Raw genomic sequence first — 45,700 nt, 5'->3', positions numbered from 1 at the left:
ACCAGGAGGCGCAGCGCGCGGTGGCCGCCCTCGCCGCCCGGCGCGAGGCGCTGGAGCTGGGGCTGGCCAAGGGCGATGGCGGCGCGGCGCTGCTCGACGCGGATCTCGGCGGGGTGCTGGGGCCGCTGGCCGCCTCGATGCAGGTGACGCCGGGGGCCGAGGAGGCGGTGGCCGCCGTGCTCGGGCCGGTCGCCGAGGCGATCGCCGTCAAGACCCTCGACACCGCCGTGGAGGCTCTCGACCTGCTGCGCTCTCAGGGCGCCGGGCGGGCGGCCCTCCTGGTCGCGCTCCCGGACGGTCGCGGCGCGGAGGGCGGTGACGCCGGGGTCGATCCTGGGGGCGAGGCCGGCGCGAGATCCGATCGCGGCGATGCGGAGGCTTACGGCCGGGCCCGGCCCTCGCGAGCGGAGGCGCCCGGTGGGGGCCGGTGGGCGGCCGATCTCGTCACGGTGCCCGACCATCTGCGTCCCGCCCTCGATCACGTGCTCGCCGACGTCGTGGTCGTCGACGACCTGGAAACCGCGCGCACGCTCGTCGAACATCACCCCGGGCTGCGGGCCGTCACGACGCGGGGCGACCTCGTGGGCGCACACCTGGCCGTCGGCGGCGCCGCGGGCGGCACCTCCGTGCTCCAGGTGCGCGCGGCGCTCGACGAGGCCGTCAGGGACCTGGAGGAGGCCGAGTCCAGGGTCGAGGAGAGCGCCGCCGCGCTCGGCGAGGCCGTCGAGGGCGAGCAGGCCGCGCAGGCCGCGCTGGAGACCGCCCAGGCGCACGTCACCGAGGCCCAGACCGCCGTCACCACCGCCCAGGCCGGCGTGAGCGCCGCGCAGGGCGCTCTCGACCAGGTCAGGGGCCGCCAGCGGGAGGCCGACCAGCGCAACGCCGCGGCGGCCAGGAAGCTGGCCCAGCTCGAGGCCGCCGCCGGGGCGGCCCGCGACGAGGCCGAGCGGCTGGCCCAGAGCGTGGCCAAGGCCGAGGAGGCCCGCGCCGAGCGGCTGGAGGAGCTGGCCGAGCTGGAGATCCGGCTGGCCGAGGCCGAATACGCCCAGGAGCTGGAGTCCGAGCCCACCACCGACCTGCGCGACGACCTGGCGGGCGCCTGCGACGCGGCCAGGCAGCGCGAGATGGACACCCGTCTACAGGTGCGCACGGCCGAGGAACGCGTCAAGGGTATCGAGGGCCGCGCCGACGGCCTGCTCAGGGCCGCGCGGCGGGAGCGCGAGGAACGCGCCCAGGCGGCCGCCCAGCGTGCCAGGCGCAGGCGGCAGGCCGCCGTGGCCGAGGCCGTCAGCAAGGGCGCCAGGCAGGTGCTCGCGGCCCTGGTGGCCTCCGTCCAGCTCGCCGCCAGGGAACGCGACGAGGCCGACCTGGCCAGGGTGGCCGTCGACGCCGAGCTCAAGCAGGTACGTCTGCGCGTCCGCGAGCTGGGCCAGGAGCTGGACAAACTGGTCAACCGGGTGCACGGCAGCGAGGTGGCCCGCACCGAGCAGCGGCTGCGCCTGGAGCAGATGGAGCAGCGGGCGCTGGAGGAATACGGCGTCGAGGCCGAGGCCCTGATCGCCGAGTACGGCCCCGACGTGCCGGTGCCTGGCGAGCCGCCCGTGCCATATTCGCGTGCGGAGCAGGAGAAGCGCGCCAGGGCGGCCGAGCGGCAGATGAACCAGCTCGGCAAGGTCAACCCGCTGGCGCTGGAGGAGTTCGCGGCCCTGGAGGAGCGGCACGCGTTCCTCAACTCCCAGCTCGAAGACCTCAAGAAGACCAGGCGCGACCTGCTGACCGTGGTCAAGGAGGTCGACGACCGGGTGGAGCAGATGTTCGCCTCGGCCTACGAGGACGTCGCCCGCGAGTTCGAGCAGATCTTCACCAGGGTCTTCCCCGGCGGCGAGGGCCGGCTGGTGCTCACCGAGCCGTCCGACATGCTGACCACCGGCATCGAGGTCGAGGCCAGGCCGCCGGGCAAGAAGGTCAAGCGGCTGTCGCTGCTGTCGGGCGGCGAGCGTTCGCTGACGGCGGTGGCGTTCCTGATCTCGATCTTCAAGGCGCGGCCGTCGCCGTTCTACGTGATGGACGAGGTCGAGGCCGCGCTCGACGACACCAACACGCAGCGGCTGCTGACGTTGTTCGAGGAGCTGCGGCAGAGTTCGCAGCTCATCGTCATCACCCACAACAAGCGCACGATGGAGATCGCCGACGCGCTCTACGGTGTGTCGATGCGGGGCGACGGCGTGACGCAGGTGGTCAGCCAGCGGCTCAGGGAGCGCGAGTCGGCCTGACGGCGGCGGTCAGGGCGCGCGGGTCGGCCTGCCGGTGCTGCGGCTGCGCCTGATCGGTGTGGCCTTGTGTGTGACCATGGTGGTCGATCTGGAAAACTGACATCTTGTGGATGGTTACCTCGGCGTCATCGTGATCGTGGCCGTCGTCGCCCTGCTGGCGGCCGGCGGTCTCTTCCTGCTGTTCAGGCCGGGTCGCAAGGCGGCCCCGCCGGTCAAGCCGCCAGAGGCCCCCGTGCTTCCCGAGCGGGAGGCGCGGCCCGCGGGAGCGGGTGAGGAGGCCGAGGGCGCTACCACCACGCTCCCGCCGCCGGTCAAGCCCGCCGAGCCGGTCGTGGTCGTGCCCGAGGTGGAGGTCCCGCCGCCGTCCGCGGGGCGCATGGTGCGGCTGCGCTCGCGCCTGGCCCGCTCGCAGAGCGCGCTCGGGCGCGGGCTGCTCGAGCTGCTGTCGCGCGACCGGCTCGACGACGAGGTCTGGGACGAGATCGAGGAGAGCCTGATCACCGCCGACGTGGGCGTCGCGCCGACCCAGGCGATCGTCGAGGAGCTGCGCACCAGGGTCAAGGTGCTCGGCAGCCGCTCGCACGACGAGGTGCGGGGCCTGCTCAAGGAGCAGCTCCTCGCCCAGGTCAACCCCGACCTCGACCGTACGCTGCACGTCGCCAAGCACGGCGAGCGGCCGGCGGTCGTCCTGGTCGTGGGCGTCAACGGCACCGGCAAGACCACCACCACGGGCAAGCTGGCCCGTTCGCTGATCGGCGACGGCAAGAAGGTGGTGCTGGGCGCGGCCGACACCTTCCGCGCCGCCGCCGCCGACCAGCTCCAGACCTGGGGCGAGCGGGTCGGCGCCGACACCGTGCGCGGGCCCGAGGGCGGCGACCCGGCCTCCGTGGCGTTCGACGCGGTGGGCAGGGGCATCGAGGAGAAGGTCGACACCGTCATCGTCGACACCGCCGGCCGCCTGCACACCAAGACCGGTCTGATGGACGAGCTGGGCAAGGTCAAGCGGGTCATCGAGAAGAAGGCCACGGTCGACGAGGTGCTGCTGGTGCTTGACGCCACCACGGGCCAGAACGGCCTGCGTCAGGCCCAGGTGTTCGCCGAGGTGGTCAACATCACCGGCATCGCCCTGACCAAGCTCGACGGCACGGCCAAGGGCGGCATCGTCATCTCGGTGCAGCGGGAGCTGGGCGTGCCGGTCAAGCTGGTGGGGCTGGGCGAGGGGCCCGACGACCTGGCGCCGTTCGACCCCGAGGTGTTCGTGGACGCCATCCTGGGCGACTGAGTTCCGGTCGTCCGGTAATTACCGGCGTATCAGCCCTTACCGGGACAAATCTTGATCGACGATTTTTAGTGTGTTGATATGTAGCGGTTCATAAAAGATCGTTCGGGTTTCGTGTGTGTACGTGAAATTCCGGATGAACGTGAGAGGCCGCCCATGAAAAAGATCGTCGTCCACCGGCCAGGCACCGTGAAGCCGACCGCCGCAGCCGCGCCGAGGCACCACGCCTGAGCCACTCAGGCCGGCGTCCCGGCGGGGGCGCCGGCCGCACCGGAGCACGGAAGAGACACCACGTGGACACGATCTTCCTGGACGCCGACCGCCGGATCGGCGGCCCCTACACCTTGGGCGCGGCCCTGCTCGGCCATTTGGTGCCCGCCGCGCTGAAACGACGGCCCTCCCTGGTCGCCGCGCACGACATCGAGATCCGGGCCGCCGCGCCCGGCCTGCGTGCGGCGGTGCCCGCCCGCAGGCGTTCGCTGGCCGACGACCTGCCACGGGGGCAGCGTGTGCTGGTGCCCGGCGTGCGCCGCAGCCTGCGGATCGCCAACGGGCTGGCCGAGTTCGTCCGCGACCACCTGGCCGGCTCGGGCCCGCTCACGCTGGTCGTGGCGAACCTGGGCGGGGCCGACCACACCGACGCCGAGCTGGTGCGGGTGCTGCGGCGCAGGCTCGACCCCGGGCTGCTGAGCGTCGAGGAGGGGCCGTCGGCCCCCGGCTCGGGCCCGTTGCCGGCCGACTTCGACCGCTTCCGCGACGAGGGCTTCCACCACGCCATGGCCGAGTCGGGGCTGGAGGCGCTGCGCGGGGCGGCGTACGCGGACGACCCGGAGCGCTGGCAGCACCTCCTGCTGCGGGTGGCCGCGGCGCTGGAGGCCGTCGAGCGCGAGGACGAGGCCCGCGAGCTGTACGACCGGCTCAGGCGCGAGAGCACCGACCCGAAGCACCGCGCCACGGCCGCGTACGCCACGGCCATGACCCTCGTACGCCACCACGACCGCGCCCGCCGCGACCCCGAGCAGGCCCTGGCCTGGATCAACGAGGCCGTCACGATCACCTCCCTGCTGCCCGACGCCCGGGAGCGGGCCTTCCACCTCGGGTTCGACCTCAACGGCAAGGCCCTGGTCGAGGTGCGCAGGGGCCACCGCGACGTCGCCATGGAGCTGGTGGGGCAGGCCATCGAGCTGGCCGAGACGCACCTGGCGGGCGAGCACCCGATCCACCGGCTCGTCCTGTACGCCAACAGGGCCCAGCTCCTGGCCATCGCCGGGCGGCGGGAGGCGGCGCTGGCCGACTACACGCGGGCCGTCGAGGCCGACCCCGGCTATCCCGACTACCGCCTCGACCGGGGCAACCTGCTGCACGAGCTGGGCCGTCCTGAGGAGGCGCTGGCCGACTACGAGGCGGTGATGCGGCTCAGCCCGCCCTTCCCCGAGGCGTACTACAACCGGTCGGAGGTCCGCTACGCGGCGGGCGACCTGACGGGGGCTCGCGCCGACCTGGACTACACGCTGGAGCTGGACCCGGCCTTCGCCCCCGCGTACGTGAACCGCTGCGGCCTGCACGCGGCCGCTGGAGACCACGTACGCGCCCGGCAGGACGTGGAGCGCGGCCTGGCCCTGACCTCCGGCGACCCCCACCTGCTGTGCGTGCTGGGGCAGGTGGAGCTGGCCGAGGGCCGCCACCCGGAGTCGGGCCTGGCCTTCGACCGGGCGCTGGAGGCGGACCCGGAGCTGGTGGCGGGCTGGGCGGGGCGGGCGGAGCTGGCGTTCGAACGCGGCGACAACGAGATGGCGGTGGCCGACCTGACCCGGGCGCTGAAGCTGGAGGAGACGGCCGAGCTGCTGTTCAACCGGTCGGTGGCCTACCGGGCGGCGGGCCTGGCCGGACCCGCGCGCCACGACCTGCTCAGGGCCGCCGAGCTGGCCCCCGACGACGAGGACGTGCGTCAGGCGCTGTCGGAGACGTGAGCGGAACGGGTGCCGATCGGGACGACCAGCGGCGTGCCGGCCACGGGGTCGGCGATGACCTTGGCGTCCAGCTCGAACACCTCCCGCAGCAGTTCCTCGGTCAGCACCTCGTGCGGGGTGCCCGAGGCGACCACCCGGCCGGAGCGCATGGCCACCAGGCGGTCGGCGTAGCGGGCCGCCAGGTTGAGGTCGTGCAGGACCATGACGACCGTACGGCCCGCCTCTCTGTGCAGGTGCCGGACCAGCTCCAGCACCTCCACCTGGTGGGCCAGGTCGAGGAACGTCGTGGGTTCGTCGAGCAGCAGCAGGTCGGTGCCCTGGGCCAGGGCCATGGAGATCCACGCCCGCTGCCGCTGCCCGCCCGACAGCTCCTCCAGCGGGCGCTCGGCCAGGTCGGCCAGGCCCGTCATGTCCAGCGCCGCGGCGACCGCGCCCTCGTCGTCGGACGACCACTGCCGGTACCACGTCTGGTGCGGATGGCGTCCCCTGGCCACCAGGTCGGCCACGGTCAGCCCTTCTGGGGCGGTGGGCGCCTGGGGGAGCACGCCGAGGATCTTGGCCACCTCGCGGGTGGGGATCCTGTCGATGCGCTTGCCGTCCAGCAGCACCTCGCCGCCCTGCGGCTTGAGCAGCCGGCCGAGGGCGCGCAGCAGCGTGGACTTGCCGCAGCCGTTCGGGCCGATGATGGTGGTGACGGTGCCCGCCTCGATGCCGAGGTCGAGCCCGTTCACGACGAGGCGGTCGCCGTACCCGAGTTTGACGTCGGCGGCCTGCAGTCTCACTTTCGCGACCTCCAGATCAGATGGATCAGGTACGGTGCGCCCAGCACGGCAGTGACGATGCCGACGGGCAGCTCGATGGGCGAGAAGACGGTTCTGGCGATCAGGTCGGCGGCCGTGGTCAGCACGCCGCCGACGACCGCCGAGCACAGCAGCGGCGGCTGACCCGAGCGGGCCAGCCGCAGCGCGATCTGCGGCGAGGCCAGGGCCACGAACGCGATCGGCCCCGCCGACGCCGTCGCCACGGCGGCCAGCAGCACGGCGGCCAGGATCATCAGGGCGCGGGCCGGGTTCATCCGGACGCCGAGCGCGGCCACCGTGTCGTCGCCGAAGCGCAGGGCGTCGAGGGAACGCGTGCCGAGCAGGGTCAGCGGCACCAGTACGGCCAGCGCCAGCGCCGTCGGCGCCACGTGCTCCCAGCCCCGGCCGTTGAGCGAGCCGCTGATCCAGACCATGGCGCGGCCGGTATCGGTGACGTCGCCGACGGTCAGCAGCCAGAACTTGACGTTGGTGAACACGGCGGCCACGCCGATGCCGACCAGTACCAGCCGGTAGCCGTCGAGGCCGCGCCGCCAGGCCAGGCCGTACACGACGGCCGCGCCGATCAGGCCGCCGAGCAGCGCGAGCGCGGGGATGCCGACGCCGGCCAGCAGGCCGCTGACGCCGCCGTAGACGCTGCCGCTGCCCACCACGCCGGCCACCACCGTGACCGAGGCGCCGGTGGTGACGCCCAGGATCTCGGGGCTGGCCAGCGGGTTGCGCGCGATCGACTGGATGATGGCGCCGGACAGCGCGAGCGCGGCCCCGACCAGGGCGCCGGTGAGCGCGCGGGGCAGGCGCAGCTCCATGATGACGAAGTGGGCGGGGCTGTTGACGTCGAACGTGCCGCCGATCACCTCGGGCAGCGTCAGGTCGATGTCGCCGATGCGCATGTTCAGCGCCATGAGCAGGGCCAGCAGGACGAGCCCGGTGAGGGTGACGGCGATGCCGCGCGGGCGTACCTGCCAGGACAGGCCGCCGACGCGAAGGGGGAGGGTGGTCATCACAGTCGTACGGGCTTCCTGCGGCGTACCAGGGCGACGAAGAACGGGGCGCCGAGCAGCGCGAGCACCACGCCCACCTCCAGCTCGCCCGGCGGTGCGACCAGGCGGCCGATCACGTCGGAGACCAGCAGCAGCGCCGAGCCGATCAGCCCGGAGAACGGCAGCAGCCAGCGGTGGTCGGTGCCCGACAGCGGCCGGGCCAGGTGGGGCACGATGAGCCCGACGAAGGCGAGCGAGCCGCAGGCGGCCACCGAGGCGCCGGTCAGCAGGGTGACGGCGGCCACCCCGACGGCCCGGGTCATGGGGATGTTCTGGCCGAGGCCGCGGGCGACGTCCTCGCCGAGTGAGAGGGCGTTCAGCGCGGGGGCGTTCACCATCGCCAGCACCAGACCGGCCACGATGAACGGCAGCACCTGCCAGAGCACGTCGGCGCCCCTGGACGCGATCGAGCCCGCCTGCCAGAAACGGAACACGTCCATGGCCTGCTCGTCGAGGAGGACGATGGCCGAGGTCATGGCGTACAGGAGGGCGCTGACGGCGGTTCCGGCGAGCGCCAGCGTGACCGGGGTGGGGCTCCCCCTGCCCCCCACCATGCCCAGCGCGAACACCGCCGCGCTGGCCACCAGCGCGCCCGCCAGGCCGAACCAGATGTAGCCGAGCAGGCTGGAGACGCCGAACAGGATGATCGACGACACCATCGCGAACGCCGCGCCCTGCGTGACGCCGAGCAGCCCGGGGTCGGCGAGCGGGTTGCGGGTGTGACCCTGCATGAGCGCGCCCGCCACGCCGAGCGCGAGCCCGGCCAGCACGCCCAGGGCGGTCCTCGGGAGGCGCAGGGAGCGGATGACGATGTCGTTCTCGGTGCCGGTGGGGGCGGTGAGCGCGTGCCAGGCGTCGGCGAGCGGGACGGACTTGGAGCCGATCGTGATGCTCAGCACCACGGCGACGGCCACGGAGGCGAACAGAACGAGCAGGATGCCGAGCCTGCGCCGGTGAATGCCATGGAGGCGCGGGGCGACGGCGGTTGCGCTCACCCGTGTCCTCCTCGACGATTGCCCGATCTCGCTGAAGTATGCCAGCTTAGGCAGGGCTAACCTAATTTAGGTATGCCTTACTCGTCGTGGGTCAGCCGGTCAGGAAAGCGCGCAGCTCAGCCAGGTGGGGCTCGGTGTCGAGGCCCTGGCCGGCCAGCCAGCCGGGGTTGCCGTACGTGCCGCGGTAGCGGTCGCCGCTGTCGCACACCAGCGTCACGATGCTGCCCCGCTCGCCCGCCGCGCGCATCTCGGCGACGAGGTCGACGCAGGCCGCCAGGTTCGTGCCCGTCGAGCCGCCCACGTCGAGGCCGGTGACCTCGCGCGTCCAGCGCATGGCCGCGATCGAGCGGGCGTCGGGCACCGCGATCATGCGGTCGATGACCGTCGGCTGGAACGAGGGCTCCACGCGCGGCCGGCCGATGCCCTCGATGCGCGAGCCGGGGGTCGTGACCGAGGTGTCGCCCGAGACCCAGCTCGGGTAGAAGGCCGAGCCCTCCGGGTCGGCGACGGCCAGGCGCGTGGGGTGGCGGCGGTAGCGGATGTAGCGGCCGATGGTGGCGGAGGTGCCGCCGGTGCCGGCCCCGACCACGATCCAGGCCGGCACCGGGTGGGGCTCCATGGACATCTGTGAATAGATTGATTCAGCGATGTTGTTGTTGCCGCGCCAGTCGGTGGCCCGCTCCGCGTAGGTGAACTGGTCCATGAAATGGCCGCCGGTCTTGGCCGCCAGGCGGTGCGACTCGTCATGGATCGCGCCGGGGTCGTCGACCAGATGGCATTTCCCGCCGTAGAACTCGATGAGGTGGCATTTCTCCGGGGAGGTGGACGCGGGCATGACCGCGATGAACGGCAGGCCCAGCAACCGGGCGAAGTAAGCCTCGCTGACGGCGGTCGATCCGCTCGACGCCTCCACGATCGTCGTGGCCGGGCCGATCCAGCCGTTGGCCAGGCCGTACAGGAATAGGGAGCGGGCGAGCCGATGTTTGAGTGAACCGGTTGGGTGCACCGACTCGTCTTTCAGATAAAGGTTTACTCCCCAGCGCGAGGGCAGCGGAAAGACGTGGAGATGGGTGTCGCAACTTCGGTTGGCGTCGGCCTCGACCTTGCGAATGGCCTCCGCCACCCAGCGGCGCGTGCCGGTATCATGACGGTCCGTGAATCTCACCCTCCATACGCTATCCCATGTGACTTTCGCCACTATTCCTACAATATTGGGTGGGTAGTGTTATGCTAACGAGACTTGTCCGGCCGTGGACGTGACCACGCACGCCGCGAGCAGATGGACGAAACCCCCTGCTGAGCGAGGCGGAACCTCCCTAACGCATCCCTTACCTAGGACTTGGGAGGATGGAACCGCCGTCAGGCGGCCTGGGCCGAAACGGGGGATAGCGCAAGGGGGAAATGATTTTGATCACTATGACCGATGAGCAGCGTCAGGACTGGTTCGAGCGCGATGTCGTGCCCGTGACGTCGCAGCTCTTCGCCTCCGCCATGCGTCTGACCCGCAACACCGCCGACGCGGAGGACCTGGTGCAGGAGACGGTGGCCAAGGCGTACACGTCTTACCACCAGTTCCGCGAGGGCACCAACCTCAAGGCGTGGCTGCACAGGATCCTGACCAACAACTTCATCAACGACTACCGGAAGAAGCAGCGCTCGCCCAAGCTGTCCGCCGCCGAGGACATCGAGGACTGGCAGTTGCACGCCGCCGAGTCGCACAGCTCGACCGGCCTGCGCTCGGCCGAGACGGAGGCTCTCGACCGGCTGCCCGACAGCGTCGTGATGAACGCCCTGCGCTCCCTGCCGGAGGACTTCCGCGTGGCCGTCTACCTGGCCGACGTGGAGGGCTTCGCGTACAAGGAGATCGCCGAGCGCATGGGCACGCCCATCGGCACCGTGATGTCGCGGCTGCACCGTGGCCGCCGCCAGCTCCGCGGGATGCTGGAAGAGTACGCCCGCGAGGAGGGCGCCGTGCGCCTCCCCGCCCAGCGCGCCGCCTGAGACCAGGCTCAAGGGCCCGCCCGCGACCCCCGTCGTGATGTAGCCGGGCAGGGGTCGTCAATGGGCGAAACGGGCTAATGGGCGAAACGGGCTAGGGGTGCTGTGCGACGGCGATGAGCGCCACCGCGGCGAGCGCGCACACCACCCCTGCGACCTGTACGGCCCGCAGCCGCTCCCCGAGCACCTGCCTGGCCAGCAGCAGTGTGCTGGCCGGGTAGAGCGAGACGAGCACGGCGACGAGGCTGAGCAGGCCGCCCCGCTGCGCCAGGAGGTAGAGCACGTTCGCGGCCATGTCGAGCACCCCGGCGGCCACGATGATGTGCAGCGAGCCGGGGCCCGGCCTGAGCCCGCGGCGAGTGAGCAGCGCGAGCAGGGCCACCGCGGACACCGACGACATGCGCGCGCCGACCAGCGGCCACAGGCCGGCCTCGTGCGGCGCCATGGCCAGCAGGATGAAGAAGCCGCCGAACCCCGCGCCCGCGGCCAGGGAGGTCAGCACCACGGGGAGTGAGACCCGCCCGCCCTCGGACCTGTCCTGGCTGACCAGCAGCACCGCCCCGAGTGCCAGGGCCACGCCCACCAGCGCCCAGACCTGCGGCCGCTCGCCCGACGCCAGCCCGAATACCACGGGCAGCGCGGCCGAGGTGACCGCGGTCGTCGGGGCCACGACCGACATGACGCCCGTGGCCAGCGCCCGGTAGAACAGCACCAGCCCGGCCGCCCCCGACAGCCCCGCGGCCAGCCCCCAGGACAGCGCGGTGCCGTCGTACGCGCCGGGCAGCAGCGGTAACAGGCCGAGGATCAGCGCCAGGCCCGCGGTCTGCGAGAGCGCCACGACCGACAGCACCTGGGAGCGCCGGGTGGCCAGGCCGCCGAAGAAGTCGGCCGTGCCGTACACGATCGCGCAGGCGGTCGCCAGGATCACTGTCACGGCGGACTCCCTTCCAGTTCAATGTATTGCACTGGCAGTACATCACATAGAGTACATTCCACTGCAAATCTAATTCACTACACTGCACTCCCATGGAAGATCCGGAGCTGGTCAACCAGGCCATCGCGAACAACGTCCGCGCCCAGCGCGCCCACCGCGGGCTGACCCTCGACGCGCTGGCCGCCAGATCGGGGGTGAGCAGGGGCATGCTGGTGCAGGTCGAGCAGGGCCGGACGAACCCGAGCGTCTCCACGCTCACCCGCATCGCCTCCGCGCTCGGGGTCACCGTGGCCCGGCTGGTGGAGGTCGCCGACGTGCCGACGGTGCGGGTGGTGGACAAGTCGGAGGTGGTCACGTTCCACCAGGGCGACGTACAGGCGCGGCTGCTGGTGGGCGCGGACATGCCGATGATCATGGAGCTGTGGGACTGGCGGCTGGCCCCGGGCGAGCACCACGACGGCGACGCGCACCCGCCGGGCACCCGCGAGATGCTGACCGTGCTGGAGGGCGAGCTGACGCTCACCGTGTACGGCAGGAGTCACGTGATCGGCAAGGACGCCGCCGTGCTCTTCACCGCCGACCGCCCGCACCGTTACGCGAACCGGGGCACCGAGGAGCTGAGGCTCGTCATGGTCGTGGCCGAGCCGAGAGAGGCCCACGACGTGCCCCCGGCGTACGCGCCGCGCGACCCGCACGGGTGACCACGCGACTCCTGACAAATAACCTGACCAATAAGCGGGAAAGCCCTACGGATGACCCGGTGGAGTTTCATGATTACTCCATGTCTTGGACGGCTGATGCCCGTGGCTGGGTACATCCCCTGTGTGCGGTGGCCGCGCCCGTCGGTGGGCCCGGACGGCGAACGTCGGCAGGGGGTGACGTGTGAGCGAGGCCCGAACGGCGACGGAGAAACTCCAGATGGAGCTGCACGGTCTGGGTGTCACCAGCGCCTACGAGGTCGGCGATGACGAGACCATCTCCGTGTGGATCGGCCTGGTCGTGCGCTATAGAGATGGTTTTTACCGTTGGCAGGAAGGGCCGGTGAAACGTCGGCATCTGGGTACGGATCCGGTCGGATGTGCCATGCGCGTGGCGCGCCGCTTCCAGGAATTGCAGGCGGATATCCCACTCTGGTGGGACGACCTGGTCAGGGAGCTGCGGGGGGCACCGGTCCAGGATTATCCGTAGGCCCCCGCATGCGGCGTTTCGGGGGGAAGCATGCGCGTTTGGGCCCTGCCGCTGGCCCTGCTCGCCTTGGTGGGTTGTGTCACGCAGTCGGTGCCGCGCCGCCAGCAGCAGTCGAAGACGCCGGTCGTACCCGCCCGGCCGCCGGTCGCGGTCGATCCGGTCGTCCTGGCCAAGAAGCTGGTCTCGATGCAGGCCGGTTGGCCGCGCAGTCGCAAGTTCGACTGCGCCCGGCTCAAATGTGTGGCTCTGACCTTTGACGACGGGCCAGGAGAGCACACCTGGCGGCTCCTTGACATGTTGAGCGTGCGTGACGTCAAGGCCACGTTCTTCGTCGTCGGGCAGATGGTGGCGGCCGACAAGGGCGGGCACACGGTCCGGCGCATCGTGGACGACGGCCACGAGATCGGCAACCATTCGTGGAGCCATCCGGCGCTCACCGGGCTGTCGCACGAGGCGCTCAGACGGGAGCTGGAGCACACGGAGGAGATCGTGCAGCGGCTCACGGGGGTGCGGATGCGGGTCATGCGCCCGCCGTACGGGGCGACGAACGAGGAGGTCGCGGCCGAGACCCGGCGCGAGGGCCTGGCCCAGATCATGTGGAACGTCGACACCATGGACTGGCGGGACCGGGTCTCCTCCGTCGTGGCCAGGCGGGCCGGCAGCGCCAAGCCCGGGTCGATCATCCTCCTGCACGACATCCACCGCAGCACCGTGGACGCCGTGCCCGAGATGCTCGACACGCTCGGCAGGAAGGGCTACACCTTCGTCACCGTCTCGGAGTTGTACGGCAGGACTCCCTCGCCGGGGCGGATGTACATGGCGCGGTGATCGGCTTTCCGGGTTGTCGGTCGGTCGTGGCACCCTTGTCGGCATGGGTTTCACCGGCTTTCCCGACGAGGCGTTCCTCTTCTACGAGGGGCTCGAGGCGGACAACTCCAAGACCTACTTCGCCCGGCACAAGCACCTCTACGAAGACTGCGTGCGGGCGCCCATGGTGGCGCTCACCGACGAGCTGGCCGGGGAGTTCGGGGGCGCCCAGCTCTTCCGGCCCTACCGCGACGTGCGCTTCTCCAAGGACAAGTCCCCGTACAAGACGCATCAGGGCGCGTTCGCCGACCTGATGCCCGGCATCGGGCTCTACGTCGAGTTGAGCGCGGCGGGGCTGTTCACGGCGGGCGGCGTCTACACCACGGCCGCCGACCAGGTGGCCCGCTACCGGGCGGCGGTCGACTCCGACCTGTCGGGCAAGCCGCTGGAGTCGATCACAGAGTCGCTCGTGGCCGAGGGCTACGAGCTGCTGGGCGAGCGGCTCAAGACCCGGCCGCGGGGGTTCGAGGAGGACCATCCGCGGATCGAGCTGCTGCGGCACAAGTCGTTGTACGCGGGCCTGCAGTTCGAGCCAGAGCCGTGGGTGCACACGGGAGAGGCGCGGGAGCGGGTCGAGCGCGCGTGGCGGTCGTTCGGGCCGCTGGTGGAGTGGCTGGGGGCGCACGTACGCGGGAGCGAGCTGCCCCGCCGCTGACCGGCCGCCGGGCTCGCCGGGGCCCGACGGTCAGCGGGTGGTTGTCGAGCTGGTGACCTGGTCGCCCTTGAGTATGCGGTCGACCGTCTGGCCCGCCGCCGACGACGCCGCCGTGGTGCCCGCCGCCAGCACCAGGGCCAGGGTCGGCGCGGCCAGGCTGCGTACGCTGCGCAGGTTGCGCACCCGCGCCCAGGGTTCCCCCGCCAGGTGCATGATCCGCCACTCCCAGAACAACCCCAGCCCGATGCACACCAGCATCACCTGGCCCACCACGATGCCCACGACCTGCAGCTTGTCGATGGCCCCGATGTCCGGCTCGGCGAGCGTCGACAGATATCCCGACAGCTCCGTCAGCAGGGCCGCCGCCATCAGGTACAGGGCCTTGGTCATCGGCTGGGTGCCACGTAGGCGCGGGTAGAAGTAGCCGAACAGGAACCCGAAGGCGGGCAGTGCGAACAGGTAGCGGCTGTCGAAGACGAAGCTGGTCAGGTCGACGCCCTCGGGGCGGCCGTACACGAGGGCGAAGGGCAGGCTCAGCAGCAGGGCGACGGTGAACGCGTGCACGCCGTTGTGCCAGGGCGTGCATCCCGCGCACGTCGCGAAGGCCGTCTCCGGATGTTTCCCGTGCCGGTTGAGCGCCCCCTCCAGGGCGTTGCGCTGCTCCTCGAAGTCGGGGATCGACAGGTCGCCCGCGCCGATCCGGCCGCGTCCGATGCGGTAGAGCTCCTGCTCGGAGACGAGCAGGAGGCGGCGGTGCAGGGCGGCCCTGACCAGTCGCCGGTGCTCGTCCTGGTCGGCGGGCTCGGCGACGGCCAGGCGCGGGCCGGTGAGCAGCCAGCGCGAGGTCCCCCAGGCCACGAGCGAGGTGACGGCGAGCAGGGGCAGGGGCACGTCGATGTCGGCCAGCGTGGTGCTGCCGCCCGGGGTGACGTACAGCACCATCAGTACGGCGATCATGGTCGACTCGGCGACCGGGTTGTCGATCGCAGGCAGCCGCCCGCCGAGCCGCCTCAGCCGCAGCACCAGCATCACGAACCCGAGCAGCAACAACCCCAGCACTCCCCGCACGATCGGCGTGAGCGTGAGGCTGCCGAGCCGGGGCTCCGGTTGCTCGACGGCCAGGCTCCACGACCCCGAGTCCAGCCACTCGGTGGGCCAGCCCTGCACGAGCAGGCTGATGACCACGGCTCCCACGACGGCCTGGCGCTTCCACTGCTTGGTCGCCAGGGCCAGGGCGGCGATCGGGATGAGGGCCCAGGCCAGCGCGAGGACGAGCCGGATGCTGTCGGGCGGGTACACGCCGCCCAGCACCGCCCGCAGCCACAGCGCCAGCGCCAGCAGCGCGATGGCCGCCGCGGCCGACAACACCGCCAGCCGTACGATCACCGCCCGCACCCCGAGGTCCACGCTGAACGCGACGGCGGAGCCGGCCGCCGCCAGGGCGGCCACCGCCCCGCCCGCCAGCAGGGCCTGGCCGGACAGTTGCCCGTGCAGCCACGACCAACTGAGCATGCCGAGCCCGAGCAGCACGCCCGCCCCGGTCGCGATCAGCAGGTCACGGGTGGTCCACGGCGGGCTGGTGGGGATCATGCGGCCCGCGTGCCGCACCGCGAGCAGGGGCACGGCGACGAAGAGGATCACGTACGCCGCCGCCGACCAGCTCTCGGCGAACAGCGGGATCAGCAGGATGGGCGCCGCCAGTGCCAGCCCGACGAACAGCTCCCGGTTGGGCAGCCGCGTCCACCACCCCTGGCCGAGCGAGCGCAGCAGGAAGACGAGCAGCGCGGCCGCGGTGAGCGCGCCCAGCGCGGTGGCCCACGAGAAGTCGTCGGCCAACTCCTCGTCGGCGAACCCGTACGCGTCGGGGGCCAGCGTCATGCTCACCGGGTAGGCCCCGACCACGAAGGTCAGCCGGTCCTCCTGCTCCAGCTCGGGCGTGATGCCCTCCAGCCGCAGCACCCGCCACTCCCCGGGCAGCACGGCGATGGAGCGGCCGGTCACGATCAGGGGGAAGGCGTTGGGGGCGTTGAAGTCCAGCTTCAGCAGGTCGTCCGTGGTGAGCTGGCGCAGGATCGTCACCGTGAACTGCGCCGTGGTCCGCGTCGCGGTCGAGCTGAGGACGGGCGCCAGGCGGGTGGTCGGCGCGAGGCCGGGCCCGTCCACCTTGGTGGCGCCGAACGCGGCGTCGGTGACCTGCTGGAGTGTGCCAGGGAAGCCGCCGCCCTGCCGCAGCGCCTCGACGAGCGGGTCTTTCCTGGCCAGGCGGAGCCGGTGCACGATGCTCACCTTGACCTGGCGGTTGCGGGGGTCGAGGCGCCCTTCGGGCACCTCTTCCAGGTCGGCCTCGCGCGCTCTGCTGATCGTCACCTCGGTGGAGGCCTTGCGGGCCCAGCGCACCTCGGGATCGGCGCGGCCGGCGGCGGCCACCCACGGGTTGTGCGGCGCCCCGCCCCTGGGCGGCGCAGGGCCTGTTACCGGTCTGGCTGCGACGGTGCACCAAACGATTGCCCCCAATGACACCAGAGCCAGCCCGAACGCGATTGCCATTCGGAGCTTTCCCACAATTTGGATGATTCTCCGGTGCGCGCGATTGTTCTATATCGAAAGGTCACGGTGTGATTACAGCTCTACCATGACAACGCTTCTTTACGGCGTGGCCCGGGGGAGTCTCCGGCATCGCAGGAGGCTGGGGCGGGGGGTTGACAGCCGACAATAACCCGTGATGTCGGTAATTAGCCGAAAGCCGCGCCTTGTTCGCATAAAGCGAGCAAAACGCGGCCGGTGGGGAACTTCGGCGTCAGGCGCGCTTGGCGCGGGCGGCGGCGCGGCCCCGGGTGGCGCCGTCGAGCACCACCTTGCGGATGCGCACGTTCTCCGGAGTGATCTCCACGCACTCGTCCTCGCGGATGAACTCCAGGGCCTGCTCGAGCGACATGGCGCGCGGCGGGATCACCTTTTCCGTCTCCTCGCTGGTGGAGGAGCGCATGTTGGTGAGCTTCTTCTCCTTGGTGATGTTGACGTCCATGTCGTCGGACCGGGAGTTCTCGCCGATGATCATGCCTTCGTAGACCTCGGTGCCGGGCGAGATGAACAGCACGCCGCGCTCCTGGAGATTGAGCATCGCGAACGCGGTCACCGGGCCGGACCGGTCGGCCACCAGGGAGCCGTTGTTGCGGGTGCGCAGCTCGCCGAACCACGGCTCGTAGGAGTCGAACACGTGGTGCACCAGGCCCGTGCCGCGGGTCTCGGTCAGGAACTCCGTACGGAAGCCGATCAGCCCTCGGGCCGGCACCGCGAACTCCATCCGGATCCAGCCGGTGCCGTGGTTGGTCATGTGCTCCATGCGGCCCTTGCGCACGGCCAGGAGCTGGGTGACCGCGCCGAGGTATTCCTCCGGGCAGTCGACCGTCACCCGCTCGACCGGCTCGTGCACCTTGCCGTCGACGACCTTGGTGACCACCTGCGGCTTGCCGACGGTCAGCTCGTAGCCCTCGCGGCGCATCTGCTCGACCAGGATGGCCAGCGCCAGCTCGCCGCGGCCCTGCACCTCCCAGGCGTCGGGGCGGTCGGTCGGGAGCACGCGCAGCGAGACGTTGCCGACCAGCTCCTTCTCGAGCCGGTCCTTGACCATGCGGGCGGTGACCTTGCCGCCCTTGACCTTGCCCACCAGGGGCGAGGTGTTGGTGCCGATGGTCATCGAGATGGCCGGCTCGTCGACCGTGATCAGCGGCAGCGGGCGCGGGTCGTCGGGGTCGGCCAGCGTCTCGCCGATCATGATGTCGGGGATGCCGGCGAGGGCGATGATGTCTCCGGGGCCCGCCTCCTCGGCCGGCTTGCGCTCCAGCGCCTCGGTCATGAGCAGCTCGGTGACCTTGACCCGCTGGATCGAGCCGTCGGTGCGGCACCAGGCCACCTGCTGGCCCTTGCGCATGACGCCCTGGTGGATCCGGCACAGCGCGATGCGGCCCAGGTAGGAGGAGGCGTCGAGGTTGGTGACGTGGGCCTGCAGCGGCGCGCTGGGGTCGAAGGTGGGCGCGGGGATCGTCGACTTGATGATGTCGAAGAGCGGCTCGAGGTCTTCGGAGTCGGGCATGCCGCCGTCGGCGGGACGCTCCATGGAGGCCCGGCCGGCCTTCGCGGAGGCGTAGACGATCGGGAAGTCGATCTGCTCCTCGGTGGCGTCGAGGTCCATGAACAGCTCGTAGACCTCGTCGACGACCTCCTTGATGCGCGCGTCGGGGCGGTCGACCTTGTTGATGCACAGGATGACCGGCATCTTGGCGCCCAGCGCCTTGCGCAGCACGAACCGGGTCTGCGGCAACGGCCCCTCGGAGGCGTCGACCAGCAGCACGACGCCGTCGACCATCGACAGGCCGCGCTCGACCTCGCCGCCGAAGTCTGCGTGCCCGGGCGTGTCGATGATGTTGATGGTCATGCCGCCGTGCTTGACCGCCGTGTTCTTCGCGAGAATGGTGATGCCCTTCTCGCGCTCGAGGTCGTTGGAGTCCATGACGCGGTCGTCGACATCCTGGTTGGCGCGGAATGCCCCGGACTGCCAGAGCATGGCGTCGACCAGCGTGGTCTTGCCATGGTCGACGTGCGCGATGATCGCGATGTTCCGCAGGTCGTCGCGGCTGTTCAAAGGCATGATGACGTCTCGCTCTGTGTCGTGGGGGCGGCCGCGCGAAGTCGCGACCTCCTAAGTCTAGTTGATCCCCTCCGATGGCAGGCGCGGGGCAAGATGGCGGGGAGGGTACGCGCGGGCGACGCCGCCGTTACGCCTGAGGGGCCGGTACCTGCCCGAACATCCACGCGAACGGTGTCCCCGCGCCCGCGCCGCGCGTACGGACCGTGCCGATGGGGTACCTATGATCCGCCTGTAGTCCATACGTATGGTCAGAGGCGCTGGTCTACATAGCTGGTTGCACAATTGTGCGCATGGCAAGCCCCGGCCTGGTCCTTAGATTGGCGGCATGACCTGGACTGAGCTGGTTATGGCAGCCGCACCGATGCAGGGCGATCAGCCGGCGGTGAGCGACGTCAGGACCGGCGAGGTGCTCTCCTACGCGGCCTTCGCGAGACGGGTGACCAGGGCCGCGGCCGGGTTGCGGGCCCAGGGGCTGCGCTACGGCGAGCACGTGCTCGTCAACGTCCCGCTCGGCGCGACCCTGCCCGTGGCGGTGCACGCCGTGGCCTGGGCCGGCGGGGTCGCGGTGCTCGGGTCGACGGGCGCGGCCCGCATGATGATCGCCCATGACCACTACGACCCCGCCTCGGTCAAGGTGGACCAGGTCTTCTCGTTCCGGCCCACGCCGGGCGCCCGGCCGTTCAGCGAGCTGCTGGCCGGCGGGATGCTGGAGTTCGGGCCGCTGGCGGGGCCCGCGTTCACGCTCGACGGCGTGCGCATGTTCGACAACACCGAGCTGGCCGCCGATCTGCGCAGGGTCTCCATGCGGCTGGTGGTGGGCAAGGACGACGTCCTGATCAGCGCGGTGAGCGAGCCGTTCCGCGGCCTGCGGGTCATCGATCTGGCGATGACCTCCGGCGCCCACGTCGTCGTCCCCCACGAGCCGAGCCTGCTCGGCTGCCGCGTGCTGGCCCAGGAGCGCCGGGCCACCGTGGTCGTCGCCCCGTACGACCTGGCCAGGCGGCTGCTGGGCGACCCCGTTCTGCGTGTCGTCGACGAAAGGGCGGTCGTAAGCTCGCTTGGCCTGTGAAAAGTGCGACACTGTGGGAGAGTGTGATCCTTCCGCGACGCAGGGTGAGCACATGCCAGATTTCCCCCGGCACAACCTTCCGGCCGCGCCCAACCGGTTCGTGGGCCGCGAGAGAGACCTCGACGACCTGCACGGCCTGTTCGGGGAGACCCGCGTGGTGACGCTGTGCGGGGTCGGCGGCATCGGCAAGACCCGGCTGGCCCTGGTGGTGGCCGACGGGCTGCTGCCCGCCTTCCCCGATGGTGTCTGGCTGGTCGAGCTGGCCAGGTTCAGCCGTCCGGAGCTGGTCGAGCAGGAGATCGCCCGGGTGCTCGGCGTACGCGAGGAGACGGGCCGCCCGCTCCTCGACACCATGACCGCCAGGCTGCGCGACCAGCGCTGCCTGCTGCTGCTGGACAACTGCGAGCACCTGGTCGACAGGTGCGCCGAGGTGGCCGCGGCGCTGGTGGCGGCCTGCCCGGCGTTGCGCGTGCTGGCCACCAGCCGTGAGCCGTTGCGCATCGCCAGCGAGCTGATCTGGCGGGTGCCGCCGCTCGACCTGCCCGACCAGGCCACCCCGGAGGCCGAGTCGGTGCAACTGTTCATGGACCGCGCGGTGGCCGCGGGCACCCGGCTGGGCCCCGAGAGCCTGTCCGACGTGGTGCGCCTGTGCCGGGCGCTCGACGGGCTGCCGCTGGCGATCGAGCTGGCCGCGGCCCGTACGAGCCTGCTCAGCCCCGGCCAGATCGCCGACCGCATCGACGACCGGTTCTCCCTGCTCACCACCGGCGGGCGTACGGCTCCGGCCCGGCAGCGCACGCTGCTGGCGGCCGTCGAGTGGAGCTTCGACCTGCTCTCGGTCAAGGAGCAGGTGCTGCTGCGCCGGTTGTCGGTGTTCGCCGGAGACTTCGATCTCGACCTGGCCGAGCAGATCTGCGCCGAGCGGCCCATCGCGGCCGGCGAGATCGTCGATCTGCTCGGCGGCCTGGTCGACAAGTCCCTCGTGCTGTGCGACGAGAGCCGCAGGCGCTACTGGCTGCTGGAGACCATCAAGCGCTTCGCGGTCGAGCGCCTCGACCAGGCCGGCGAGCGCGAGGTGCTGCGCCAGCGCCACCTCGACGTGCTGTGCGAGCTGCAGCAGCGCCACTTCGAACGGGAGATATTCGAGCAGGGCGTGCCGTGGCCCAAGCGGCTGGAGGCCGTGATCGCGAGCCGCGACCTGATCGACGACCAGCGGGTGGCGCTCGACTGGGCCGCCGAGTCCGGCAACATCGCCCAGGGCCTGCGGCTGTGCCAGACCAGCACAGGGCTGCTGCCCCTGGGCGGCAACCTGACGGAGATCGTCGGCTGGGTCGAGCTGCTGCTCTCGCTCGACACCGACGGCGTGCCCGCCGAGCAGATCGCGCACGGGCGGGCGTACCTCGCCTACGGGCTCGAGGCGCGAGACGAGCTGGGCCGCTCGCTGGAGGTGGCCGGGCAGAGCCTGGACGGCATGGCGCCCGACAACATCTTCCCGCGCTGCGTCATGCACAGCCTCATGGTCGTGGTGCTGCTGCGCATCGGCCGCTCCGACGAGGCGCTGCACCACGCGGAGGAGGGGCTGGCCCTCGCCCTGCGCTCCGGCGACACCTGGAACCAGGCGGCGGGGCTGGCCGGGCTGTCGGCGGTGGCCCTGACGCGTGGCCGGCTGCGCGAGGCCCAGCGCCACGGCGAGGACGCGCTCGCCCGCGCGCGTGAGCACGGCCACCGCTGGATCATGGCCAGGACCGCCGCCCAGCTCGGTGCGGTGGCCGAGGCCCGCGGCGACCTGGTGACCGCCAAGGCTCAATACGAGATGGCCGTGCCCTGGCTGAGCGAGCTGGGCGGCGAGCTGGAGCTGGCGCGCTGCCTGGCCAGGATCGGCCGGGTGGCGGCGATGCTGCACGAGTTCGGCGTCGCGCGTGAGCGGCTGGCCGCCAGCCTCGCGCTGGGCAGGGAGACCGGGCAGCGCCAGGGCGTGGCCCGGTGCCTGGTGGGGCTGTCGGTGCTGGCCGAGTACGAAGGCGACCTGGAGGGGGCCGTGCTGGCCGCGGCGGCGGCGGCCACGCTGCGCCAGGCGATCGGCCAGCATTCGGCCACGACCAGGATCGAGGAGCTGCTCGGCCGGGCCCGTACGAAGCTGGGCGACGGGCGTACGACGTCGCTGTGGTCGCGCGGCCGGGCGATGAGCCCCGACGACGCCGCCCGCCACGTCCTGGAGGGCGAGCGGCCCGCGCAGCGGGCGCCGGTCGCGGCCGAGCGTGTCAAGCACTCGCTGCTGACCACCCGCGAGCTGGAGATCGCCGGCCTGCTCACCCGCGGCCTGTCCAACCGGGCCATCGCGGAGGAACTGGTGATCAGCCCTGCGACGGTGGCCCGGCATATCGCCAACATCATGGAGAAGCTTGGATATACCTCACGGGCGCAGATCGCGGTCTGGGCCGCCGAGCACCCGAGCCCGTCCTCGTAGCGGGGGCGCGCGCTTCTGCATAGGGATCTGCATATTCCGCCCCATGTGTGCACGAGACGCCCTCCATACCGTGGGCGACATGGATGAGCGGATCGTGATGGTGGATTCGGGCACGGGCCTGAAGCTCACCGAGGAGCAACTGGACGAGAGGTCCGCGGTCGCGACCGTCCAGTTGCGGCGAAGAGGAGTGCGCGCTGGCGACACCGTGCTCATCTGCCTGCCCGTCGGCCCCGACCTGCTGGTGGCGACCGACGCGGTGATCGCCGCGGGCGGTGTCGTGTGGCCCCTGCCCGCCGACCTGGACACCCCGACACTGCACGACCGCATCAAGGAGAGCTGCGCCCGCGTGATGGTCTCCAATCTCCCGCAGGCCCTGGAGGCGGCCGACGAGACCCGGGTGCGGATCATCATGAGCGTCGCCGACCTGACCGACTCACACCCGTCCCCGACCGGCTGCTGACTTCGCAGGCAAAGCGATCCCGCGGGACGGCGCGGCGAGGGAGACTTGACGGCGAAGGAGTTTCTCCCAAGATCACCTGGGCCGCGACATGACCGTGCACGTCCCGCACAATCTGCCCGTTGAGCCCAACCCCTTCGTCGGGCGTGCGCGTGACCTCTCCGAGCTGGGCTCCCTCGTCCGCGACGAACGCGTGATCACGCTGAGCGGCGTGGGCGGCATCGGCAAGTCCAGGCTGTCGTTGCGCGTGGCGGCGCAGGCGTCCGCCCGGTTCGCCGACGGCGTGTGGCTGGTGGAGCCGGCCCGCGTCGGCGATCCCGCGCTGATGCCGTCCGTACCGGCGGCGGGCCCCCGGCAGGGCGGCCTGACGACCAGGGAACGCGAGATCGCCGCGCTGCTGACCCGAGGGCTGAGCAACCGGGCCATCGGGGTGGAGCTGGTCATCAGCCCGGCCACGGTGGCCAGGCACGTCGCCAACATCATGGACAAGCTGGGCTTCGACACCCGCTCGCAGATCGCGGTGTGGGCGGCCGAGCACGGCCGGGAGACCGGGCGGTCATAAGCTCGGGTCCATGCCCATCGCACCCCATTTCCCCGTCATGCTGAGAACCGAGGACGGGGTCCGCATCGACGCCGCGCACACCCCGCCGGCCCGCGTGGACGCCCGTACGGGGCCCAGTGGGGAGGCGCGGGTGGAGGCGCGGGTGGAGGTCCGGGCTGGGGCGCGGGCGGACGTGGGCATCGTCGTGGCGCACGGCTTCACCGGCTCCTGGCGGGAGCGCACCGCGCGCCGCATCGCGCACGTGCTGAGCGGCTACGGCGGTGTGGTGGCCTTCGACTTCCGCGGCCACGGCCGCTCCGGCGGCGAGACCACGGTGGGCGACCTGGAGATCCTCGACCTGGAGGCGGCGGTACGGCACGCCAGGATGGTCGGCTACGCCAAGATCGCGGTCGTGGGCTTCTCCATGGGGGCGGCGGTGGCCGTGCGCCACGCCGGGCTGATCGGCGGGGTCGACGCCGTGGTGGCGGTGAGCGGCCCGGCCCGCTGGTACTACCGGGGCACCAGGCCGATGCGGCAGGTGCACTGGGCCATCGAGCGGCCGTTCGGCCGGTTGGCGGCCAGGATGGCCAAGCGTACGAGGATCGCGCGGGGCCGGTGGGACCCGATCCCGGTGCCGCCGCACGAGGCCGCCGGGCTCGTCGCGCCGACGCCGCTGCTGATCGTGCACGGCGACGCGGACGCCTTCTTTCCGCTCGACCACGCCAACCAGCTCTACGCCGGTGCGCGGGAGCCGAAGGAGCTGTGGATCGAGCCCGGATTCGGGCACGCGGAGTCGGCGGCGACGCCTGAACTGGTCCGCAGAATCGGCAAATGGATCTCTTCGAACTTTTCCTAGCGTAAAGACGTCTACCTAGGGCGGATGTATGAAATCCGCCGGGAGAAAGTCCCTGGGGAAGGAAACCGTCTTTGCGGTGGCCGTGGGACATACTGCTGTAGTAACCAGGCGGTTGCCCAGCGTCGCGGGGGCGCGCTGGGTGGCACATCCTGCGTTGACGGGGCCCCGCGGCACGTGCCGCGGGCCCCACGGTCGTCAAGCCCCGCCGTCCTCGGCGGGTCCGGCTTCGGCAGGGTCGGTTTCGGCGGGGTCGGTTTCGGAGGGGTCGGCTTCGCTCAGCCGAGCCGGGCGATCGTCTTGTACTCCAGATAGCCGTTGAGGCCCTCGGGGCCCAGCTCGCGGCCGATGCCGCTGGCCTTGTAGCCGCCGAAGGGGGCGTTGGTCTCCAGCATGAAGCAGTTCACCCCGTACGTCCCCGTACGCACCTTGCGGGCCACCTCCATGCCGTGCTCGGCGTCGGCCGTCCAGACCGTGCCCGCCAGGCCGTAGTCGCTGTCGTTGGCGATGCGTACGGCGTCGGCCTCGTCCTCGTACGGGATCACCGCCAGCACCGGGCCGAAGATCTCCTCGCGGGCGATGCGCATGTCGTTGCCGACCCCCGCGAAGACCGTGGGCGCCACGTACCAGCCCTTGTCGTACGGCCGCTCCAGGCCGCCCACGACGACCTTGGCGCCCTCCTCCATGCCGATCCTGATGTACCCCTCCACCCGCTCCTGCTGCCGCTGGGCCACCAGCGGGCCGATGCCGGTCGCCGGGTCGGCCGGGTCGCCGACGGGCTGGGAGCCGGCCATGTTCGCGATCGCGTCCACGACCTCGTCGTAGCGCCGCCGTGAGGCCAGGATGCGGGTCTGCGCCACGCACGCCTGCCCGTTGTTCATGAGGGTGGCCATGGACAGGAAGCCCATGCTCGCGGCCAGGTCGGCGTCGTCCAGGATGATCGCGGCCGACTTGCCGCCCAGCTCCAGGCTGACCCGCTTGAGCTGCTCGCCGCAGATGGCCGCGATGCGCCGCCCGGCCGCCGTCGAGCCGGTGAAGGCCACCTTGTCCACGTCCTTGTGCGAGACGAGGTGCTCGCCCGCCTCGCGGCCGGCGGCCACGATGTTGAGCACGCCCGCCGGCAGGCCGGCCTCGTGCGCCCACTCGGCCAGCAGGTACGCGTCCAGCGGCGTCTCCGGCGCCGGCTTGAGCACGATCGCGCAGCCGGCCAGCAGCGCCGGGGCGAGCTTGGTCATGGTCACGAACTGCGGCACGTTCCACGGCACCACGGCCGCCACCACGCCCACCGGCTCCCTGCGGACGGTGACCGGGCCGAACAGCCCGGGCCGCTCGTCCTCCTGCACGAACGTCCTGCCCAGTTCGGCGTAGTACCGCAGCATGCCGAGCGGCTGCGGCGCCTGCGCGAGGTTGGAGAACGTGATCGGCGAGCCCATCTCCTCGGTGATGAGCCCGGCCATCTCGCCCTGCCGCTCGTTGTAGATCGCGGCCAGCCGGCCGATCACCTCGGCCCGCTCGGCGAACGTCATGTGCGGCCAGGGCCCGTGGTCGAAGGCCGCACGGGCGGCGGCGACCGCGCGCTCCATGTCCTCGGCCGTGCCGTCGGGCACCCGGCCGACGACCTCCTCGGTGTGCGGGGAGATGACCTCTATCGTGCCGGTTCCCGCCGGGGCCACCCATTCGCCCCCGATGAACAGCTTGTCGTGCTGGCGCATGTCGCGAGCCTCCTGCTTGACCGAATGCTTGCTTGTTGCCGGTACGCCTCAAGGCGACCGAACCATGTTCTGTCCGGACACGCAAGAGGGGTGCGACGCGTGTCGCACCCCTCACCGGCGTCAGCGCGCCGGGCCTCTCACCGGCGTCAGCGCGGATCGCCGAGCAGGTGCCGCATGGAACGCTTGACCAGGTCAGTACGCGCCGCCTGGTCGCTCACGCTCTCCACGCCGAACCCGAGGTAGACCGTGTCCTCGGTGACGATGCCGCCGCCCTCCTCGAACACCTGGTCCGTCCTGAACCAGTTGTTGATCGACGGCGAGGAGCCCTCGGGCGCCGCCGCGGCGGCCCAGCCGCCCAGGTCGGTCTCGAACGAGGTCGTCCCGGCAGCGGCGCCGTCCAGGGTGACGGTGGCGTCGTCGAGGAAGACGCCCGCGCCCTGGGTGCTCCAGTCGCTGACGTACGAGATCGACAGCTCCACCTGCTTGCCCGCGTACGGCGTCAGGTCGACCTTCCACTGCTGCCAGCCGTTCGAGTTGCCGGAGGCCGCGTGCCACGCGCCCGACGTGCCGGTCGGCTCGCAGTCCGCCCCCTGGTAGCGCTGGGTGAACGGGTGGATCGTGCGCCAGCCGCCGCTGTTCTCGGCCAGGCAACTGGCGCCGGTGTCCTGGGTGGTGTGCCCGTTGACGTCCGGCAGGGTGGTCCAGTCGTCGCCGCCCGCCGTACGCGCCTCGACCGTCAGGAAGTCCCAGGCGGCCTCGGTGTCGTACGAGGTCCAGAACGACAGGTCGCCGCTGGACTTGCCGGTCAGGTCGACGGTCTTGGTCAGCCGCTTCCAGGAGACGTCGGAGATGCCGCTGTAGACGTCCCAGGAGCCGGTGTGCGGGTCGAACGGGCCGCCGGGCCGCGCCCACTTCACCTGCGCCGAGCTGGCGAAGCGCGGGAACCGGTCGGCGGGCAGGATGGCCGAGGTGGCCACGAACGAGTTGGTGTGGCCGGGCTCGATCGTGGCGCCGAAGCCGTCGAACGCGCCGCCGTTGCCCCGCAGCCCGAACGGCTGCCCGGTGGAGTGGTCGGTGCCGGCGTCGTCGAAGAAGACGTACGCGCCCAGGTAGTACTGCTGGAAGTCGTTGAACACGGGGATGCAGGGCGGGTCGTCGGGCACCGTGCACTCGGGGTTCTCTGGCTGGTCGGGCTCGAAGTAGTAGGAGCCGTTGACGTTGGCCGCGTACGACGGGTATTTACCGGCGTGCAGCAGCTTGCCGCCCTCGTTCAGGTAGTCGCGCACGGCCAGCTCGGTGTCCACGCCGCTCTTGGACGTGGTGCCCGCCACCTGGCCGGGCGACCGGGGGATGATGTCGTCGCCGGTCTCCCAGACCACCGCCTTGTAGTGGCTGAGCACGCCCAGCGGGTGCGGGGCCGTGCGGCCCATCTTGTCCACGTCGTACACGTCGGAGCTGTAGCCGGCGGCCTGGAGGGCGGCGGCGTACTCGTCGGCGTACTTGGCCTCGGTGACGCCCTGTGCGGGGCTCAGGCCGGTGACGTCCTCGGCGGCCAGGACCAGCACCTTGCCGCCGATGTCCGAGGCGACCGTGTAGGTGAAGTCGGCGCTCTTTTTGCCGATCGAGCCGAACCACACCTGCACCCGGTCGCCCGGCCGGGTTCCGGTGATCTTGCCGCGCAGCCGGTGGTAGTAACGGTCGTAGCCCTTGCCGTAGCGCTCGCCGCCCTTCCACTCGCTGGTCGGGACGGTCTTCGTCCGGCCGCCGTTGACCTTGTAGCTCAGGAGGACCGGGCCCAGCTTGCGCTTGGCGTTGACCTGGACGACCTGGTCCCTGCCGTGGCTGGTCTCGAACGGGTCGAGCACGAAGTCGGGCGTCTTGTTGCCCAGGTGGCCGACCCGCTCGACCGGGTTGACGGCCGACTTCGCGACGTCGAGCGCGAAGGGCAGGTTCTTCTCGAACTCGGCCTGCACCAGGGCCTCGTCGTCGGGGAAGACGAAACCGCAGCCGTCGCAGCCCTCGTTCAGCTCGGGGGTCCAGGAGAGGGTCCCGTACCGGTTGTGCGCGTGGTCGTTGGTGTCGCCGTTGGTGGTGTACAGCTCGGCGCCGAGGTCGGGGTCGAAGCCGGGGACGGCGGGTTCGGCGTCGTCGCCGGTGAGCGCCTCGTAGATCGGGTTGTCGGCGGTCTCCGTGGCGATCTGGAAGCCGCTCGGGTAGAGCAGCAGCGGGCCGTAGGAGTGGTAGTTGAGCTGCATCTCGAAGCCGACGCGCCTGAGCAGGCCGTCCATGGCCCGCGTCTCGGGCTCGCTGGCCGGGCCGGTGCCGCGGTAGGTCTCGCTGCTGGGGATGCTCGACGAGCCTTCCTCGTCGTAGTGGAAGTTCGTGGGGAAGTTCCGGTTCGGGTCGACGCCGTCGCCGCGGGTGATCCGGCCGTCGCCGTCGTTGTCACGCAGGTTCTTGCGCCACAGGCGGTTGCCCTCGGTGAAGGTGAAGTCGTACCCGTCGGGGTTGGCCACCGGTACGAACCACAGCTCGGTCCTGTTGAGCAGGTCCCTGAGCGCGCCCTTGTTCGCGACCACGTGCTTCAGCAGCCGCATGTCCACCTCGGTGGCGATCCACTCGCGGGCGTGCTGGGTGGCGGAGAACAGGGTGGCGGGCTTGAGGCCGTCGGGCAGCAGCCGGGCGCCCGTGCTGACCTTGACGGCGAGGATGTCCTGGCCCTTCAGCGACTTGCCGATCGACTGGAGCTCGACGACGTCCTTGTTGGCCTTCGCGATCGCCCTGAGCTGGTCGGCGATGCCGCCGGGCTCGGAGTAGGACTTGTAGACGGTGTACCCGCCGGCCGCCTGGGCCTTGGCCGCTTCGAGCTGGGTCTGGCCCTGTGGGTTGCGTACGGGCTGCGGCTTGTGGCCGAGCTTGTCGAGGACGTCGAGATCTGCCTGCGCGGCGGTCAGCTCGATGTGCTCCTTGCCGCCCTCGGTCTGGTGCCGGACGACGTCGAAGCCCTTCTCTCTGAGCGCCTGCGCGGTGCCCGCAGGGCTTTCCAACTGGTACAGCTCGATGCGGTCGCGGGCCGGCAGCGGATCCACGGACGCCCCGGCGGCGGTGGCCACCAGGGACGTGCCTAAGCCGAGTACGACGGCCGCGGCGAGGGTTAATGATCGAGACACGGTCTGCCCCTTCGCAGAGACGGAATCGATCGCCATCCCAGACCTTTGGAGCGATCTAGACAAGACCCAACTTTCCTCCTGTCCTAAGTTGGACAAACCCCTCAAAGTCTCTCCAAAGGTGCGCCAGTTCGGGCGTTCAGGTGACAGGGATCAAGATCATCTTCTATAGTTTCGGTCCGACTGTGAGGGGAGGGGGCGGGCGTGAGAATCTGGCGGTTCGCCGGTCTTGTCGCCGTCCTCGCCGCGCTGCTCGCACTGCCCGCCCCGTCTCCGGCGGCGGCCGATCCCAGCCCGGCCGAGCTGCGCAAACTCACCAAGCAGGCGGCCAAGCTCGAAGAGCTCTACCGGGGCCAGATCCAGAGCCTGGAGGACATCAAGCTCCAGGCGAAGAAGGCCACCGACACCTCCGGCGCCCTGGAGGCGCAGCTCAAGGCCGCCCAGGCCGAGGTGAGCCGCATCGTCCAGACCTCCTACATGGTGGGCCCGCTCGACAACATGCAGCTCTTCGCGCCGAAGACCGACCCGTACAAGCTGCTGGGCCAGGCCGCCAGCATGACCTTCATGGCCGACGAGCGGACCAAGCGCGTCGAGAACATCCAGAAGCTGATCGACAAGTCCAAAGAGGCCAAGCTCAACGCCAACGACAAGATCGAGAAGTTGCGCAAAGAGATCAAGGACATGCTGGCCAAGCGCAAGGACATCGAGAAGCTGCTCGCCAAGTACGGCTTCCAGCAGCCCGGCGGCGCCGAGGGCCTGACCCCCCGCATGATCTCGGTACGCGCGGAGATCATGGCGAACTTCCCCATGAAGTACGGCGTCGGCTGCCTGCGCCCCGGCGACCCCGGCGAGCACGGCAAGGGCCGGGCCTGCGACTTCATGATGTCCAGCGGCGGCACCATGGCCGGGGGCGGCGACGGGGCCAACGGCGACGCGCTGGCCGCCTGGCTGATCAAGAACGGCGCCCGGATCGGCGTCATGTACATCATCTGGAAGCAGCGCTACTACGACATCCGGTCAGGCGGCGGCTGGGACCCGATGTCCGACCGGGGCGGCGTGACCGCCAACCACTACGACCACGTCCACGTGTCGGTGTTCTGACCCGTGTCCTGACCCGTGTGCTGACCCGTGTGCTGACCCGTGTTCTGGCCGGCCTTCTGGGCCTCCAAGAAGCGCCGGTACCAGTGGTAGGAGCGCTTCGGGGTGCGGCGCTGGGTGGCGAAGTCCACGTGCACCAGGCCGAAGCGCTGGTGGTAGCCCTCGGCCCACTCGAAGTTGTCCAGCAGCGACCAGACGAAGTAGCCGCGTACGTCCACGCCCTCGGCCATGGCCTGCCGCATGGCGGCGATGTGCCGGTCGAGGAAGGCGATGCGGGCCTCGTCCGCGATCGTGCCGTCCGGCTCCTGGACGTCCGGCTGGGAGCAGCCGTTCTCGGTGATCAGGATCGGGGGCAGGGCGGCGCCGTAGCGGGCCTTGAGGCCCGTCAGCAGCTCGCGCAGGCCGTCGGGGACGACCGGCCAGCCGAAGGCCGTGGTGGGGTGGCCGGTGATGCCCGCGTCGGTGAAGGGGAGGCCCTCGTCGGTCGGGGCGGCGATGCGGGTGGGGTTGTAGTAGTTGATCCCCAGGGCGTCGATCGGGGTGGCGATGGTCTCCAGGTCGCCGTCCCTGACGAAGTCGAGGGAGCCGGTGTGCCCGGTGTACGCGGACAGGTCCGGATATCCGGCGAGCAGCACGGGGTCGTTGAAGAGGCGGTTGTGCAGCACGTCGTACGCGTCGGCGGCCCGCAGGTCGGCCTCCTCGCCCGAGGCGGGCCGGACGGGCGTGCAGTTGTTCGTGAGCGCCACCTGGCGGGCTCCGGCCGCCCTCAGCGCCTGCACGGCGCGGCCGTGGCCGAGCAACTGGTGGTGGGCGGCCGGCAGCGCGTCCGTCATGAGGAGGCGGCCGGGCGCGTGCAGGCCCATGGCGTAGCCGTAGGCCATGTGGACGAACGGCTCGTTCAGGGTGATCCAGAGCGGTACGCGGTCGGCCAGGCGGGCGGCGACCGTGGCGGCGTAGTCGGCGAACAGCTCGGCGACGTCGCGGCTCATCCAGCCGCCGCGCTCCTCCAGCGCCTGCGGCAGGTCCCAGTGGAACAACGTCGGCACCGGCCGCACCCCGGCCGCCAGCAGCGCGTCCACCAGCCGGTCGTAGAAGTCCAGGCCCGGCCGGTTCACCTCGCCCGCGCCCAGCGGCAGCACGCGCGGCCAGGAGATCGAGAAGCGGTAGGCGTTCACGCCCAGGCCGGCCATGAGCGCGACGTCCTCGCGCCAGCGGTGGTAGTGGTCGCAGGCCACGTCGCCGGTGTGCCCGTCCCTGGTGCGGCCGGGCTCGTGGGCGAAGGTGTCCCAGATGGAGACGCCTCTGCCGGCCTCGTCCGTGGCTCCCTCGATCTGATAGGCGGCCGTGGCCGTACCCCAGAGGAACATGCGGCCTCCACTGCTATGCGAGTAAGGCTCATGTTAACCGAGGTCAAAGTCTCTGACTTGATCTCCTGGAAGTACGCAAGGATGGGGTCATGACCAGTACCTTGCGCCGCCGCCCCGCCCAGCGCCGGAGCGTCGAGCGGGTTGAGCGGATGCTCGACGAGTGCGCGCTCCTGCTCGACGAGGTCGGCTACGAGGCGCTGACCACCAAGGAGGTCGCGCGCCGGGCCGGGGTGCCGATCGGCACGTTCTACCAGTTCTTCCACGACAAGCAGGGGCTGGTGCGGGCGCTGGCGCGGCGCAACCTCGAGGCGTTCCTGCAGCGGATCACCGCCCGCATTCCCGCCGCCGACCTGGAGCACTGGACCGACCTGGTCGACCTGGCCATCGACGAGTTCGTGGGCATGAAGCGCAGCACGCCCGGGTTCGCCGTGGTGGACTTCGGCGAGGTGCTGACCACCCCCGACGGCCCGGCGGTCGGGGGCAGCAGGTGGTCGCTCGACGACGCGCAGGAGAACAACGTCGTGGTGGCCGAGCGCCTGCGCGCCGTGTCGCTGGAGCTCCTCGACGCCCCCGCCGGGCCAGGGCTCGACCGGGCCCTGCTGGTGGCGGTCGAGGCCACGGACGCGGTGCTCAAGCTGGCCTTCCGGGCCGACCCGGCGGGCGATCCCGCGCTCATCGCCGAGTGCAAGCAGCTCGTCCACCGCTACCTGGCCGACCACCTGCCCTGAGCGCCTGCCCTGAGTGCCTGTGCTGAGTGCCTGTGCCGGGCGGCTTCGCTCAGCGGGCGGCGTCCAGGCGGGCGCGCAGCTCGGTGTCCAGCTTGAGGTCCGCCGCGCCGATGGCCTCGTCGAGCTGCTCCATCCTCGTGACCCCCACGATGGGTACGATGCCGCCGGACATGAGCCAGGCCAGCACCACCTGGTTCGGGGTGGCCCCCAGCTCGTCCGCGACCTCGTGCAGCAAGGCCAGGCGGCGCTCGGTGCCCGGGTGGTCGTAGATCTCGGGGATGGGCCGGTCGGTCCGCGTGTACGCCCCGTACATCAGCGTGTTGTACGCCCACAACGTGACGTCGGGCTCGGCGGCCAGGTAGTCGAGGTGGTCGTCCGTGACCAGCCGGTGTCCCGACTCGGCGGGCCGGGTGTCCGGGCGCGGGCGCAGATACGTGTGCCGGAGCTGCAGATACGTGTACGGCATCCACCCGCGCGCCGCCGAGACGTTCCTGGCCCGCTCCAGCCGCCAGGCGGGCAGGTTGCTGGCCCCGACGGCACGGACCTTGCCCGCCCGCGCCAGCTCGTCGAACGCCCCCAGCGTCTCCTCAAGGGGGACCGCGCGGTCCTCGATGTGCGACCAATAGACGTCGAGATAGTCGGTCCCCAGCCGCCGGAGGCTGCCCTCGGCGGCCCTGGCGACGACGGCGGCCGACAGACCCTCCGCCGAGTCCAACGTGGTGTCACCGGGCACGGTGGGCCGCGCGCCGGCCTTCGTGCTGATGAAGACCTCGTCCCGGTTGCCGCGGGCGGCCAGCCACGCGCCGATGGCCAGCTCGCTCTCGTCGCCCGAGCGGCCCTCCACCCAGAACGGGTAGTTGTTGGCCGTGTCGAGCATGGTGCCGCCGGCCTCCGCGAACCGGTCGAGCAGGGCGAAGGTCTCCCGCGTGCCGACGGCGGTGCCGAACGGGATCGTGCCGAGTGCGATGTTCATGGGCAGACTGTGCGACCTGGAGCGCACTCCATGTCAAACGGTTGACCTGGAGTGGGGTCCAGGTGGGATCCTGAGGGGCGTGAGCGTGTACACACCTTCGGAGGTCGTCGAGGAGACCGGCTTCAGCCTCGACACCCTGCGTTACTACGAGAAGATCGGCCTGCTGGAGCGCATCGGCCGAAACTCGGCCGGCCAGCGCAGGTTCAGCGAGGCCGACGTCGGCTGGCTCGGCATGGTGCGCTGCCTGCGCGAGACGGGCATGCCGATCGCCACGATGCTGCGCTTCGCCGAGCTCGTACGCGCGGGAGACCACACGATCTCCGACCGCATCAAGCTCCTGGAGGAGCACGACCGGCAGGTCCAGGCCCAGATCGCGAACCTCACCGAGCGCCAGAGCTACATCCACCACAAGATTTCCTACTACCGCAACTTCCTCTAGCCGGGTCTTTGCGGCGAGGTTGTTAGACCTCGATGCATGGCCGGTTCGAGGGCGAGGTGGATCGACGTCCCGCTGTACCGCGTCGCGATCGTGTGCGCGGCGATGCTGTTCGCCCTGCTGGGGCACATCACGCTCATCCAGACCTTCGGCTCCGGGTCGCTCAACGCCGACCGCCGCAACGAGCGCCCGCTGATCGCCAGGTACGACCACCCGCGCGGCGACATCCTCACCTACGACGGCACGTCCGTCGCCACCAGCCTGCCGACCGGCACGGGCCCCTACCGCTACCGGCGCGTCTACGCGCACGGCGAGCCGTACGCGGCCGTCACCGGGCACATGTCGCTGTATCGTTCGACGGGCGTGGAGCGGGCGCTGGAGGCCGTACTGTCCGGCGAGGACGCCAAGGTCAAGGTCAGGTCGCTGGTCAGGGACGGCGCCGTCGAGGGGGCCGACGTCCGGCTGACCGTGCGCGACCGGGTGCAGCAGGCGGCCTACCAGGGCCTCAGGTCCACCGGGGTCCCGGGGGCGGCCGTGGCCATCGACCCGGCGACCGGGGCGATCCTGGCGCTGGCCACCTACCCGGCGTACGACCCCAACGCCCTGGCCACCCTCGACCCGGCCCGGCTGGAGGCGGCGGCCGCGCGGTTGCTCAGTGATCCCGCGAAGCCGCTGCTCAACCGGGCGCTGAACCGGCTCTATCCGCCGGGGTCGACGTTCAAGCTGGTCACCACGGCGGCGGCGCTGACGTCGGGCGAGTACACCCCGTCGGCCCTGGTGGACGCGCCCGCCCGGCTGCGGCTCCCCGGTACGTCGTCGTACGTGCGCGACGGGGAGTGCGGGACGGCGCGCCCTACGCTCGCGTACGCCTTCCACCTGTCCTGCGAGACCGCGTTCGCCGGGATCGGGCTGCAGCTCGGGCCGGACCTGCTGAGGGACCAGGCGGAGGCGTTCGGCTTCAATGCGCCGGAGCTGCGGGTCCCGCTGCCCGCGACGTCGAGCCGGTACCCGGTGGCCAGGGACCGCGCCCAGGCGGCGCTGGCGGCCATCGGGCACCAGGACAACCGGGCGACGCCGCTGATGGTGGCCATGCTGTCGGCGGCGGTGGCCAACGACGGGGTGTTGATGCGGCCGTACCTGGTGGAGGAGGTGCGGCTGCCGGACGGGTCGGTCATCAACCGGTCCGCTCCCGCGCGCTATCGCACCGCCGTACGGCCGGGGCCGGCCAGGTATCTGGCGGCGATGATGACGGTGGCGACGGAGGCCGAGGGCTCGGGGGCGGCGATCCCCGGCGTCCGCGTGGCCGTGAAGACGGCCACCTCGTCCCCGGCCGTCCCAGGGGCCGGGCAGAACGCGCTGATCACGGCGTTCGCGCCGGCGCAGGCGCCCGAGGTGGCGGTGGGGGTGGTGCTGGAGCGCCCGGGTGACCGCGCGGACGCGGTCACCGCGATCGCCCGCGCGGTCATCGAGGCGGCGCTGGCCTGAGCCCGCATCGGCGAGCACGGCGCGGGTCGCCGGGCCGTGGGCGGTGGGGCGCAGGTTGATTTTTGAGACTGGGCGCGAAGCGTAGTAGATGTCACACTCACAGTGATGCTGCGATTCGCCGACTTCAGCAACCTGCCGGCCGAGCCGAACGCGTTCGTGGGCCGGGAGTCAGACCTCGACGAGCTCGTCCACCTGATGTCCGTCTCACGTGCCGTGACCTTGTGCGGGGCGGGCGGCATCGGCAAGACCCGGCTGGCGCTGCGGCTGGCCGCGCGGCTGATGCCCGGCCATCCCGGCGGCGTGTGCCTGGTCGAGCTGGCCGACCTGGAGAAGGGCGAGCTGAGGGGACACGTCGCCGCCGCGCTGGGCATCGCGGGAGACCTGGTCGAGACGATCGGCGAGCGGCGGCTGCTCCTGCTGCTCGACAACTGCGAGCCGGTCGTGGGGGAGTGCGCCGAGCTGTGCCGCGACCTGCTGGGCGCCTGCCCGGGGGTGCGGGTGCTGGCCACCAGCCGCGAGCCGCTGCGCGTGCCGGGGGAGACGGTCTGGCGGGTGCCGCCGCTGTCGGTCGGTGGGCAGGAGAGCGAGGCGGTCCGCCTGTTCGTGGCCAGGGCGGGCGCCGCCGTGCCCGGGTTCGAGCTGACCGACGAGACGGGGCCGCTGGTCGCCGACCTGTGCCAGGCGCTCGACGGGCTGCCGCTGGCCGTCGAGCTGGCCGCGGCCATGGTCAGGGTCCTGTCCGTGGGGCAGCTCGTGGAGCGGCTCGACGACCGGTTCCGGCTGCTGGCGGGCGGCGCGCGTACGGCTCCGGCCCGGCACCGCACCCTGAGGGCCGCCGTCGACTGGAGCTACCGGCTGCTCACCCCGCAGGAGCGGCTGCTGCTGCGCCGTACGGCCACCTTCCGCTCGTCCTGGACGCTCGACCTGGTCGAGTCGGTGTGCTCCGGCCCCGGGCTGGCCGAGGAGGAGGTGCTGCCCCGGCTCTGCGACCTGGTGGACAAGTCGCTGATCGTGCTCGACGGGGAGATCGCCGGGCAGGCCCGCTACCGGCTGCTGGAGACCGTCCGCGAATACGCGCTGGAACAACTCGTCGCCTCGGGCGAGGAGGCCGAGCTGCGGCGGCGGCACCTGACGGCGCTGGCCGGGCTGGCGCACCGGTTCAAGGCAGGGCTGGCTCCGGGGGTGCGCACGTCGTGGCCCGTGATCGAGCGTCACGTCAACATCTTCGACGGGCTGAAGGCCGAGGTGAGCGCCGCCTGCGAGTGGTCGGTCGCCATCGGCGTGCCGGAGGCCGCGCTCGCCCTGCTCACCGACATCCGCTTCCTGCTGATCGGCAGCGGGCGCAAGCTCGACATGGCCGAGCGGCTCGACCGGCTGCTCGCCCTCGACGCGCCGCAGGTGCCGCGGGCGCTGCGCGGGCAGGCCACGATCCTGCGGGGCGAGCTGGCCCTGGCCGCCGGTGACTTCGAACCGGCCCTGCGGCACGTACGCGCCGGGCTCGAGCTGTGCGCCACGGCCGACGACGTGCACGGGGAGGCCATGGGCACCATCGTGCTGGCCCAGCTCACCGGCGAGCTGCAGGCGCTGAACCGCGCGCTGGAGACGGCCAGGAGCTCGGGCGACCTCATCCTCGAGTCGCTGGCGCAGGGCACGAGGGCGCGTTACGGCCTGCACCAGGGCCGCCTGAACGAGGCGCGGCGGGCCTTCCAGGAGGTGCTGTCGATCAGCGAGGAGCTGGACAACCACTACGGCCAGACCTTCGGCCACATCGGCCTGGCCCAGGTCGCCCGGCGTACGGGCGATCCGGCCGCCGCCAGGCGGCACTACGAGTCGGGGCTGCGCCTGCTGCGTCACGTGGACGCCCGCCAGCACATCGTGAGCTGCCTGGCCGGGCTCGGCCGGCTGGCGCTCGACCGGGGCGACCTGACCGAGGCCAGGGCCAGGCTCACCGAGGCGCTGGTGCTCAGCCGCGACGCGGGGCTGCGGGCGGGCATCGCCAGGAGGCTGGAGGCGTGGGCGGGCCTGGTCGCCGCCGAAGGCGACCACCGGCGGGCGGTCCTGCTGGTGGCGGCCTCGGTGGCGCTGGGCGGGCGGCAGCCGGACGCGCGTACCGAGCACGTGCTGCGGCCCGCCCGCGACCACCTGGGCGAGGCCGCCGTCGGGGTGCTGTGGGCGGAGGGCGGCCGCCTGACCATCGACCAGGCGGTGGCCTGCGCCCTCGACGGCGACCTGCCCGAGCCGCCGCACGCGCCGGTCGTGCCGGTCAGCCGTGACAGCAAGCTCACCACCAGGGAACAGGAGATCGCCGAGCTGGTCGCCCGAGGACTCAGCAACCGGGCGATAGCCGACGAACTGGTCATCAGTCCGGCCACCGTGGCCCGTCACGTGGCCAACATCCTGTCCAAGCTGGGCTTCGCCACGCGTACACAGATTGCCGCATGGGTGATAGGCGGCCGCTGAACGGCGTACCTCTCTACACATCTTGTAGCCCTGCCGCTTACATCGTCGAATGGCCATGTCAGCGCATGTGCCATGACCGTGTGCACGCCTAACGTTTCTTCCTGTGATCGACCGCACCGCGCGTGATTCGCCCCCCATGCAGCGGGGCGCGGCGGCCGATCACTCGGGGACGTCACGCGTCCGCACGGTGCTGGGCCTTCTCGGAGGGGTGGGGGCTCGGCTCCGGACGCGTGACAGCGGGCTCGAGTCGCGCAGGGCTCGGGCCCGCCCGCCCGGGAATGCACACCCGCCTACATACATCGGTGGATGCTCCGGCGCCCCGGCGGTCGTACGTTGGCGGGCATGAAGCCCACCGCCTCGACCACCGGCACCGTGATCCACGAAGTGTTCCGCCGGGCCTACGAGCGCGATGACCGTCCCGCGCTCATCGATCTGCGGGGCGGTCACGTCTACGGCTACCGCCGGCTGGTGACCGAGGTGACCAGGGCGGCGTCCGGGCTCGTGCGCAGGGGCGCCCGGCGCGACCAGGTGGTGGGAGTGCACGTCTCCACGGCGGGCGCGCAGACGCTGGCGGTGCACACGGTGGTGGCCGCCGGTGGGGTGGCGGCGCCGATCGAGCCGGGGCTGGGCGCGTACGAGATGGCGGCCTGGCTGCGTGAGTGCGACGCCCGCACCCTGATCACCACGCCCGACCTGGCCGAGACGGCGATCCTGGCGGCCGAGGAGTCGCGGGTGCGCCAGGTGGTCTCGCTGGGTTCGGCCGTCGACACGATCGACTTCCGCTACCTGCTCACGCTGGAGCCCACCGCGCTGCCCGCGCTCGACGCCAAGCGCCGGCACGCGCTCCTGCTGTCCGACGGCCGCCGCCTGTCCCATGCCGACCTGCTGGCCAGGATGGCCGAACTCGACCTCCCCGTACGCCTGGCCGAGTCGGACGTGGTGCTGACCACCTGGCTGCCCGACGGAGGATGCGACCTGCTCTCCGTGGTTGGCCTCGGGGTGTCGAGGGGCGCTCTGGTGGTCGCCGCCGGCAGCGGAGACCTGGCCGGCACCCGTCACGACTTCGGCGTCACCGTCGTGACGGGCCCGCACGGCACGCTGGAGCGCGTCGGCTGAGACGGGTGCGAAGACCTGCGGTTCCGCGCGACTATGCGGAGCTGTTACCGCCCATCCCTTGACGCACGCCCGCGAGAAGTGGGTTGATAGCCGTTGTTGACAACGTTGTCAAATCACCAACTTCGGGGGAGTTCGCGAAGGGATGGTGTGCGGATGCGACGGTGGGTAGCGGCCGTATCGATCACGATGGCGAGTGTGCTGGGCCTGGCAGCCTGTGGAGGCGGCGGCGGTGGCCAGACGGCCCAGCAGCCTTCGGCCGGTGGCGGCGGGAAGCAGCAGGTTGAGGTCTTCTCCTGGTGGACGGGCCCGGGTGAGGCCGACGGCCTCCAGGCGATGAGAAAGATCTTCGAGGACCAGAATCCGAACCTCACCTTCTTCGACGCCGCGGTGGCCGGTGGCTCGGGCGACAAGGCCAAGGCGCTGTTGCAGTCGAAGCTCCAGGCCAGCACCCCGCCCGACACGTTCCAGGGGCACGCGGGCGCCGAGTTGCAGGGCTACATCAAGGCGGGCAACCTCGAGGACCTGACCCCGCTGTACGACGAGCTGAAGCTCAAGGACGTCTTCCCCGCGCAACTCGTCGAGCAGATCAGCGTCGAGGGCAAGATCTACTCCGTGCCGGTGAACATCCACCGCTCGAACGTCCTGTGGTTCAACCCGGCGGTGCTCAAGGAGGCCGGCGTCGCGGGAGCGCCCAAGACGATCGAGGAGTTCGTCGCGGCCCTGGAGAAGGTCAAGGCCACGGGCAAGATCCCGCTGTCCATCGGGTCGGAGTGGACCGTCACCCACCTGCTGGAGAGCGTGCTGCTCGGCACGCTCGGCGCCGACGCGTACAACGCGCTGTTCAAGCCGGGCGCCGACTGGAGCAGCGCGCAGGTGACCACGGCGCTGGAGAGCTTCGCCAAGATCATGTCGTACGCGGGCGACCCGCAGGACGACTGGCAGCCCGCCGCCAAGCAGGTGGCCGACGGTGAGGCGGCGTTCAACATCATGGGCGACTGGGCGTACGGCTACTTCCACAACCCGCCGCAGGGCGGTCTGGGCAAGACCTCGAAGCAGGACTTCGACTGGGCGCCGTCGCCCGGCACCGACGGCACGTACCTGTGGCTGTCCGACAGCTTCACCCTGCCCAAGGGCGCGAAGAACCGTGACGGGGCGATGGCCTGGCTGAAGGTGGCCGCCAGCAAGGAGGGCCAGGACGCCTTCAACCCGAAGAAGGGCTCGATCCCCGCCCGCAAGGACGCCGACCAGGCGCTCTACACCGACTACCTGGCCGACGCGCTGAAGGACTGGTCGAGCGACAAGCTGGCCGGGTCCATCCAGCACGGCGTCGCCGTGAACCAGCCGTGGCTGGCCGCCATCAACGAGGCGGTCGGGCTGTACCTCGGCAGCAAGGACGTCAAGGCGTTGCAGCAGGGGCTGGCCGACGCGGCCGCGGCCAACGCCCAATAACCGCCCGATAACGGCAAGGGCCGCGGCGGGCGCCAGCGCGCGCCCGCCGCGGCCCGTGGGAGGTAATGCTTGTGAGGCGGGCACGTACGTGGCTGCCCGGACTCCTCCTCGTGGCGCCGTCGATCATCCTGATCGGCGTCTTCGTGTACGGCCTGCTGGGCTGGAACTTCCACCTGGCCATGACCGACAAGCACGATGAGGTGTCCGAGGGGAAGTTCGTGGGGCTGCAGAACTTCGTGGACCTGTGGGACCAGCCCCGGTGGCACATCTCGGTCAACCACGCGATCGTGTTCACGGTCGTCTTCGTGCTTGGGGCGCTGCTGCTCGGGTGGCTGCTGGCGTTCCTCATGGAGAAGGGGATCAGGGGCGAGGCGACGTTCCGGGCGATCTACCTGTTCCCGATGGCCATCTCGTTCGTGGCGACCGGCATCGTGTGGCGGTGGCTGATGAACTCGGGGACGGGGGAGCGGGCGGTCGGGCTCAACCGGCTGTTCGACTGGATCGGGCTGCCGCAGTGGCAGTGGTTCCGGGATCCGGACTGGGGGATGGCCGCGATGGCGCTGCCGGCCGTCTGGCAGATGTCCGGATATGTCATGGCGCTGTTTCTGGCCGGGTTCCGCGGTGTGCCCGAGGAGCTGCGGGAGGCCGCGCGGGTGGACGGCTGCACCGAGTGGGGCGTCTACCGGCACGTGGTGCTGCCGCTGCTGCGGCCGGTCACGCTGTCCGCGCTGATCATCCTGGGGCACATCTCGCTCAAGGTGTTCGACCTGATCGTCGCCGTGTCCGGCAAGCAGATCATCACGGACGTGCCCGCGGTGTTCATGTGGGTGGCGGTGTTCGACTCGCACGATCCGGCCAAGGGGGCCACGATCGCGTCCTACATCGTGCTCAGCGTGGCGATCTTCGTGATTCCGTACCTGATCTGGTCCGTCCGTAAGGAGAGGCGCTCATGACGGCGGTGGCCGGGCGCAGGTCCGTGGCCTTCGCGTGGACGCGGTTCGTGCTGCTGATCCTGTTCGTGCTGGTCTTCCTCATCCCGATCTACGTCCTGCTGGCCACCAGCTTCAAGCCGCTCACGGAGGCGGACGCGGGCCAGGCGTGGAACCTGCCGCAGACGTGGACCACCGAGGCGTGGCAGGTGGCCTGGGAGAAGCTGGCGCCGGGGCTGTGGAACAGCGTGCTGCTGGCCGTCCCCGGGGCGCTGCTGTCGTGCGCGCTGGGCTCCATGAACGGCTACGTGCTGTCCAAGTGGCGCTTCCCCGGGGCGGACGTGCTGTTCACGTTGTTCCTGTTCGGGATGTTCATCCCGTACCAGGGGGTGATGATCCCGCTGGTGCAGCTCCTGGTGGGCCTGAACGAGCTGACCGGGCTGCAGGGCGTCTTCTACGGCGGCATCCCGGGGCTGGTGCTGGCGCACGTCGTGTACGGCATCCCGATCTGCACGCTGATCTTCCGCAACTACTACGTGACCATCCCCGACGAGCTGATCGAGGCGTCGCGGGTCGACGGGGCCGGCATGTTGCGGGCGTACTGGTCGGTGGTGCTGCCGGTGTCCGGGCCCGCGATCGCCGTGGTGATCATCTGGCAGTTCACCTCGCTGTGGAACGACTTCCTCTTCGCCGTCTTCCTGACCGGGCCGACGAGCTGGCCCACGACCGTGATGCTGAACAACATCGCCGGTGCGCAGGCCACCCCGTACAGCCAGCAGATGGCGGCGGCGATCCTGGCCTCGATCCCGACGATGCTGATCTACGTGCTGCTGGGCCGGTTCTTCATGCGCGGGCTCATGGCCGGAGCGCTGAAGGGGTAGCCCCGGGGCGGGTCAGGGGGTGGCGGCGTGGGCGAGGGGCTCGCCGCGCACGTAGCGGGCCACGTCGGCGGCCACGATGGAGGCCGCCTTCTGCGCGGTTTCCTTGCTGGCCCCGGCCAGGTGGGGGGTCATGACCAGGTTCGGCGTCGTGAGCAGGCGGGAGCCCGGCGGGATGGGCTCTTCCGGGAAGACGTCCATCGCGGCGCCGAACAACTGGCCCGACTCCAGCGCGTCGCACAGGGCGTCGTAGTCGAGCAGCGCGCCCCTGGCGCAGTTGACCAGGACCGAGCCCCTGGGCATGGCGGCGATCTCGGCGCCGCCGATCATCCCGGCGGTCTCCGGGGTGGCCCGCGCGTGCAGGGACACGAACTTGGAGCGTTCGAGCAGCTCGGGCAGCTCGACGCTGTTGGGCGCGGCCACGTACGGGTCGTGGATCAGGACGTCCGCGCCGAACCCGGCCAGCATGCGGGCCACCCGGCGGCCGATGGCGCCGTAGCCGACCAGGCCGACCGTGTTGCCCTCCAGCTCGGGGCCGACGTTGTCGTACTTGTAGTAGTCGCCCCGCCACACGCCCCCTGCCAGGTCGGCGTGGGTCTGGGGGATGCGGCGGGTGGCGGCCAGCAGCATGGCGAGCGTGTGCTCGGCGGTGGCCACCGCGTTGCGGCCCGGCGCGAACGTCACCGCCACCCCGGCCTGCGCGGCGGCCTCCAGATTGGCGTTGACCGGCCCGCCCCGGCTCACGCAGAACAGCCGCAGGTCGGGCGAGGCGTCCAGGACGCGCTTGGTCAGGGGCGCCATCTGGGTCACGCAGACCTCGACGCCGCGCAGCGCCTCGATCAGCTCGTCCTCCACGTCGGAAGCCTCGTCCACCTCGCCCACCCGTCCGAACGGCACGACCGGCCACGGCAGCGTCAGCTCACGGATGTCCACCTCTCCGGGGACCTCGCGCCTGAGGGCGTCGATCAGCAGGCGGTTCAGGACGAAGTGGTCACCTGCGGCCAGGACTCGGATGGTCAACGAACGGCTCCAATCGGGGAGTTGTACTGCAAGATCGCCACCTGCGCGGGATCGGGCCCCGTCAGGCGCAGCTCGGTCAGCGCGCAGTTGTCCAGGCGCGGGAACAACCGCCGGTACCGGCCGAGCGGCACCCCGATGAGCCGGCACAGGGCCAGCCTGATGGCGGTGGTGTGGGCGACCACCAGCACGCGTCCTGCCGGGTGCGCGGCGGCGATGCCGTGCAGCGCGGCCACGAACCGTTCGGCGGCCAGGTGCGGGTCCTCGCCGCCCGGCAGCGGGTGGGCGACGGGGTCGGCCTCGAACGCCGCGCGGGCCTCGGGGAAGCGGGCCGTCATCTCGGCCGCGGTGAGACCCTCGCCCTCGCCGAAGTTCAGCTCGCGCAGCCGGGCGTCGGTCCCTACCGGCAGGCCGGCCCTGGCGGCGGCGGCCTCGGCGGTGATCCGGGCGCGGCTGAGCGTGGAGGCCCACACGGCGGTGAGGCCCGCCCCCGCGGCCCAGCCGGCGAGCCGGTCGGCCTGCTCGTGACCGCGCGGGGTCAGCTCCACGTCGCTGGTCCCGGCATAGCGGTTCTCGGCGTGCCAGACGGTCTCGCCGTGGCGGACGAGCACCAGGTCGGTCATCGGGCGGTCCTCTCGCGGGCGTGGGCGGCGGCTCGCGCGTCGAGCCAGCCGCGCTCCTCCAACTCGGCGACGAAACGCAGGTACGGCTCCCGCAGGTCGGCCCCCGACGGCTGCACCACCGCGCGGGTCCTGATCATCCGGGCCGGGTCGCCGCCCGCCAGGACGGCCATGCCCAGGGCGGGCTCGGCGTTCTCACGCAGCGTCACGGGCCGCCGCAGCACGTCGGCCCTGAGCCCGGTCCAGTACGCGCTCCTGGTCGCCCCGCCGGTCAGGATGACCTCCCCGTCCACGGGGGCGCCGAGCAGGTCGAGGTAGTCGAAGCACAGGCGTTCGACGAAGGCCGCGCCGAGCAGGATGGCGGCGTACCGCTCGACGTCGTCGGCCGGGTCGCCGAGCGTGAAGGACTCGGCGGCGGGGGCGGCGAAGGGGAACCGCTCGCCGCGCGACACCAGCGGGTAGGTGACGGCGGGCGCGGGGCCCTGGCGAGCGGCGGCCCGCTCACTCAGCGCGCGGGCGGCGGCCAGCTCGGCCAGCGCGTCGAGGTCGCGGCCCGGCAGGTCGCGGGACAGCACGCCGGCGCCCGTGCTGGACGCGCCGCCCGGCAGCCAGGAGCCGTCGGGGGCACGGTGGGAGTAGACCACGCCGAGGGGGTCGTAGATCAGCTCCTTCGTGACGCCCTTCAGCACCAGCGTCGTGCCGAGCACCGAGTTCCAGCTCCCCACCTGTTGCGCGCCCGCGCCGAGCTGGGCCGCGCAGCCGTCCGTGGTGCCCGCGATCACCGGGGTCCCCACGGGCAGGCCGGTCTCCTCGGCCGCCGCCGCGCACACCGTGCCCAGCCGGGTGCCGGGGCGTACGACCTCGGGCAGGATCCGCGCGGGCACGCCCAGCGCGTCGAACACCTCCAGCGGCCAGCGCTCCTCGATCAGGTCGACGCCGGTCTTGAGCGCGTTGCTCAGGTCGGTGGCCACCTCGTGGCCGGTCAGCCGCCGGTTGACGAAGTCGCTCTGGTGGGCCGGGCGGGCGTCCCGCGGGGCGTCGCGCAGCAGCCACAGCAGCTTGGGCAGCGCCCAGTTGGGCTGCATGCGGCGGTAGCCGAGCCGCTCCCACACGGCCGCGCCCACCTCGTTGACGCGCTCGGCGTCCGCGCGGCGGTCGTCGTACATGAGGGCGGGGGTCAGCGGGTTGCCCCGGGAGTCGGTCAGCAGGATCGTTCCACTGGTGGCGTCCACCGCCACACCCTCGACCCGTTCGCCGGGGGGCAGGCCGCGCAGCGCCTCGCGGGTCGCGGCGGCCAGCTCGCGCCACCACTGCTCGGGGTCCTGCTCGTGCCGGGGGCCGTCGCGGTGGCTGGTCAGGGGTCGGCTCCCGGAGCCGAGCACCCTGCCGTCCCCGGCGACGGCCAGCGCGCGTACGCTCTGCGTCCCGAGGTCGATGCCGATCCACACGCTCATGTACGGCCCCTCAGGTCGCCCAGCAGCGGCCACGTGACCGCGGTGCCGCCGCGCAGGGTCAGGAAGTCGGTGAACAGACGGTCGTAGAAGGCGCGGCGGGCCGGGTCGGGCTCGACCGCGTCGCGCAGGCGTACGTGCTCGGCTGCCGCCGTGGCGACGGACGGCGCGGCCCCCGTGGCGGCCAGCCCCACCAGGTACGCCCCCCGCGCCCCCACCTCGGAGTCGGCGGAGCGGCGTACGGGCAGGCCGGTGACGTCGGTGATCAGCCCGAGCCAGGCGTCGTTGGCCGAGCCGCCCCCGGACACCCGCAGCTCGGTCGGCGCCGCGCCGGTGGCCGTCAGGCAGTCGCGGATGACCATGGTGAGCCCTTCCAGCACCGCCCTGGCGACCTGTTCGCGGCCGTGCTCGAACGACATGCCCAGCAGCGCCCCGCGCGCCAGGGGGTCGGAGAACGGCGCCCGCTCGCCGGCCGGCGAAAGGTACGGCAGGAACGCCAGCCCGCCCGCCCCCGGCCTGCTCAGCAGGGCCAGCTCGCCCAGCTCGGCCGGGGAGGACAGCCCCAGCAGCCGGCACGTCCACTGCACCACCTCGGTGCCCGCGAACGTGGGGAAGGCCCGCAGGTAGCCGCCGGGCAGCGCGATCGTGATGCCGGTCGGCTGGCCGTCCAGGCCGGGGGACTCGACGAGGACCTCGGTGCAGAGCGTGGTGCCGAGGATGGCGCACGCCTGTCCCGGCGCCACCGCGCCCGCGCCCAGC

The 45,700-nt window shown here is 71.5% G+C and carries 37 protein-coding genes (1 of these 37 running past the window's edge); 22 read left to right on the top strand and 15 right to left on the bottom strand.

Annotated features, from left to right (window positions below):
- The 3 genes from ABD844_RS23370 to ABD844_RS23360 form a co-directional block, all read left to right on the top strand.
- Window positions 1–2,273, top strand: a 2,273-nt coding sequence (locus ABD844_RS23370; protein ID WP_344881630.1) for an AAA family ATPase, incomplete at its 5' end; no start/stop codon positions are given.
- A gap of 106 nt (window positions 2,274–2,379) precedes the next feature.
- Window positions 2,380–3,555, top strand: a complete 1,176-nt coding sequence (gene ftsY / locus ABD844_RS23365; protein ID WP_344881627.1) for a signal recognition particle-docking protein FtsY — start codon at window positions 2,380–2,382, stop codon at window positions 3,553–3,555.
- Window positions 3,556–3,845: 290 nt separating this feature from the next.
- Window positions 3,846–5,522: a tetratricopeptide repeat protein gene (locus ABD844_RS23360; protein WP_344881624.1), complete on the top strand. Its 1,677-nt coding sequence runs from the start codon at window positions 3,846–3,848 to the stop codon at window positions 5,520–5,522.
- Here the strand turns inward: ABD844_RS23360 and ABD844_RS23355 are convergent.
- The 4 genes from ABD844_RS23355 to ABD844_RS23340 form a co-directional block, all read right to left on the bottom strand.
- The gene (locus ABD844_RS23355; RefSeq protein WP_344881621.1) at window positions 5,501–6,304 is read right to left on the bottom strand and encodes an ABC transporter ATP-binding protein; all 804 of its coding nucleotides are present in this window, start codon (window positions 6,302–6,304) and stop codon (window positions 5,501–5,503) included. The two genes, ABD844_RS23360 and ABD844_RS23355, sit on opposite strands and share 22 nt — an antisense overlap.
- Window positions 6,301–7,344: a FecCD family ABC transporter permease gene (locus ABD844_RS23350; RefSeq protein ID WP_344881618.1), complete on the bottom strand. Its 1,044-nt coding sequence runs from the start codon at window positions 7,342–7,344 to the stop codon at window positions 6,301–6,303. Before ABD844_RS23350 ends, ABD844_RS23355 begins: the two co-directional genes overlap by 4 nt.
- Window positions 7,344–8,378, bottom strand: coding sequence for a FecCD family ABC transporter permease (locus ABD844_RS23345; RefSeq protein WP_344881615.1), 1,035 nt, complete (start codon window positions 8,376–8,378; stop codon window positions 7,344–7,346). The genes ABD844_RS23350 and ABD844_RS23345 overlap by 1 nt, the downstream gene beginning before the upstream one ends.
- A 91-nt stretch (window positions 8,379–8,469) precedes the next feature.
- On the bottom strand, window positions 8,470–9,543 hold the full coding sequence (locus ABD844_RS23340) for a PLP-dependent cysteine synthase family protein (RefSeq protein WP_344881612.1): 1,074 nt from the start codon (window positions 9,541–9,543) through the stop codon (window positions 8,470–8,472).
- 251 nt (window positions 9,544–9,794) lie between these two features.
- Between ABD844_RS23340 and ABD844_RS23335 the strand changes: the two genes are divergently transcribed.
- Complete coding sequence (locus tag ABD844_RS23335; RefSeq protein WP_043618296.1) at window positions 9,795–10,379, top strand: sigma-70 family RNA polymerase sigma factor; 585 nt, start codon at window positions 9,795–9,797, stop codon at window positions 10,377–10,379.
- 91 nt (window positions 10,380–10,470) lie between these two features.
- Here the strand turns inward: ABD844_RS23335 and ABD844_RS23330 are convergent, their stop codons facing one another.
- Window positions 10,471–11,310: an EamA family transporter gene (locus ABD844_RS23330; protein WP_344881609.1), complete on the bottom strand. Its 840-nt coding sequence runs from the start codon at window positions 11,308–11,310 to the stop codon at window positions 10,471–10,473.
- Window positions 11,311–11,402: 92 nt separating this feature from the next.
- Between ABD844_RS23330 and ABD844_RS23325 the strand changes: the two genes are divergently transcribed.
- From ABD844_RS23325 to ABD844_RS23310, 4 genes are all read left to right on the top strand, one after another.
- Entirely contained in the window at window positions 11,403–12,011 is a 609-nt protein-coding gene (locus tag ABD844_RS23325) for a helix-turn-helix domain-containing protein (protein WP_344881606.1), read from the top strand.
- 181 nt (window positions 12,012–12,192) lie between these two features.
- Window positions 12,193–12,498 (top strand): hypothetical protein, encoded by a 306-nt coding sequence (locus ABD844_RS23320; RefSeq protein WP_344881603.1) that lies wholly within the window; start codon window positions 12,193–12,195, stop codon window positions 12,496–12,498.
- A 30-nt stretch (window positions 12,499–12,528) separates the two neighbouring features.
- Window positions 12,529–13,326 (top strand): polysaccharide deacetylase family protein, encoded by a 798-nt coding sequence (locus ABD844_RS23315; protein ID WP_344881600.1) that lies wholly within the window; start codon window positions 12,529–12,531, stop codon window positions 13,324–13,326.
- 43 nt (window positions 13,327–13,369) lie between these two features.
- On the top strand, window positions 13,370–14,020 hold the full coding sequence (locus ABD844_RS23310) for a DUF2461 domain-containing protein (RefSeq protein ID WP_344881598.1): 651 nt from the start codon (window positions 13,370–13,372) through the stop codon (window positions 14,018–14,020).
- A 30-nt stretch (window positions 14,021–14,050) separates the two neighbouring features.
- Here ABD844_RS23310 and ABD844_RS23305 read toward each other — a convergent pair whose 3' ends face one another.
- Both ABD844_RS23305 and typA read right to left on the bottom strand, forming a co-directional pair.
- Complete coding sequence (locus ABD844_RS23305) at window positions 14,051–16,447, bottom strand: hypothetical protein (RefSeq protein ID WP_344881595.1); 2,397 nt, start codon at window positions 16,445–16,447, stop codon at window positions 14,051–14,053.
- A gap of 370 nt (window positions 16,448–16,817) precedes the next feature.
- A complete protein-coding gene (gene typA, locus ABD844_RS23300; protein WP_344881592.1) occupies window positions 16,818–18,668 on the bottom strand; it encodes a translational GTPase TypA in 1,851 nt (616 codons plus the stop codon).
- Window positions 18,669–18,993: 325 nt separating this feature from the next.
- Between typA and ABD844_RS23295 the strand changes: the two genes are divergently transcribed.
- The 5 genes from ABD844_RS23295 (at window position 18,994) to ABD844_RS23275 (ending at window position 24,058) form a co-directional block, all read left to right on the top strand.
- On the top strand, window positions 18,994–19,737 hold the full coding sequence (locus ABD844_RS23295; RefSeq protein ID WP_344881589.1) for an AMP-binding protein: 744 nt from the start codon (window positions 18,994–18,996) through the stop codon (window positions 19,735–19,737).
- Between the two features lie 52 nt (window positions 19,738–19,789).
- Window positions 19,790–22,204, top strand: coding sequence for a LuxR C-terminal-related transcriptional regulator (locus ABD844_RS23290; protein WP_344881586.1), 2,415 nt, complete (start codon window positions 19,790–19,792; stop codon window positions 22,202–22,204).
- 79 nt (window positions 22,205–22,283) lie between these two features.
- Complete coding sequence (locus ABD844_RS23285) at window positions 22,284–22,664, top strand: AMP-binding protein (protein WP_344881583.1); 381 nt, start codon at window positions 22,284–22,286, stop codon at window positions 22,662–22,664.
- Window positions 22,665–22,752: 88 nt separating this feature from the next.
- Window positions 22,753–23,223: a helix-turn-helix transcriptional regulator gene (locus ABD844_RS23280; RefSeq protein WP_344881580.1), complete on the top strand. Its 471-nt coding sequence runs from the start codon at window positions 22,753–22,755 to the stop codon at window positions 23,221–23,223.
- A 10-nt stretch (window positions 23,224–23,233) separates the two neighbouring features.
- A complete protein-coding gene (locus ABD844_RS23275) occupies window positions 23,234–24,058 on the top strand; it encodes an alpha/beta hydrolase (RefSeq protein ID WP_344881577.1) in 825 nt (274 codons plus the stop codon).
- A gap of 275 nt (window positions 24,059–24,333) precedes the next feature.
- Here ABD844_RS23275 and ABD844_RS23270 read toward each other — a convergent pair whose 3' ends face one another.
- Window positions 24,334–25,767 carry an aldehyde dehydrogenase gene (locus ABD844_RS23270; RefSeq protein WP_344881574.1) on the bottom strand — a complete coding sequence of 478 codons (1,434 nt, stop codon included), beginning with the start codon at window positions 25,765–25,767 and terminating at the stop codon, window positions 24,334–24,336.
- Window positions 25,768–25,913: 146 nt separating this feature from the next.
- Complete coding sequence (locus tag ABD844_RS23265; protein ID WP_344881571.1) at window positions 25,914–28,937, bottom strand: M14 family metallopeptidase; 3,024 nt, start codon at window positions 28,935–28,937, stop codon at window positions 25,914–25,916.
- 201 nt (window positions 28,938–29,138) lie between these two features.
- Here ABD844_RS23265 and ABD844_RS23260 point away from each other — a divergent pair, with 201 nt between their 5' ends.
- Window positions 29,139–30,035 carry a coiled-coil domain-containing protein gene (locus ABD844_RS23260; protein WP_344881569.1) on the top strand — a complete coding sequence of 299 codons (897 nt, stop codon included), beginning with the start codon at window positions 29,139–29,141 and terminating at the stop codon, window positions 30,033–30,035.
- Here the strand turns inward: ABD844_RS23260 and ABD844_RS23255 are convergent.
- Complete coding sequence (locus tag ABD844_RS23255; protein WP_344881567.1) at window positions 30,005–31,399, bottom strand: GH1 family beta-glucosidase; 1,395 nt, start codon at window positions 31,397–31,399, stop codon at window positions 30,005–30,007. The two genes, ABD844_RS23260 and ABD844_RS23255, sit on opposite strands and share 31 nt — an antisense overlap.
- A gap of 89 nt (window positions 31,400–31,488) precedes the next feature.
- Here ABD844_RS23255 and ABD844_RS23250 point away from each other — a divergent pair, with 89 nt between their 5' ends.
- Window positions 31,489–32,127, top strand: coding sequence for a TetR/AcrR family transcriptional regulator (locus tag ABD844_RS23250; RefSeq protein WP_344881564.1), 639 nt, complete (start codon window positions 31,489–31,491; stop codon window positions 32,125–32,127).
- Window positions 32,128–32,176: 49 nt separating this feature from the next.
- Here the strand turns inward: ABD844_RS23250 and ABD844_RS23245 are convergent, their stop codons facing one another.
- Window positions 32,177–33,100 (bottom strand): aldo/keto reductase, encoded by a 924-nt coding sequence (locus ABD844_RS23245; protein ID WP_344881561.1) that lies wholly within the window; start codon window positions 33,098–33,100, stop codon window positions 32,177–32,179.
- Window positions 33,101–33,179: 79 nt separating this feature from the next.
- On the opposite strand from ABD844_RS23245, the gene ABD844_RS23240 reads away from it, so the two are divergent.
- The 7 genes from ABD844_RS23240 (at window position 33,180) to ABD844_RS23210 (ending at window position 41,856) form a co-directional block, all read left to right on the top strand.
- Entirely contained in the window at window positions 33,180–33,539 is a 360-nt protein-coding gene (locus tag ABD844_RS23240; protein ID WP_344881558.1) for a MerR family transcriptional regulator, read from the top strand.
- A 36-nt stretch (window positions 33,540–33,575) separates the two neighbouring features.
- On the top strand, window positions 33,576–35,021 hold the full coding sequence (locus ABD844_RS23235) for a penicillin-binding transpeptidase domain-containing protein (RefSeq protein ID WP_344881555.1): 1,446 nt from the start codon (window positions 33,576–33,578) through the stop codon (window positions 35,019–35,021).
- A 105-nt stretch (window positions 35,022–35,126) separates the two neighbouring features.
- Window positions 35,127–37,481 carry an ATP-binding protein gene (locus ABD844_RS23230; RefSeq protein WP_344881552.1) on the top strand — a complete coding sequence of 785 codons (2,355 nt, stop codon included), beginning with the start codon at window positions 35,127–35,129 and terminating at the stop codon, window positions 37,479–37,481.
- 342 nt (window positions 37,482–37,823) lie between these two features.
- Window positions 37,824–38,597 (top strand): AMP-binding protein, encoded by a 774-nt coding sequence (locus tag ABD844_RS23225; RefSeq protein WP_344881549.1) that lies wholly within the window; start codon window positions 37,824–37,826, stop codon window positions 38,595–38,597.
- Window positions 38,598–38,750: 153 nt separating this feature from the next.
- Window positions 38,751–40,046, top strand: a complete 1,296-nt coding sequence (locus tag ABD844_RS23220; RefSeq protein WP_344881546.1) for an ABC transporter substrate-binding protein — start codon at window positions 38,751–38,753, stop codon at window positions 40,044–40,046.
- Window positions 40,047–40,111: 65 nt separating this feature from the next.
- A complete protein-coding gene (locus ABD844_RS23215; RefSeq protein ID WP_344881543.1) occupies window positions 40,112–40,999 on the top strand; it encodes a carbohydrate ABC transporter permease in 888 nt (295 codons plus the stop codon).
- On the top strand, window positions 40,996–41,856 hold the full coding sequence (locus ABD844_RS23210) for a carbohydrate ABC transporter permease (protein ID WP_344881540.1): 861 nt from the start codon (window positions 40,996–40,998) through the stop codon (window positions 41,854–41,856). Before ABD844_RS23215 ends, ABD844_RS23210 begins: the two co-directional genes overlap by 4 nt.
- Before the next feature lie 12 nt (window positions 41,857–41,868).
- Here the strand turns inward: ABD844_RS23210 and ABD844_RS23205 are convergent, their stop codons facing one another.
- The 4 genes in view from ABD844_RS23205 to ABD844_RS23190 are tightly spaced (each overlapping or abutting the next) and all read right to left on the bottom strand, a layout consistent with a single transcriptional unit that may run on beyond the window.
- Window positions 41,869–42,873 carry a 2-hydroxyacid dehydrogenase gene (locus ABD844_RS23205; protein ID WP_344881537.1) on the bottom strand — a complete coding sequence of 335 codons (1,005 nt, stop codon included), beginning with the start codon at window positions 42,871–42,873 and terminating at the stop codon, window positions 41,869–41,871.
- Window positions 42,870–43,493, bottom strand: a complete 624-nt coding sequence (locus ABD844_RS23200; protein WP_344881534.1) for a histidine phosphatase family protein — start codon at window positions 43,491–43,493, stop codon at window positions 42,870–42,872. Before ABD844_RS23200 ends, ABD844_RS23205 begins: the two co-directional genes overlap by 4 nt.
- Window positions 43,490–44,944, bottom strand: coding sequence for an FGGY-family carbohydrate kinase (locus ABD844_RS23195; RefSeq protein WP_344881530.1), 1,455 nt, complete (start codon window positions 44,942–44,944; stop codon window positions 43,490–43,492). The genes ABD844_RS23200 and ABD844_RS23195 overlap by 4 nt, the downstream gene beginning before the upstream one ends.
- Window positions 44,941–45,700, bottom strand: partial view of an FGGY family carbohydrate kinase gene (locus tag ABD844_RS23190; RefSeq protein ID WP_344881527.1) — the 3' portion only. Its footprint extends 716 nt past the window's final position; only the last 760 of its 1,476 coding nucleotides appear in the window; its start codon lies beyond the right edge, outside the window — the gene reads right to left on this strand; the stop codon is at window positions 44,941–44,943. Before ABD844_RS23190 ends, ABD844_RS23195 begins: the two co-directional genes overlap by 4 nt.

This window comes from Nonomuraea antimicrobica (assembly GCF_039536965.1).
Taxonomy (GTDB): domain Bacteria; phylum Actinomycetota; class Actinomycetes; order Streptosporangiales; family Streptosporangiaceae; genus Nonomuraea; species Nonomuraea antimicrobica.
The sequence above is the reverse complement of the archived record's forward strand: the minus strand, read 5'-3'. Positions and strand labels throughout refer to the sequence as shown.

Excerpts from the sequence above, each read along its gene's own strand:
- ABD844_RS23310 (WP_344881598.1), top strand. The coding sequence starts at position 13,370 with ATGGGTTTCACCGGCTTTCCCGACGAGGCGTTCCTCTTCTACGAGGGG.
- ABD844_RS23255 (WP_344881567.1), bottom strand. The coding sequence starts at position 31,399 with ATGTTCCTCTGGGGTACGGCCACGGCCGCCTATCAGATCGAGGGAGCC.
- ABD844_RS23215 (WP_344881543.1), top strand. The coding sequence starts at position 40,112 with ATGCTTGTGAGGCGGGCACGTACGTGGCTGCCCGGACTCCTCCTCGTG.
- ABD844_RS23195 (WP_344881530.1), bottom strand. The coding sequence starts at position 44,944 with ATGAGCGTGTGGATCGGCATCGACCTCGGGACGCAGAGCGTACGCGCG.
- ABD844_RS23350 (WP_344881618.1), bottom strand. The coding sequence starts at position 7,344 with ATGACCACCCTCCCCCTTCGCGTCGGCGGCCTGTCCTGGCAGGTACGC.
- ABD844_RS23235 (WP_344881555.1), top strand. The coding sequence starts at position 33,576 with ATGGCCGGTTCGAGGGCGAGGTGGATCGACGTCCCGCTGTACCGCGTC.
- ABD844_RS23200 (WP_344881534.1), bottom strand. The coding sequence starts at position 43,493 with ATGACCGACCTGGTGCTCGTCCGCCACGGCGAGACCGTCTGGCACGCC.
- ABD844_RS23225 (WP_344881549.1), top strand. The coding sequence starts at position 37,824 with ATGAAGCCCACCGCCTCGACCACCGGCACCGTGATCCACGAAGTGTTC.
- ABD844_RS23270 (WP_344881574.1), bottom strand. The coding sequence starts at position 25,767 with ATGCGCCAGCACGACAAGCTGTTCATCGGGGGCGAATGGGTGGCCCCG.
- ABD844_RS23335 (WP_043618296.1), top strand. The coding sequence starts at position 9,795 with ATGACCGATGAGCAGCGTCAGGACTGGTTCGAGCGCGATGTCGTGCCC.
- ABD844_RS23250 (WP_344881564.1), top strand. The coding sequence starts at position 31,489 with ATGACCAGTACCTTGCGCCGCCGCCCCGCCCAGCGCCGGAGCGTCGAG.
- ABD844_RS23280 (WP_344881580.1), top strand. The coding sequence starts at position 22,753 with ATGACCGTGCACGTCCCGCACAATCTGCCCGTTGAGCCCAACCCCTTC.
- ABD844_RS23275 (WP_344881577.1), top strand. The coding sequence starts at position 23,234 with ATGCCCATCGCACCCCATTTCCCCGTCATGCTGAGAACCGAGGACGGG.
- ABD844_RS23285 (WP_344881583.1), top strand. The coding sequence starts at position 22,284 with ATGGATGAGCGGATCGTGATGGTGGATTCGGGCACGGGCCTGAAGCTC.
- typA (WP_344881592.1), bottom strand. The coding sequence starts at position 18,668 with ATGCCTTTGAACAGCCGCGACGACCTGCGGAACATCGCGATCATCGCG.
- ABD844_RS23230 (WP_344881552.1), top strand. The coding sequence starts at position 35,127 with ATGCTGCGATTCGCCGACTTCAGCAACCTGCCGGCCGAGCCGAACGCG.
- ABD844_RS23315 (WP_344881600.1), top strand. The coding sequence starts at position 12,529 with ATGCGCGTTTGGGCCCTGCCGCTGGCCCTGCTCGCCTTGGTGGGTTGT.
- ABD844_RS23245 (WP_344881561.1), bottom strand. The coding sequence starts at position 33,100 with ATGAACATCGCACTCGGCACGATCCCGTTCGGCACCGCCGTCGGCACG.
- ABD844_RS23295 (WP_344881589.1), top strand. The coding sequence starts at position 18,994 with ATGACCTGGACTGAGCTGGTTATGGCAGCCGCACCGATGCAGGGCGAT.
- ABD844_RS23220 (WP_344881546.1), top strand. The coding sequence starts at position 38,751 with ATGCGACGGTGGGTAGCGGCCGTATCGATCACGATGGCGAGTGTGCTG.
- ABD844_RS23325 (WP_344881606.1), top strand. The coding sequence starts at position 11,403 with ATGGAAGATCCGGAGCTGGTCAACCAGGCCATCGCGAACAACGTCCGC.
- ABD844_RS23290 (WP_344881586.1), top strand. The coding sequence starts at position 19,790 with ATGCCAGATTTCCCCCGGCACAACCTTCCGGCCGCGCCCAACCGGTTC.
- ABD844_RS23210 (WP_344881540.1), top strand. The coding sequence starts at position 40,996 with ATGACGGCGGTGGCCGGGCGCAGGTCCGTGGCCTTCGCGTGGACGCGG.